The following is a 56,903-nucleotide window of genomic DNA, read 5'->3' as shown; positions in this document are numbered from 1 at the left end:
GTATCGGTTTTCTTCTGTAAATCTTTCATCAATTCAAGAATCTGGGCCTGGATCGTCACATCCAGAGCGGTAGTGGGTTCATCGGCGATCAAGAGTTTCGGCGAACAGGCCAGTGCGATTGCGATCATCGCCCGCTGGCGCATCCCGCCGGAAAACTCGTGGGGGTACTGCTGCACGCGCCGCTCCGGCTGCGGAATGCCGACCAGCGTCAACAGCTCAATCGCCCGTTCGCGCGCTGCCGTGCGCCCCATGCTTTGGTGTTTCATCAAACCTTCCATGATCTGATTTCCGATCGTCATGGTTGGGTTGAGCGATGTCATCGGGTCCTGGAAAATCATGCCGATCTCCTTCCCGCGAATCGACTCCATTTCTTTATTGGACTTGGTCACAATATCCTCGCCGTTAAACAGGATTTGACCTGCCTTAAACTCGCCGGGAGGCATCGGGATGAGTTTCATGATCGATTGGGCGGTGACGGATTTGCCGCAGCCAGACTCCCCGACGATCGCGACTGCTTCCCCGCGATTCACGTGAAAGTTGACGCCGCGCACAGCTTTTACTTCTCCGGCATAGGTGTGGAAAGAAACATGCAAGTCTTTTACTTCAAGTATGCGCTCCATTGCGTTCTCCTCCTATTTGCGCAGACGCGGGTCAACCGCATCGCGAATCCCGTCGCCGAGCAGGTTAAAGGCCAGCATCGTCAAGCTGATAAAGACAGCCGGAAACATCAGGCGCCACGGGTAGTACCTCATCGCCGGCAGCCCGTCTGAAGCCATCGTCCCCCAGGATGCGACCGGAGCGGATACCCCCAGTCCGAGGAAGGAGAGGAACGATTCGCTAAAGATTGCCGTTGGCACGGACAAGCTCAGCGTGACGAGAATCGGCCCAAGGACGTTGGGAATCAAATGTTTGAAGATGATTCGCTTGCTGTCTGCGCCAAGGGACAGGGCGGCAAGCACATACTCCTGTGATTTTAGCTGCAGGACCTGCCCGCGCACGATCCGGGCCATATTGATCCATCCCGTCAGCCCCATGGCCAAAATAATCGTCACGACCCCAGGCTGGAAGACGACCATGAGCAAGATGACGACCAAAAGGTACGGCACGGCAAAGATAATATCGGCAATCCGCATCATCACCTCGTCGACTCGGCCGCCGAAGTAACCGGCAATGCCTCCCCAAATCACCCCGATCACCAGGTCGATCAAGGCAGCAGCGATCCCGACAGTCAAGGATATCCGGGCGCCGTACCAGACGCGGACGAAAACATCGCGGCCGAGGTCATCCGTACCGAACCAGTGCTCGCCGGAAGGGGGCTTGTTTTTCCCCACCAGATCAGTCGAGTAGTAGTTATGCCCGCTGAACATCGGGACAAAAATCGCGCCGATCAGAATGATCACCAGAAATACGAGCGAAATCATGGCAATTTTATTCGAGCGCAAACGGCGCCAGGCATCGCGCCAAAAAGAGAGGCTGGGCCGTTTGATTTCTTCCGCCTGACGGAGATCCATCGATATCGGCTGGAAATGTTCTTTCGTCAATTGCATGGGAATCCTACTCCTTTCCACCCGTCAGTTTAATTCGCGGATCGATCAATGTGTAGCAGATGTCGACAAGCAGGACGAGCACGACCAAGAGAATCGAATAAAACACCGTCGTCCCCATGATGACAGTATAGTCCCGATTGGAAATCGACAGGACGAACTCCCGGCCAAGTCCCGGAATTCCGAAGATCCGTTCAATGACGAACGACCCTGTCAGAACGCCTGCCGAGAGCGGCCCCAGGTAAGAGACGACCGGCAGGAGAGCGTTGCGAATCGCGTGTTTGACTGTCGTGGTAAAGGTGCTCAAACCTTTCGCCTTCGCCGTTTTAATGTAATCCTGGCTCATGATCTCCAGCATGTTGGACCGCGTCAGGCGGGCAATAAAGGCGAGCGGCAGAGCAGCCAAGGCGAACGAGGGGAGCACCGTGTGCTTAAAGCTTCCCCACTGGGCAATCGGAAACCAGCCCAGTTTAATCGAAAAAATGTACTGGTAAAAGGACGCGAGAATAAAACTGGGCACGGACAGCCCCAAAACGGCGATGAGCATCGAGATGTAATCCGCCGATTTGTTGTGGCGCAGCGCCGCCAGCACCCCCAGGCTAATCCCGCCGAATACGGCGATCAGCAGCGCTTGGATCCCGAGGTGGAGTGAAACAGGGAAGCCCCGGTTGATAATATCATTAACGGTAGATGATTTCTCTTTAAACGAAGGGCCCAAATCCCAGGTAATCACCCTCTTCAGATAATCGATGTACTGTTCAAATACAGGTTTGTCCAGTCCGTAGTACTTGTCAAGCGCAGCCTGAATCTCCGGGGGAACAGCCTTCTCGCCAGTAAAAGGGCCGCCGGGAACGGCGCGCATGAGAAAGAAAGTTGCGGTAATAATCAAGAACAAAGAAATGATCATGAAAACGACGCGCTTTGATAGGTATCGGATCAATTCTACTACCTCCTTGTCAGGATATCATTCTGTGCACACTTCCCATTTTTGCCCTGCCGATGCTCACCCGTGGGCAATGCAAAAATCGAACGTGCCGCGTTTGGAAAAAGTTAAGGTATATGGACATCCATATACCTTAACTGAACAGCCCTATCGTTGCAAAACCCACTGTATCCACTTCTAATTTTCAAAATAAGCTCCCTTAAAGTCAATGTTTCCAAGCACATCGACAGTAACGCCTTTTAATTTCGGATTCTGTACCCAGGCATCAGTCTGGAAGTATACGGGGGCAATCGGCATTTCATCCATCAGAATTTGTTCGGCATTGATGAGAATTTTTTTGCGTTTTTCCGTGTCAGGTTCTACTAAGGCTTTGTTCAAGAGATCTTTGTACTGCGGATTTTCCCAGTTCGTGTCGTTTGTCCCGTTGTCTTTTTCTTTAAACAGCTCCAGGAAGTTGATCGGATCGTTGAAATCGCCGAGCCAGCCCATCCGGCCTATCTGGTAATCGCCGCTGTGGAGCGTATCGATGTAGACCTTCCACTCCTGGTTTTGCAGTGTTACGTCTACGCCGAGGTTTTTCTTCCACTGGTCCTGGACCGCCTGGGCGATTTTTTGATGGGCTTCATACGTATTATAGGACAGCGTGATCGGCGGCAGCTTGGTGATGCCAAGCTCGCTCATGCCTTCTTCCAGCAGCTTCTTGGCCGTCGCAACGTCGTTGTCTTTGAAGTAGCCGTCAGGTTTGATGGTCATGGTCGTGGGCACCGCACCTGTTGCCGGAATTTCCCCTGTCTGCGTGATGTTGTCTATAATTTCTTGACGGTTGATCGCATAGGCGAACGCCTTGCGGATCTTTGCGTTGTTGAACGGCGGCTTTTCCGTGTTGAATTTGTACCAGTACACGGCGGCAAGCGGCTCTGTTTGCAAGATTCCCTGTTCTTTCAGATGGGGAATGGAGTCAGTCGGCAGCGAGCTGAGCGGCTTGCCGGCCCAGTCGAAATCCCCCTGTTGAAACATGGACAGCTCGGTGTTTTCATCCTCAATCATGGAAAACTTGATCTTGTCGATCTTCACTGCATCTTTATCCCAGTAGCTGTCATTCTTGACCAAGGTCATCTGGTTCTTGTGATCCCACGATTCCATTTTGAACGGACCGTTGCCGACGATCGTGCTGGCTTCATTGGCCCAGTTCTTATTGCCTTCCACGACCTTCTTGTTCACCGGCGAATAGGTATAGAATGCAGTCAGCTCAAGGAAATACGGCGTCGGGTGTTCCAGTGTCACTTGCAAGGTCTTGTCGTCCAGCGCTTTCACGCCGACATCGTCACGGCTTGCTTTGCCCTTGTTGTACGCTTCCGCATTTTTCACATAGTACAGCTGGTAGGCGTACTTGGCTCCCGTCGCCGGATCGAGCACGCGCTTCCAGGCGAACTCGAAATCATGCGCCGTTACCGGGTCGCCATTGCTCCACTTCGAATCGCGAAGATGGAAGGTGTAAGTCAGCTTGTCGTCTGAAATATCAATTTTTTCTGCAACGCCTTCGATCGGTTTGGCATTCTTGTCAAGACGGGTCAGTCCATCGAACACCGCGCGAATGACTGCACCGGAAATGTTGTCCTCCGCAAGGCCCGGATCTGCGGTTGGCGGCTCGGAGTGCAGGTTCATTCGGATCACCTGTTCTCCTTTTGGCGTCTCGGCCGGCTGATTCTGAGTCTGGTCCGTCGAGTTCGCAGGCTGCGCGTTATTGCTCTGACCGCATCCTGCCAGGACAGTGCCCAGGACCAGCAAAGAACTTACCAATGCAATGACACTTTTCTTCAACATAACAACCCCCAAGTAAGAAATTTTACTATCTTTTCTGACAATCAGGCATGCGTTTGGAAAACCCGGCATCAACTCCTCTCACAATCAAGAAACGTCGTCATCATGAACGAGACAGGAATAGTCTTTGTATTGCTTCAATTCGATTGAGACGTCTGCCGAGACAATTCCTTCGATCTGTGACAGCCGTTCATTGACGAACGAGACCAACGCTTCATTATCGTGAAACAAAGCAGAAACAATCAAGTCGTGCTTGCCGCTGAACGCACCGACGAACCGGATTTGCGGAAGTTTGCATAATGCCTGGGCCACTTGAGCCTGCCAGCCCAGTCTTGTCGTGAGTCCGATGATCGCCTGAACGTGCAAGCCCATTTTTTCGGGATTCGTCCGGATGACAAAGGTAAACACCCCGTCTTGAACCATCCGCGCAATGCGGGAACGGATCGTCCCCTCGCTTAATCCCAGCTGATTAGCAATTTCTGTATAGGGGACTCTGCCGTCTTCTTGGAGGATTTGCAAGATGTGTCTGTCGATATGGTCCAATTTTTTCACTGGCAGCTCTCCAATACCTACATTTCTTGCAAACGTCTTGTACGATTTTTCGTATACGTTAATAGCGTATTTACGAAATTCGCAAAAATCACAGCAGTTCAATCTGTTAAATTTAAAATAAACTGAAATGATAGCGGTGTCAACGGAATTTGGCTAAACGAAAATAAAACATTATAAAGCGCATTTTATCTGTAAAATTATTTTTTATTCGAAGCAAAAAAAGGCCCCGGGGGAAAATGCGTTGTCACTCGGGCATCACAGATAGACGTTCTGGAAAGCCTAACCTCTTCGCTTCAGGCTGTACAAGGTTAAACTTTCCAGATCGATAAAAAAAGATAAGTTTTTTATTGAAACTTTATATTATTTTACGAATCAACGGCTGCGTTTGCACGCTTTCTGCGGCAATGGAAAACGCAGCTTCAACCTCCTGCCGGGCTGTTTCGGCAAGCTGCAGATCATTGGCGTGGATGACGGCAAGCGTATCGCCGGGGGCCACCTCGGCCCCGACTTTTTTCGAAAGGACGATGCCGACAGCGTAATCGATCGGCGCTCCTTTTGTCAGCCTGCCGGCCCCCAGAACCACGGAAGCGTGGCCGATCCGCTCGGCGTCGATCCCGGAGATGCAGCCGGCCTGACTGCACTTTACTTCGATCTGATGGGACGAGCGCGGCAGCAGGGAAGGATTTTCGACTGCTTCTGCACGGCCCCCCTGCGCGCTGACCAACTCAGCCAGTTTGGCCAGCGCTTTGCCATTTGCGAGCTGCTGGCGAAGCAGTTCGTAGGCCGCGGTAAAATCGGCCTCTGCCTGCCCGAGAACCAGCATGTGAGCGCCGATCGTGAGCGCCAGTTCAGACAAGTCGTCCGGCCCTTTGCCTGCCAGCGTGTCAATCGCCTCCCGCACTTCCAGCGCGTTGCCGACAGCGTAGCCGAGCGGTTGGTTCATATCGCTGATCACCGCGACCGTTTTCCGCCCTACCTGTTCGCCGATTGCAACCATCGCCCTCGCCAGTGTCTCGGCCTCTTCCAGCGTCTTCATAAAAGCGCCCTTGCCCACTTTTACGTCCAGCAGAATCGCATCGGCACCCGCCGCGATCTTCTTTGACATGATCGAACTGGCGATCAGCGGCACAGCCTCGACGGTAGCCGTGACATCGCGCAGGGCGTACAGTTTTTTGTCAGCGGGAGCCAGGTTTCCCGTTTGGCCGATGACAGCGACACCGATATCGCGTACTTGCCTGAAAAAATCTGCTTGCGAAAGCTCTACTTGAAACCCGGCAAAAGACTCCAGCTTGTCGATCGTCCCGCCGGAGAATCCGAGGCCCCGCCCCGACATCTTGGCTACGGGGATGCCGGCGGAAGCGACCAAGGGGGCGACTACTAAGGTAATCTTGTCTCCCACTCCCCCGGTACTGTGCTTATCCACCTTGATCCCCGGGATTGCCGAGAGGTCAAGCTGGTCGCCCGATTCGACCATCGCCATCGTCAAGTCCGCCGTTTCCCGCGGCGTCATCCCTTGGAAGTAGACTGCCATCGCCCACGCCGCCATCTGGTAGTCGGGAATGGAACCGTCTGTGTATCCCTTGACCAGCTCGTAGATTTCTTCGCGCGAAAGTTCGTGTCCGTCCCGTTTTTTTGCAATTACATCTGTCATCCTCATTGTTTATACCCCGGTTACTATACTTTTCACGAGTGAAATAAAACGCGGCCGGGTGCGGTTGGCTACCTCCATGACCTGTTCATGGGTAAGCGGCTCCAGCTCTTCGCCGAGCGCCATATCCGTAATACAGGAGATCCCGAGCACCCGCATGCCGGCATGGTTTGCGACAATCACTTCCGGTACCGTCGACATGCCCACCGCATCTCCGCCGACGCGCCTCAGCATGATCAACTCTGCCGGCGTCATGTAGGCGGGCCCGCTGATGGCGCAGTAGACCCCTGTTTGCGCCTTGAATCCCAGTTCATCTGCCTTGGTTTGCGCCATCTTCAGCAGCTCGCTGGCATAAGCCTTCGACATGTCGGGAAACCGGGGGCCGAACTCTGCCAGATTGGGCCCGATCAGCGGATCCGGCCGCATTGGTCACGATCAGTGTCTCGACCCCAAGCTTTTTCATCACGTACACCGGAAAGGTGACTTCGCTCATACTGTAGCCTTCGTAATAGTGAAAGCGCCCCTGCATGGCGATGACCGGTGTGCCGTTCAAGATTCCCGCTGCAAGACGTCCGGCGTGACCGGCCACCGTCGACACCGGAAAATGGGGGATTTCCTCGTAGGGAATCCGCACGCCCTCTTCGATCTCATCGGCAAGTACGCCCAGACCCGACCCCAAAATGAGCCCGGCACGCGGCGCACACTTCAGCCGTTCGGCAATATACGAAGCTGCCTCCTTGATCTTCGTCAGCTTGTCTTCCATCCTGGACCGCCTTCCTTCTCTACATTTTGGCGATGATCCTGTGCATGAGGGCAAGGAACTGTTCTTTCACCCTTTCCGTCGTCTCCATTACTTCTTCGTGGCTCAGCGGCTGATCCAAAATCCCGGCGGCAACATTGCTGATACAGGAGATGCCGAGTACCTCCACTCCCATGTGGCGGGCGACGATTACCTCCGGTACGGTAGACATCCCGACTGCATCACCGCCAAGCGTTCGCAGCATGCGGATCTCTGCAGGTGTCTCGTAACTTGGTCCGAGCAGTCCGGCGTAGACGCCCTCTTGCAGGTGAATGCCGAGTTCGCCGGCCGCTTCCTTGGCAAGGGCCCGCAGTCGCTTGGAATACGCCTCGGACATATCCGGGAAGCGAACGCCGAGAGATTCGTCATTCGGTCCGATCAGCGGATTGCGGAAGGTCAGGTTGAGGTGGTCGGCGATCAGCATCAGGTCTCCCGGGCGGTAGCTGGTGTTGATTCCGCCCGCCGCATTGGTCACCAGAATCGTTTCGACGCCGATTGCCTTCATGACCCGGATCGGGAAGACGACGGCGCTGAGGTCATGTCCCTCGTAATAGTGAAAACGCCCCTGCATGGCGACAACCTGTTTCCCTTCCAGTCTGCCGATCACCAGCTGCCCTTTATGTCCTTCCACCGTCGACGTGGTAAAGTGAGGAATTTCGTGGTAAGGAATGACGACGGCATCTTCGATCTCGTCCGCCAGCACGCCCAGCCCTGAGCCCAGAACGAGGCCCACCTGTGGCCTTGTTGCAATCTTTTCTTCAATGAATCGCTTTGCTTCCAAAATTTTGTTATCCATCCTGTTTTCTCCTCACATTCTCTTGTTCTCTGGTCAAATATCGGCCAAAAAGCTTCGCCCAATGGCAGGCATCTGAACGCCGAAGTTGTCGGCGATCGTCGCGCCGACATCGGCAAAGGTCTCGCGCACACCCAGGCTTTTGCCGGCCGTTATCCCCTTGTGGAAAACAAGCAGCGGCACGTACTCCCGCGTATGGTCGGTTCCGTGATGGACAGGGTCATTCCCGTGGTCGGCGGTGATGATCAGCAAGCTGTCCTCTCCAAGCGCCTCCAGGAGTTCCGGAACGCGCCCGTCAAACTCCATCAGCGCCTTTCCGTAGCCCTCGGGGTCGCGGCGGTGGCCGTATTTCGCGTCAAAGTCGACCAAGTTGACAAAGCTGAGCCCCGTAAACTCCTCTTTCATCGTCGTCAGCAGCTGATCTACCCCGTCCATGTTGTCTTTTGTCCGGATCGCCCGGGTAACGCCTTCCCCGTCGTAAATGTCACTGATCTTGCCGATCGCGATCGAGGCCAAGCCGGCGTCGGCCAGCCGGTTCATCACCGTCGGTCCAAACGGTTTGACCGAGTAATCATGCCTGTTGGCCGTGCGGATGAAGGAACCGGGTTGTCCGACGAACGGGCGGGCGATGACCCGGGTGACGGCAAACTCGTCCTGCAGCGTCAGTTCGCGGGCCACTTCACAAATGCGGTACAGCTCATCGAGCGGAATGACGTCTTCGTGGGCCGCGATCTGAAATACGCTGTCAGCCGAGGTGTAGACGATGACCGCCCCGGTACGCATATGCTCCTCGCCAAGCTCGTCGATGATCTCCGTACCCGACGCCACTTTATTTCCCAGCACCTTTCTGCCGATCCGCTGCTCGAACGTCCGGATCAGCTCTTCCGGAAATCCGTCCGGATACGTGCGAAACGGCGTCGCTACATGCAGGCCCATGATCTCCCAATGGCCGGTGGTCGTATCCTTCCCAATCGAAATCTCTTTCATTTTGCCCCAATCTGCCATGGGTGAGGCTGTTTCGGGCACGTTGTGAAGCGGTGCAATATTGCCGAGACCGAGCCGAGCCAGATTGGGCAGCGCAAAACCGGTTACCCGCTCGGCGATGTGGCCCAGCGTGTTCGCTCCTTCGTCATGGAAGCGGGCAGCATCCGGCAGTTCGCCAATTCCGACACTGTCCAATACGATTAAAAAAACGCGCGAAAAACGTGGCATCATGAAGCCCTCCTTTGTTGTCAGTGGTTTTGCGGCAGCGCCCAGAAAAAAGAGAGCTTATGCTCTCGGATGGGTTTTCGCATAGACGTCTTTGATCCGCGTACGAGTCACATGCGTGTAAATTTGTGTGGTGGAGATGTCGGCGTGCCCCAACATTTCCTGAACCGAACGCAGGTCGGCGCCATTCTCGAGCAGATGGGTGGCAAACGAATGCCGCAGTGTATGCGGGGTAATTCCCGCCCGGATATTTGCCTGCACGGCGTACTTCTTGATGATCTTCCAAAACCCCTGGCGCGTGATCCGCTTCCCCAAGTGGTTGAGGAACAGGGCGGTTTCACTCTTTTGCTTCAACAGGCGCGGCCGGCCTGTCATTATGTACTCCCGGACGACATCAATCGCGGTTCTGCCCAGCGGAATAATCCTTTCCTTCGAGCCTTTTCCCATGCACTTGAGAAATCCCATATCCAAATTCACGTCTCCCACGTGCAGATGAACCAGTTCGGAGACGCGAATACCCGTCGCATACAGCAGCTCCAGCATGGCCTTGTCCCGCAGCCCTGCGGGTCTGCTGGTAACCGGCCCCTCGAGCAGCCGCTCCACTTCATCCACCGCCAGCACCTTGGGCAAGCGCTTTTCAATCTTCGGCGTCTCCAGGTGAATCGACGGATCCTTGTCCAGGTACCTGTCGCGGACGAGAAATTGGTAGAAGGCGCGAATCGACGCCAGGTTGCGGGACAAGGTGGCTGTCGCTCTGCCTTTTTCCTGCAGCATCAACAAATAGCCGATGATCTGACCGCGTGTCGTCTCTTCAATCCGGGTAACTCCCTGTTCGCGAAGGTAGGATACATAAGTGACCAGATCTCGTTGGTAGGATTCGAGGGTATTTGCCGCCAGCCCTTTTTCTACTGCGAGATAGTGTGTAAAGTGGTCGATGAGCATATCCATCGGCGGACGTCTCCTTCAGGTGATGTGTTCACATAATCATTCCACACCTGGCGGACAAACTCCTCTTTTTTTGGACGAAAAGCTGTCCTTACTCACCGACCAAATAGAATAGCTGAACCCTCCGCAGATACCACTCAAAATCAGCAGCCGGCTCGTTTTGAACCGCCTTCACGACCTTGACCGCATTGCCGTGCGGCTCCCGGTACGGATTGCCCGGCAAAAACCGATCTGACAAGAACATCACGATGGCATAGCACACCAGAGAACAGGTGATAAAGACGAGGAAGAAGCGGACCAACTCCATCAGACGCCGCAATGTTATTCCCATATATGCTCCTCCAGCGTATCGTTTGACTTTATGTTATGCGCTTGTCCCTCTTTACATGCTAGGTTCGCGCTTCCGGTATGACCTCGGTCAGGGGGGTGTACGGCATGGAGAGCGATTTGGCAACCGCCTCGTAGACGATCTTGCCGTTGATGACATTGACTCCGCGGGCCAGGGCGCGGTTTTCGCTGACGGCTGTGCGGTACCCCTTGCCGGCAATCTGCAGCCCATAGGGTACGGTAACATTGGACAAGGCGATCGTCGATGTCCGCGGGACTGCCCCAGGCATGTTCGCCACAGCGTAGTGGACCACGCCATGCTTGACATAGGTGGGATCGCTGTGTGTGGTGATGCGGTCGCTCGTCTCAATCGACCCGCCCTGATCAATCGCGACATCGACGATCACCGAGCCGGGGGACATCGTTTTGACCATCTCTTCCGTAACCAAATGAGGTGCCCGGGCCCCCGGGATCAGCACCGCCCCGACCAGCAGATCAGCATCTCTTACCGCATGGGCGATGTTGTAGGGATTGGACATCAGCGTTTTCAAGCGTCCCTGGAACTGATCGTCCAATTCGCGCAGCCGGTTGGCGTTGATGTCGATCATGGTGACATCCGCCCCCATGCCGATCGCAATCTTTGCCGCATTCGTACCGACGATCCCGCCGCCGATGATGACGACTTTTCCAGGTGGAACTCCCGGTACCCCGCCGAGCAGCACCCCTTTGCCGCCGTACGGCTTGCTGAGAAACTGCGCTCCCACCTGAACGGACATGCGACCCGCCACTTCGCTCATCGGCATCAAGAGCGGAAGCGCCCTGTCGTCGGTTTGAATTGTTTCATACGCGATGCCGACGACTTTTTTAGCGATCAACTGCTCCGTCAACTCCCGCTCCGCCGCCAGATGCAGATAGGTAAACAGGATCAGATTCTCGCGAAAAAACCCGTATTCTTCAGGGAGCGGCTCCTTCACCTTGCAAATCATCTCCGCTCGGCTCCATACCTCTTGCGCCGACTGGACCACCTGTGCTCCGACCGCCTGGTAATCCTCATCCGTAAAACCGCTGCCTGCTCCCGCCTGTGTCTCCACGATGACCTCATGACCGGCATGTTTGTAGGCGGCTGCCCCTGCCGGGGTCAACCCTACGCGGTTTTCGTTGTTTTTTACCTCTTTGGGAACTCCGATGATCATACCGCAACCCCTCCTGCAAATGGATTCCTCCCTATCTTGCCACAACCCGCCGATTTGCAAACAAAACGGTCATGACCGTTTTGTTACCGCAAGCGGTTACATTTAAGTTTTATGAAAAACGTCAAGACGTTTTTCACAGATAACGAAAAAACTCCTCCATCCCGGAGAAGTTTTTACACTCACTTGTAATCTTCTATGTTGACATGATCGATGCAGCGGTGGCAAATTCCGTAAAAGGTTAAACGATGATCCAACATGACAAAGTTGTAGTTGGCCTTCAGGCGCTCATCAACACCGGACAAGAGGTCTTCAAAGATCTCATCCACCGTTCCGCAGTGGCGGCATACGAGATGGTGGTGGTGATGCTCTGAATTGTCATCGCTCAGGTCGTAGCGGGCAACTCCATCGCCAAAGTTCATTTTGTGGAGGATTCTCAGTTCACTCAAAAGTTCCAAGGTACGGTATACGGTGGCCAAACCAATCTCGGGGGCTTTTTCCTTTACCAGCATATAGACGTCCTCAGCGCTCAGATGATCCTGTTCATTTTCCAGCAACACCCGAACCGTGGCCTCCCGCTGCGGTGTCAATTTATAGTTATGGGATTGTAATTGCTGCTTTATTTTTTCTAACTTCTCGTCCATAATGCCCCTCCCCGTTCGCATGAAACCTGTTCCTATTATAGTAGAGGGCATTCAAATAAGTCAAATACGTTCTTATTTGATAATAATTCTTACTTGAGGACGTACTGCATCAGATGCGGCGTGACAAACGCTTCGAATAAGGCTGCTATCGTGAGAATCGCCAACATTCCGGCCGCCGTCGCCGTATAGGTGGCGAAGTAAGGCAAAATCTCTCCCTTTTTAAATAAAAACCGGGTGCGCATCAACCGGAGGGAGAAGGCCGTTCCGCTGACCCCGACGATCAACAGGGCGGGGACGATCAGCATGTTCTGCGGCAGGATGCCCGTCAGCGAAAACAAGATTCCCTGCCACTTCAGCTGGTTGACGATGAAGCCGACCGTAAATCCGACCATCATGCCCTTTAGGAAAAGCAGCAGCAAAATGATCGGCAGCCCGATAACAGACAGGCCGAACACCCACATGATCCCCACCATTTTCAAGTAGTAGCCAAACGAATGCTGGAATTGGGCATTTGCATCGGGAACGCCGTGCTCCTGCAGGTCCAGGAAAAAGTACTGGATGAAACTGAACAGTTCCTGCTTTTGCGGCTGCGCCAACGAACCCGCGACAATCGAGCCGAAGATAATGCCCATCGCAAATAAGACAACGGTAAATACATAGTGCATTTGGTGTTCCTGCATGTAGCTGCGGACAGTTTGTCCAACCCGTCTGTGCACCCAAGCTCGCCTCCCTGCGCAAGATACTTATACCTATGCGCCCTCGGGGACAGCTATTCCTCTTGTCTCTCGTCCGGTTTAAACTTTCTTCACTTTCCCGTAGACCCCTGCACCGCCGGCTGTAACCTCCAGTGCGCCGGTTCGGGCCAATGCGATCGTCCTGGCAATTTTTGCGCCTACGACGGATGCGAGCGACGATTCGTCGACGCGATGAAGGATGTTCATCTCCGTACCAAAGGCATCGTACAGCTTGCCGCGCAGCTTGGGTCCCAGCCCAGGCACGAATTCCAGCGGGATTTGCTCTATGTAGGGCGGCCGGTGGGGCGGATGGACACCCGCCGGCAAAGTGGCCAGCTGGCTAATCCGCTCATCTACTCCCCGCACTACCGCTTTAAAGCCGCAGTGGGGGCAGCGTCCGTCTCCCTCCTTTGGCAATGGCGACTGGCACGACTGGCAAACAGTCCGATGGTATTTGCCCAGCCGAGGATGCAGGCCGTAGTTGGTCACAACCCGCCTTCCCGCCTCGCGCCGCAGCGCTTTGACCCATTCGTCAAAACACGGGTCGGCCATGGCGATCGCCTGGTACTCCCGCCCGATTTTGGAGAGGGAGTGGGCATCCGAATTCGTCAAGAAGGTCTTGTCGTGCAGTTCCCCCAAGCGGTCAGCCATCTCCGTATTGGCGCTGAGTCCCAATTCCACTGCGTAGATCAGCGAGGGGTCGGCCACTTCGGCAAGCGTATCGGTGCAGTTTCCGTACAAGCCTTTATGGGGGGTAAAGACGTGTGCCGGGACCATCACGCCGTCGTGTTCGAACAGCCAAGCCTGAAGCTCGCGAAGCGAAGCGCGGATTCGCTGCGAGCTGAGCGTCACGTTCTTGCAGCGGTCAGCCAGCCAGCGGGTAAACTGCTGCATCTCCGTTAGTCTCGGCAGGTAGCAGAGAAAGTGCGCCTCGCCGCGTCCCGGCTCTTTGATCTCCACCTCGCACCCGAGCAGCAGCGTCGTCCCCTTGTAGCGGATTCCCCCCTGTTCAAGCGGCTTCGCCGCCCCCTGCTCGATCAACCCGATCAGTTCGCTTTGCACCTCCGGCACGTGGGAATCGATAATCCCGATCAAATCCATGCCTTTGCGGTCGGAAGACTCGGCTAAAATCCGCGTCAAGGTCATCTGGCGGGAGGCCGTTATCTTTACCGGCTTGCCGCTTGGCGTGCCGCCGATGTGAATATGCAGATCGCAGAAGTAGCTGTTCATCAGCTATCCCCGTTCTTCAGCTTCCGGTTTTCCCAGGCAAACAAAGCCAACACCGTCTTGGCGTCACAGATCTCCCCGCTGGCGTGAAGCTCCTTGGCCGCTTCCAGATCGAGGTGCAGGACTTCCACGAATTCATCCTCATCCAGGTGAAGCTCGCCTTTTTTCAAACCGGTCGCGATGTAGAGGTGCAGCTTTTCGTCGGCAAATCCGGGCGAGGTATAAAACGTGCTGAGATGGGTAAACTGGGATGCCTGATAGCCCGTTTCTTCCTCCAGCTCGCGGGCGGCACAGGCGAGCGGTTCTTCCCCTGCCTCCAGCTTTCCGGCGGGTATTTCGACGATGGTCTTCTCCAGCGGTTTGCGAAATTGCCGGACGGCGACCAGCTTATCGTCGGCCGTCAGCGCCAGTACAGCGACAGCCCCTTGATGGTTGACGATCTCCCGTTTGGCTGTCTTGCCGTTTGGCAGCAGGACCTCATCCACCTTTACCTTGATGATCCTCCCGTCGTATACAGGCTGGCTGTGCAGCGTCTTTTCCGCGAATCGATCTTCAGTTGGCATGTCTCTCTCCTCCTCAAAATTGGTTCTATCTCTGTCGGCTGATCATATGCTTACTACCAATCAAGCTTGTCCCCAAACAAATTGAAAGGGAGTGGACCAATGATGAAAACATATTGCTCCTCGCGGCACCTGCGCATCGTCGGAAAAGCCTGGGAGATCCGGGCTAAGCTTCGCGGCTGGGCCGGGAATCCCATGACGCTGCAAGAATGGCTAGGGCGTCTTGACCGGGCGGCAAAACGCTGAGCAGATGGCGCTGCACAAGCGCGTGGAGGGCCAGTTCGGCGGCGACATAACAGGTCTGAAGCGGACTTGGTTCTTCCGTCAGGTCGCGTCCCATCGTCGTGATCGTAAGCGGATATCCGTGCTGCAGGCGGGCGATCGTCTCGACGTCCGGTGCCGGTGAGAGCAGCCGATGGTGCATACGGGAGAGACTGTCTGCTTGTTCTTGCCTTGCGAGCAGCGAGTCGCGATGATCGCCGAAGCGGGGCACACAATACAGAACCGGAGCCAATGCAAAGCGCTTCAGCACCGTCCGTGTATGGTGGCTCATGCCGTGATGGCGCTCCCGCGGATCGGCGAAGCCAATGCGGGGGACGAATACCGGCACCCCCTCCAGGCAGGAAGCTGCGTGAACCGCCTCGGCTGTCTGCATGCCCGAAAAACCGTAATTGGTGCCCGTCCCAACCACCCCTGGTCCCAGCATGCAGAGAATGACATCAGCCGCAGCCAAGTGCTTTGCCGCCAGCAGGCCGGTGTGCAGGTTTACCGCATCAAAATCGCCGCCCCAGGCGTGTCCTGTCGTCACGGTGGCCGAGAGAATCCCTCTGTGCTTCAGCAGGGCGACATGCCGGCTGAAAGCAATGGGCAATGAGGCTCCATCTGGCATCACGTACACGATCCGGCAATCGGGCTGAAGCTGTTTGATGGCCAGCGCAACAGACGGCAGCATGCTGTGAAGTTCCCCGATCACCACCGGAGTCCGCTCCAGGGTAACCGACTCATCGCAAAACAGTGAGTGATGAGGACTCCCCTGCTCCTCGACAGAGTCGACAGCCAGCTGCAGCGGTGTGTAACGCATTTTCATCACATGCCCCCACGCAGTCGGGTGCAGATCGTCCACCCGTGACTCATCCGGATTCAGGCGGGCCACAACAAAATGGCAGCCGCCCGTTCCCAGCCCCAGCTCCACACTGGTTGTATTGAGCAATACCAGTTCCCCCGGGGCGCACTTCACCGCTCCAGAGGTGAAAAAGCAGGCTGACTCCCGCTGCTGTGTCGCAGTCATCACCACGTCGAGCGTCTGCATTCCTTCCCGTTCGGCGACGATTTCCACTACCTTGGCGACAGCTAAGCGGAGCATGCAGCCTTCCTCCTCCGTTCCACTCCTTCATCTAGATCATATGCCGCCTCTGCGAAATCCATACGGTCGCTCTGCCACAGCATTGGTTTAACACGGAAAAAGAGGCAGGAATCCCCATACCTCTTTTTGCCTGTATTCCCTTCTTTACGCCAAGACTTCTTCCACGATCGCCAGGACCAGCTCGGAAGCTTTGTACAGTTCTTCCAGCGGAATCCGTTCATTGGTCGTGTGAATCTCTTCATACCCGATGCCAAAGTTAACCGTCGGAATGCCGTAGCCGTTGAAGACGTTGCCGTCGCTCCCGCCGCCGCTGCTCTCCAGCACAGGTTCGCGTCCCACCCGCTTGATTGCCGAGATTGCTTTTTTCACAACCGGTGTGTTTTCGTCGTATTTAAATCCGTGGTACATAAAGGTCACTTCATTTTCGCAGCGGGCGCCCATCTCGGCTGCAGCAGATTCAAACGCAGACGTCATTTTGTTCACTTGCGCTTCCAGCTTATCCATCACAAGGCTGCGAGCCTCCGACCATATCTCCACGTAGTCGGTAACGATATTGTACGCCTTGCCGCCTTCAAACCGGCCGATATTGGCCGTGGTATCCGCATCGATCCGCCCCAGCGGCATCCGCGAAATCGCCTTGCTTGCGACCGTAATCGCACTGATGCCGTCCTCTGGATTTACTCCGGCGTGTGCCGCCTTGCCGTAAATCTTCGTGACAATCCGGTACTGACCGGCACCGGCGGATACGATCGACCCGACCTTGCCGGTAGAATCAAGCACAAAGCCCATCTCAGCCTTCAGCAAGCTGCTGTCCATATGGCGCGAACCGACCAATCCCGACTCTTCGCCGACACTGATCACGACCTGAATCGTCGGATGGGGCAAATTCTTCTCCTTTATCGTGCGTACTGCTTCCAGAATCGCGGAAATCCCGGCCTTGTCATCAGCGCCGAGAATCGTTGTGCCATCGGAATACACATAGCCGTCCTTGACGATCGGTTTCACTCCGTTCCCCGGAACCACCGTATCCATGTGGCTGCTGAACATGATCGCCGGCCCTTCGGCATTTCCCGGGAGCGTGGCAATCAGGTTGCCCGCGCCATGTCCTGTCTTGGCCGCCGCATCGTCTTCCTCGACGGTTAAACCGATGGCTTCCAGCTTCTCCTTCAGCACCTTGGCGATCGCTGCTTCATGTTTGGTTTCGCTGTCGATCTGGACCAGCTCCAAAAATTCCTGGAGCAGCCGTTCTTGATTGATCAAGAAAATTCCTCCTACCCTCGTGATATTTCACTAAATGAGACCAAGTTTTAGTATACCCTAACAAAATGGTATCTTCCATGAAATCTACAGCGGGATGTTGCCATGCTTTTTCGCCGGTCTGGTTTCCCGCTTGCCCCTCAGCATCCGCAGCGTCTGCTTGAGGTGTTTGCGCGTCTCGCGCGGGTCGATTACGTCGTCCACCATCCCGTGCTCTGCAGCCACGTAAGGATTGGCAAACATCTCCCGGTACTCGGCGATCTTTGCCTGCCGCGTCGCCGCGGGGTTGTCGCTTTGCTCGATCTCGCGGGCAAAGATGACCGTGGCCGCGCCCTCCGGTCCCATGACGGCAATCTCCGCGTTCGGCCATGCGAAGACCATATCGGCTCCGATCGCCTTGGAGTTGAGCGCCACGTACGCACCGCCGTATGCCTTGCGGGTAATGACGGAGATCTTCGGCACCGTCGCCTCCGAGTAGGCATACAGGATTTTGGCACCGTGCCGGATGATGCCCCCGTGCTCCTGGTTGACCCCGGGGAAAAATCCGGTGACATCGACAAAGGTGATCAGTGGAATATTGTACGAATCACAGGTGCGAATAAACCGTGCCAGCTTGTCGGACGAATCAATATCCAGTCCCCCTGCCATCACCTTCGGCTGGTTGGCAATCAGGCCGACGCTGTGCCCGTCAATCCGGCCGAAGCCCACCACAATATTGCGGGCGAAGTCCGGCTGCACCTCCATAAAGTCACCGTGGTCGACGATCAATTCCAAGACTTTTTTGACATCGTACACTTTCGTACCGGCTACCGGCACCAGTTCGATGATCTCCTCCAGCCAGTCGCCCTCAGCTCCCTGGTACTCCAGGACAGGCGGTGCTTCCCGGTGGCTTTGCGGCAAAAAGCCCAGCAAGCGCCGCACCTGTCCCAGCACCTCTTCTTCCGTGGGCGCACAGAAGTGGGCGTTGCCGCTGATCGAAGTATGAACGCGAGCTCCACCCAAATCCTCACTGGATATCTTTTCGCCCGTTACTGTTTCAATCACCTTCGGTCCGGTGATAAACATCTGCGAGGTCTTCTCCACCATGAAGACAAAGTCGGTGATCGCCGGCGAATAGACCGCTCCCCCGGCACACGGACCCAAGATGACGGAGATTTGCGGAATGACCCCGGAGTAGATGGCATTGCGGTAAAAGAGATGGCCATATCCGTCCAGGGAAACGACCCCCTCTTGAATGCGGGCTCCCCCGGAGTCGTTCAACCCGATGATCGGAGCGCCGTTTTTGGCGGCCAGATCCATGATCGTCGCAATCTTTCTGGCGTGCATCTCGCCCAGCGCGCCGCCAAATACGGTAAAATCCTGGGCGAAGACGTACACCAGCCGGCCGTGGATGGTTCCGTACCCGGTTACGACGCCCTCTCCCGGCGCTTCCATTTTGTCCATGCCAAAGTTTGCCGCCCGATGCTTGACGAATGTGTTCAGTTCGATAAAACTGCCCGGGTCCAGCAGGATGTCAAGCCGCTCCCGCGCTGTCAATTTTCCTCGATCGTGCTGGGCGCTAATCCGTTCATCACCGCCGCCCAGTTCGATTTTCCGCTTTTTATCGTACAATTCATCTATTTTGGCGTACATGTCTTCACTCATGGGCGGGCCTCCTCAGAAGCGGGATACTGGCACAGCTCAAACAAAACGCCATTGGCGGCTTTCGGGTGAAGGAATGCGATCCGGGCCTGGTGCGCCCCGTCCTTCGGTTCCTCGTTGATCAACGAAATACCGCTTGCTTTAAGCTGAGCCAGACGTTCCTCCAGATTGTCCACAGCGAGCGCCACGTGGTGAATGCCTTCGCCGCGCTTTTCCAAAAACTTCGCGATCGGGCTGTCCGGATGAAGCGGCTCCAACAGCTCCAACCTGCTGTCGCCGATGCCGAGGAAGGCGACCCGGACCTGCTCGCTCTCAACCACTTCTGTTCCCAAGAGCGGCAGGCCTACTTTTTTGTAAAAGGGCAGCACGGCTTCCAGGCTTTTTACCGCGATGCCGATGTGGGCGATTTTTTTCGGCGGCTCCAAAAACGCCAGCGGCTTGCGTTTGATATGGCTGCGGATAAACTCCGCCGTTTCCTTCGTTGACGTCCCCGGAGTAAAAATCTTGGCAATGCCTTGCGCCTCCAGGAAAGGAATGTCCTCCTGCGGAATGACGCCGCCCGCAATGACGAGGATATCTTCGGCCTGCCGTTCGCGAAGCAGGCGAATCACTTCCGGGAAGAGTTCATTGTGGGCGCCGGACAAGCAAGAGAGCCCGATACAATCGACGTCCTCCTGGATGGCGGCATTGACGATTTGCGCCGGGGTCTGCCGCAGCCCCGTGTAGACGACCTCCATCCCTTCATCCCGCAGGGCTTGGGCGATGACAAGCGCACCGCGATCATGTCCGTCCAGCCCCGGCTTCCCGACTAGAACCCGTATCTTTTGTTCCATTTGTCACGTCCCCCTTTTCCCTTAGACAGCGCGATATTCGCCAAAAACTTGCCGCAGCACGCCGCATATCTCCCCGATCGTCGCGTAATGACGCACACAGTCCAGGATCAGCGGCATCAGATTCTCCGATCCGGCAGCTCCCTGGCGAAGCTGAGCGAGCGTTTGCTCTACAAGCGCATTGTCTCGACGAGCCCGCAGTGCGGCCAGTTTTTCCGTCTGTTTCCGCCCCAGGGCAGGATCGACGCGATGCAGCTCCGGCTGCGCCTCGTGTTCCAGCCGGAAGCAGTTCATCCCGACGACCAGTTCCTCGCCGCGTTCGATCCGCCGCTGTGTCTCGTACGCCTGTTTGTGGATCTCCCGCTGCATGTATCCCGCCTCCACAGCTGCGACGGCACCGCCCATTTGTTCGATCTTTTCCATATATTCAAGCACTTTCAACTCGATCTGATCCGTCAGCGACTCGACGTAATAAGAACCGGCCAGCGGGTCGATCGTATCGGCGACGCCGCTCTCGTAGGCGATGATCTGCTGCGTGCGCAAGGCGATCCGGGCAGACTCTTCCGTCGGGAGCGCCAGCGCCTCGTCGCGGGAGTTGGTGTGCAAGCTCTGCGTTCCGCCCAGTACCGCCGCCAGCGCCTGAAGCGTCACCCGGACGATATTGTTGTCCGGCTGCTGGGCCGTCAGCGTGGAGCCCCCTGTCTGGGTGTGCACGCGGAACTGCCAGGACTTGGGGGTTTTCGCTCCGTATCGCTCGCGCATCAGCCGCGCCCAGATCCGCCGTGCCGCCCGGAACTTGGCGATCTCCTCAAAAAAGTAATTATGCCCGTTAAAGAAGAAGGAAAGCTGCGGGGCAAACTGGTCAATGTCGAGACCCGCCTGCAGTGCCGCCTCTACGTAGGCAATCCCGTCCGCAAGCGTAAAGGCAACCTCCTGGACCGCCGTCGCCCCCGCCTCGCGGATGTGGTAGCCGCTGATGCTGATCGTGTTCCACTTGGGAACATGCTCGGCGCAGAAGGCAAAAATGTCCGTTATCAATCGCATCGACGGCTGGGGCGGGAAAATGTATGTCCCCCGCGCAATGTACTCTTTTAAAATATCATTTTGAATCGTCCCGGCGAGCTTTTGGGAGGGCACCCCTTGCTTCTCACCCACCGCGATGTACATCGCGAGCAGGACGGAAGCGGGAGCGTTAATCGTCATCGACGTGCTCACCTTGTCTAAGGGGATCCCCTGCAGCAGGGTCTCCATGTCTTCAAGCGAATCGATCGCCACACCTACTTTGCCGACTTCTCCCGCCGCCATCGGATCGTCGGAGTCGTAACCGATCTGTGTCGGCAGATCAAACGCAACGCTTAAACCGGTTTGCCCCTGTTCGAGCAGGTAGCGAAACCGCTGATTCGTCTCTTCCGCAGACCCAAACCCGGCATACTGCCGCATCGTCCACAAACGCCCCCGGTACATGGTCGGCTGTACGCCCCGCGTGTACGGATACTCACCGGGAAACCCGATTTTTTCCATGTAAGCGTCGTCAATCTGCTGCGGCACATAAAGGTTGTCAACCTCGATGTCAGATGAGGTGGCAAACCGTTCCTTCCTCTCAGGCGTTTTTTCCAGCCGTTTGGCAACCTCGGCTTGCCACTCTTGATAGAGTTGGGTAAAATTTTTGGTGGACATGCGTTTTCCCTCCGTTTCCGTCTCCCCTGAAGAAAAACCATCGCTGCTTGATTTCACTGTGCCACGCTTCAATTCTAGCACAGCTTAACGCATTTTGATCCTTAAAAATTTCGATCATACACACTTTATGGCATGCGAGGAGGTATTTTGCGTGAAGCGTTCAACCGTCGCCAAGTTGATTATTTTGCTGCTTGTCGTCTCACTGGTTCTGCCCATGATGTACATCGGACGATAGGCGGCCGCATTTTTTCCAGCGAACAACAAAACGCTCCCGGGTGACCACCGGGAGCGTTTCTCGTGACCTTGTCACTGGTTTATTTACTTGTACATGACGATGCTGGAGCTTGCTGCGTCCCAGCCCAAGGTGTATTTGAGGGTGTCGGAAACAAAGCGGATCGGGAGCATTGGCATGTTGTCCTTCAATTGTACTGCTACAGGCAGTTTGACTGTGGTTTTGCCGATCTTCGCCTGATTGGAGCCGACAGTAAACTGGATGACAGTCGTACCGCTGGTGATCGTCGCTGTCTTATTATTCCACTGGGTCGTCAAGCCAAGCCCGTCTTTAAAGAATTGCGCCGGCACCAGCGTATTTCCGTTGAACGTATACGGTGCGGTCGTCAGGTTTTTCGTCACCCCGCCTTTGGTGAAGGAAGCCGCCCCTACCTTCATCATCACGGCATTGGCAGGCAGAATATTGACGGAACGGGTGATCAGCGGAGCTTTTTCATTGGAAGTGTACACCGCCAGATTGTACTGTCCGGCCGCCGCTGGCGTTACGATGTTTGCCCCCTCGCCGATGACGACGTTTACGGCTTGGTTCGCGGGAATATCCTGTGCCGGATATACCACCAGGTTTTGCCCGCGCAGGGCGACATAGCTGGGCGCCAGGCCGTTTACGGTAAAGGACGAGGTGCTGAACGAAGCCGGCATGCGGAAACCGCTCGGGAACGCGATCTCGAAGAAATCCTGGTTTTTGGTCAGCGGCATGCCCAGTCCGTTGAGTCCGACGTTGATCGTCGTCGCCGTAGACGGGAGCGTCTTCGTAAACGTAATCGCGGCCGTAGAGTTGTCGACCGTGGTCGGATTTGTCGGGTTGGTCGGGTTGACTACACTGCCCGTCCGGCTGCCGCTGATCTCGAAGCTCTTCGACGTGATCGTGCTGCCGGCTGCCTTGACCGTCAGCGTGTAGGTTCCCGGCAAGTTCGGGTTGGTAATCCCTGCACGCGGCTCGAAAACTACTTTAATTTTGCTGTCGTCCTTAAAGGTGAACGGTGTCGTAATCGTCACTTTTCTGCCGGATACGCTGGCAGACCGCGCCGTCTCACCATTGATCTTGACGTAAGTGGAGAGCACGGTAGAAGGCACCATCAGCGAGTCCGGGAACTCCACTTCGATCTCCTGGTTGGATTTCAATTTCTTGCCCAGGTCAAACTCAAAGGTGTAGCTGGTAGCGGCGCCGGCGTAATTATCGGAAAGATCTACTTTAAAGTCCTTGGAGGCTGAGCCGCTGGACCCGCTGATCGAAAATTCTTCCGAAGTGTACCGGGTGCTTTTGTATTTTACTTCGATCGTGTAATCGTCATCTCTTCTCGGACTCTTGATGCCGGCGGATCTGCTGAAGTAGATGTCTAATGTATCGTCTTTATCCGCATTTTTGGGAACCTTGATCCGGACTTCTTTTCCGCTGATCGTGACGTCATCCGGCTCGTAGCCGTTGATTTCAACGTCTCTTGTGTCGATCCGGCTAGGCAGCATGCTGGAATCAGGGAAGGTGACGTAAACAAGGTCCCCCTTCTTCAGATCGTCCCTCAGGTCGATCCTTCCCAGCTTCAATGAGGTTTTTTCATTGGTATCCCTGGCGTCCATTTCGACAGAGAAATCGCTTCTGCTGCTGTTGCTGGAACTGTTGCTTCGATCGATGTAGATGGTAGCAGAGCGCGAGGATTCGTTTGTCGTGCTCACCTTGATCGTGTAGTCATCGTAATATCGCGGATTGACCACGCCGTCGATTTCGACTCTCACCTTGTCGTCCCTGTACAAATCACGTGGAACTCGGATGGTAATTTTTCCCCCGCTGACGCTGACCCTGCTGGCCTCTCTGCCGTCTACGGTTACGTCAGAGGTCCGGACTCCACTGACATCGTAGTCCCTGGGGAATTCGACATAGATGTTATCCCCGGCATCCAGGTCTTTGTCCAAGTAAAAATCAATCGTATAGGTAGTTTCCTCATCTACGTACTCGTCATCGGCACGAATGTCGAGGCTGGAAATCGCATAAGCGTTCGGCACAGCTGCCAACGGACTGGTGACAACTGCAGTCGCAAGTAGGAAAGGCAGCACTCTGTTTTTCTTTCGCATTGTTCTCCTCCCAATCTCTAATCTTCTTCTAAAAAACCAATAGATGTCTAAAGTTTACCATAAATCGATAATAGAGGGAATATTTATGTAAACATTTTATCGGAATTTATCAGTTCCCGGGAGATTTTCCATATGAATGTTCCCCCCGCTTCCTCCCTCATAGGATTATGACGGAGCGGCCCGAAAAAACGTTACACCCTCTGCGAAAAAAAATAGAAAGCCCGATTGATCTGTGGCTTCCTATTTTTGATCTGATAAAAACCGGGGCCAGGCTCTTTTGGCAGTCGCCCTCAAATGCTAAAACAGGTTTGTCTGCGGGCCGATGTTCTCCAGCTTCTCTTTTACCCGCTGGAGAAAACGGCCGCAAACCAGCCCATCCAGCACCCGGTGATCCAGCGACAGGCACAAATTGACCATCGAGCGGACGGCAATCATATCGTTGATGACGACAGGCCGTTTGACGATCGATTCGACGCTCAGGATCGCCGCCTGCGGCGCATTGATGATCGGTGCGGACAATACGGAGCCGAACGAGCCCGTATTATTGACGGTAAACGTGCCGCCTGCCATGTCATCGACCGTCAGCTTGCCGGCGCGGGTCCTGCCCGCCAAATCCTCGATTGCCTTGGCGATGCCGTAGATCGATTTTTGATCGGCCGCCTTGATGACGGGAACGTACAGCGCATCCTCTGTCGCTACGGCAATCGAGATATTGATGTCCTTCCTGACGATAATTTTGTCTTTGTCCCAAGACGAGTTAAGCATCGGGTACTCTTTTAACGCCTCGACTACCGCTTTTATAAAAAAGGGCAGGTAGGTAAGGTTGATGCCCTCCTTTTGCTTGAATTCATCCTTTACCTTGTTGCGGTAGTTGACGAGATTTGTCACATCTGCCTCGACCATCATCCAGGCGTGCGGGATTTCGTGCTTGCTCTGGACCATTCGCGCAGCGATGGTTTTCCGCACGGAGGAAACAGGAATCACCTGGTCGCCCGCGCCGGGATTGACAGGTGGAGGCGGTGTCGGCTCGGCTGTCTGCGGCAGTGCGGCCGAGGGGGCATGGGCCCTGGGCAAACCGCCTTGTTCGATGATTTTTTGTACGTCCTTGCGGGTAATTCTCCCTTCCGCGCCGGTTCCTGTCACCTGTGACAGATCGATGTCGTGTTCCTGGGCCAGCCGCATGACGGCGGGAGAGTAGCGCTGTTTTCCCGTGACAGGGGCGACGCGGGCCGGTTCGAATTCGATCGGCTTGAGTACCGGCGATTCCCCTTCCCCAGCGCCTGCCGGGGCCGGTTCTGCCGCTTCCAACGCAGCCTCCTCAGACGCGGCTCCGCCATACTCCTCAATCGACATGATCGGCGTTCCCACGGCTACGGTTTCCCCTTCCGGCACCAGGATATCGACGATCCGTCCGGACAGTGCAGCCGGCACTTCCGCGTTTACTTTATCTGTCGTGACTTCGGCCAGCGGATCGTACTTGTTGACGACATCCCCTGTTTTGACCAACCATCTGGAGATGGTGCCCTCTGTCACGCTTTCCCCCAGTTGGGGCATGAGCACTTTTGTTGCCATGTTCTATCCTCCTCAAGTCTAGAGGTTAGTATGAAAGATCTAAAAATGGGCCAGTTCTCTCATCGCTGCCAGCACTGTGTCAGGGTTTAGCATAAAGAACTTCTCCAGTGGCGGACTGTATGGCATCGCCGGCACATCCGGACCGCACAGGCGCTTGATCGGCGCGTCGAGATCAAACAGGCAGTGTTCCGCGATAATCGCCGCGACCTCGCCGCCGACTCCGCCTTCTTTATTGTCTTCGTGAACGATCAGCACTTTGCCGGTCTTCGCTGCCGCTTCCACGATCGCTTCTTTATCCAGCGGGTAGAGCGTGCGCAGATCGAGGACGTGGGCGCTGATTCCTTCCTGTGCCAGTTTTTCCGCCGCCTGCAGGGCAAAGTGGAGCGTCAGGCCGTAGGAGATCACCGTGATGTCCGTACCCTCGCGCTTCACATCCGCCTTGCCGATCGGCAGCACGTAATCCGTCTCCGGAACCTCGCCCTTGATCAGCCGGTAACAGCGCTTGTGTTCAAAAAACAGCACCGGATCCTCGTCGCGGATCGCCGCCTTGAGCAGCCCCTTGGCGTCGTATGGCGTAGAGGGAACAACGACCTTTAGTCCAGGCACGTTCGTGAACATCGCCTCTACCGACTGGGAGTGGTACAGCGCCCCGTGAATCCCGCCGCCGAACGGCGCGCGGATCGTCAGCGGACAATGCCAGTCGTTATTGGAACGATAGCGGATTTTTGCCGCTTCACTGACGATTTGGTTCACGGCAGGCATAATAAAATCGGCAAACTGAATCTCGGCAATCGGACGCATGCCGTAAGCGGCTGCGCCAATCGCCACTCCGACGATCGCCGATTCGGCCAGCGGTGTATCGAGCACCCGCTCTTCGCCAAATTCCTCGATCAAACCATTGGTGGCGCGAAACACTCCCCCGCGCACTCCGACGTCTTCCCCTAAAACAAATACGCCGGGATCGCGGCGCATCTCTTCGCGCATCGCCATGGTGATTGCATCTATATATGAAATGACAGCCATCTCTCTTCCCCCTTACGCACCGTAGACGTGGGTTAAAGCAGATTCGGGAGCGGGATACGGGGCGTTCTCCGCATAATCCGTCGCTTCGTCTACTTCCGCCTGCACCCGTTCCAACAGTTCTTTCTCAGACGTGTCATCAAGCAAGCCGATTTCTTTCAAATAAGCGGCAAAACGCAGAATGGGATCCTGCTTTTTCGCCTCTTCCACCTCTTCGCGTGTGCGGTATGTGCGGTCGTCATCGTCACTGGAATGCGGCACCAACCGGTAGGTAACCGCTTCGATCAGCGTAGGACCCCCGCCTGCCCTGGCGCGCTCCACTGCTTCCTTCATGACCCGATAGGTTTCAATCGGGTCGTTTCCGTCTACGCTGATCCCCGTAAAGCCGTAGCCAACCGCCCGGTCTGCCACGCTCTCGCAAGCCAGCTGTTTTTTCAGCGGGACAGAGATCGCGTATTTGTTGTTTTCGCAGAAGAAAATCACCGGCAGCTTGTGAACGCCGGCAAAGTTGGCTCCCTCGTGAAAATCGCCCTGGTTGCTTGAGCCTTCTCCGAAGGAAGTAAATACGACCAGATCTTTCCCTTGCATTTTGCCAGCCAAGGCGATCCCCACCGCGTGCGGCACCTGTGTCGTCACCGGACTTGATCCGGTCAGGATATTCAGCTTTCTGCTGCCGAAGTGGCCGGGCATCTGTCTGCCGCCGCTGTTGGGATCTTCCGCTTTGGCAAAAGCGGACAGCATGCAGTCGCGCGCTGTCTGCCCGAAGACCAGTACGACGCCAAGGTCCCGATAGTAAGGACAGAGGTAGTCTTTTCCTTTCTCCAAGGCAAACGCTGCTCCGATCTGTGCCGCCTCCTGTCCCTGGCAGGAGATCACAAACGGCACCTTTCCCGCACGGTTTAACAGCCATTGGCGCTCGTCGATTTTTCTCGCCAACACCATGTAGTAGAACATGTCAAGCACCTGCTGATCGCTTAACCCAACGGCCTGATGCCGATTTTGCGCCTGGTTGGACATGCTAATGCCTCCTTTGTCTCTCTATGATTGAATGGCCGACCCGTCTACGGCTAACGCCGCTTCGCCCATCGCTTCGGAAAGTGTCGGATGTGGGTGAATCGTGTGGGCAATCTCCCACGGTGTCGCGTCCAACACCCGTGCCAACCCTGCTTCGGAGATCAGCTCGGTCACGTGCGGGCCGATCATGTGGACGCCGAGCAAATCGTCTGTCCGGGCATCTGCCACCAGTTTGACAAACCCGTCGTTTTCACCGTAAACCAGCGCCTTGCCCAGCGCTTTAAAGCTGAACCTGCCGGTTTTCACCTCATACCCCTGCCGTCTCGCCTCCGCCTCCGTCAGGCCGATGCCGGCCACTTCCGGACGGCTGTACGTGCACCTCGGCACCTTCGTGTAATCCAGGGGAGCAGGGCTTAGCCCCGCCATATGCTCGACGGCGATCATTCCTTCATGTGAGGCGACATGGGCTAGCTGCAGGCCGCCGATCACGTCTCCGATGGCGTAAATGTGCGGTTCTGCCGTCTGGTAAAACGGCCCCACCTCGATCACTCCCCCATCCACCTTCACTTCCGTCGCTTCTAGCCCAAGGTTCTCCACGTTGGCCCTGCGTCCGACTGATACGAGCATTTTCTCGGCATGGAAACGCTGGACGCCGCCTGCGGTTTCTGCTTGAATCGTCAAACCGCCTTGCCCGCGGACGAGCGTTTCCGCCAGGAGTTTGGCCCCCGTGACAACTTTTACTTTGCGTTTTTTCAGCAAGCGGGCCATTTCCCGGCTGACCTCTTCATCCTCTTGCGGCAGGATCCGCTCGGCTGCTTCGACAACCGTCACATCCACTTCAAGGTCGCTCAGCATCGAAGCCCATTCGATGCCGATCACGCCGCCTCCGACGATGAGCATGGAGGCCGGCAGCGTATCCAGTTGGAGTGCTTCATCGGCTGTCAATACGTACTCTTTGTCAATCTCCAGGCCCGGTATCGTCCGCGGCCGTGAACCGGTGGCCAAGAGCAGGAACCGGGGAACGATCATCTCTTGTTCCCCTGCCTCGTTCTCGATCCGCACCGCTCCTGCCTGCGGAGAAAAGATGGAGGGCCCCATTACCCGGCCGTACCCTTTGAAAACGGTGATCTTCGACTTCTCCATCAGGTACTGGACACCTTTGTGCAACTGGTCTACGATCCCCTGTTTGCGGGTCTGCATCTTGCCGAAGTCGATGCCCACCCCTTCGGCGACAATGCCGTATTTATCCCGTTCCTTCAACGTAGCGTACACCTCTGCGCTGCGCAAGAGAGCCTTGGAGGGAATGCAGCCGCGATGCAGACAGGTGCCGCCTAGTTTCTCCTTCTCGACAATCGCCACTCGCATACCGAGCTGGGCCGCGCGTATCGCCGCGACGTATCCGCCAGGACCGGCCCCGAGGATGGCGAGATCAAATTCTTGTGACATTTACGTTTTCTCCTTTTCTTTACTTCACTTGGACAGTACGGATTTTCCGTTGCGCAAAAACGTGCTGCGGGACTTCGCCACGCTGGCAATCCGTTCTTCCGCCAGGCGATCTGCTGCCCGATAGGAGGGAATGCGCTCCCGTTCGGCAATTTCAAAAACGTCCAAGATCGTGTTGTAGATCGCCTCTACCTTTTTCAGCGCCCGCTCGCGATTGTACCCTTGCAATTCATCTGCGACATTGATCACGCCGCCTGCATTGATGACGTAATCGGGCGCATAGACAATCCCCATCTCGCTGATGATATCACCATGGCGCTCCTCTTTCAGCTGATTGTTCGCAGAACCGGCGATGACCTTCGCTTTGAGGAGCGGGATTGTGTCGTCGTTGATGACCGCGCCCAGCGCACACGGCGAGAAGACGTCGCAGTCCACGCTGAAAATCTCGTTCACTCCAACCGCCTTTGCGCCAAAATCGGCGACGGCACGATCGACGTTCTCCTGATTGATATCTGTCACGATCAGATCGGCGCCTTCTTCGTGCAGATGCTTGCAAAGACTGGAAGCGACGTTCCCGACCCCCTGGATCGCGACGACTTTTCCTGAAAGGCTGTCGCTGCCAAAAGCGATCTTGGCAGCCGCCTTCATTCCGCGGTAGACGCCGTAGGCAGTCATGGGCGATGGATTCCCGCTTGAGCCGAACTCGGGTGAAACCCCGGTCACGTAATCCGTTTCCAGGTGGATCAGGTCCATGTCAGCTACACTCGTTCCGACGTCTTCCGCCGTGATGTAGCGTCCGTTCAACCCCTGAATATACCGGCCCAATGCGCGGAACAGCGCTTCGCTTTTATCTTTTTTCGGATCTCCGATGATGACGGTCTTTCCGCCGCCGATATTGAGTCCGGCCGCCGCGTTTTTATAGGTCATGCCTCTAGCCAAGCGCAAAGCGTCAACAATTGCTTCCTCTTCCGTACGGTAGGGCCACATCCGCAGGCCGCCGAGAGCAGGACCCAAGGTGGTATCGTGAATGGCAATCACAGCTTTCAGCCCGGAGTTTTCGTCCTGGCAAAAAACCAGCTGCTCGTAGTCGTAGCGCTGCAGATAGTCGAAAATTTGCATGGAATAAGCCTCCCGCAGTGTGGTCTGATCAGTACATATTCTTCCATCAACGTTTTTCTTATAGTTTACTGCAATATCTTCGTCTATGTACTTTAGCAAGAGATATGCCAACTACGGAAAGCATGAAAGCGTTTTATTCATCATGACATGGTATGCATGTATTTGCAGAAGCTGACTGGAAATTGCATGCAATAAATTGCACAGCGATCAATCCTTGCGCTCTTGCTGAATCCCGTATTTTTCCATTTTATAGTACAAACTGCGAATGGAAATGCCCAGCCGTTTGGCTGCTTCTGTCCGGTTCTTTCCGCATTCCGCAAGCACTCTGGCTATATGGAGCCGCTCCGCTTCTTCCAGTACTGCCTTAAGCGGGCTGGGAATCGCTTGTCTGCGGTTTGCCGGCTGCTGGTCACTCTCCATTCCACTCTTCACTTCCAGCGGCGGCAAGTGTTCGGGCAGGATCGTCGATTCACTGAACTTCATGTTGATCATCGCCCGCCCCAATACGTTTTCCAGCTCGCGAACGTTCCCCGGCCAGTGATAGGCACTGAGAATCTGCAGTGCCGCCGGCGCGATCCCCTCGACGTTGCGCCCGTATTCGAGATTGTGCTTGCGCAGGAGATGCATGGCGAGCGGATAGATATCCTCGCCCCGCTGCCGCAAGGGAGGAATGTGAATCGGGACGACATTCAGCCGGTAGTACAGGTCCTCGCGGAATTGTCCGGTCGAAATCGCCGACTCCAAATTCACGTGTGTGGCGGTAATAATCCGAACGTTGATCGGAATCGCTTTGGTCCCGCCGACGCGGACGATTTCGCGCTCCTGCAGGACGCGAAGCAGCTTGGCCTGGGTGCTGATGGACAATTCACCGATCTCGTCGAGAAAGATGGTACCGCCGCTTGCTTCCTCAAACAGCCCCGGCTTTCCGCCCCGCTTCGCGCCGGTGAAAGCTCCTTCCTCGTAACCGAAAAGTTCGCTCTCCAACAGAGATTCTGTCAATGCGGCACAGTTCACCCTGACAAACTGGTTGTATTTGCGCTGACTGGCATTATGTATCGCGTGAGCAAACAGCTCTTTGCCCGTTCCCGACTCACCGCGCAGCAGCACCGTCGCCGGGGTCATCGCGGCCCGCTCGGCCTGTTCGATCGCCATCCGAATCGGTTCGCTCTCGCCGATGATGTCGGCAAACGTGTATTTGGCCTCCAGCTTGCGAATGATGCGGCGGGCTTTTTCCAACTCCTCGGTCAACGTCTTAAACTCGGAGATATCGTGGATGACGGCGACGCTTCCCTTTAATATGCCGTCCACCATTACGGGGGCGACGTTCACGATCACATCTCGCCGGTTCGGTCCGATCTTCATCGGGACGCCGCGCACCGGCTTTTTCGTATGTAAGACCTGCATATGCATGCTCTCTCCCTCGGAGATGTCCACCGTAGCCGGTTTGCCGATGACATCTTCATAGGCCAGCCCGGTCAGCCTGGTGTAGGCCGGATTGATCAGCAGCCCGTTTCCATCGGCATCGACCACCGAGATGGCCTCGTCGGAAGAATGGATAATCGCCTGCAGCATGCTCTTCAACTCTTTCAGATCGGTGACTTCTTCAGCCAATGCCATGACTTCGGTAATGTCGCGAAAAATCGCCACAGCCCCGACAATCTCGCCGGATTCGCCCCGCACCGGCACCCGGTTGGTGATAATCCGGGTCTTGCCCAGGAGTTCCTGCTCCTGATGCAGTTCGGATTGTCCCGTCTGCAGCACGATGTGCAGCCTGGTGTTGGGAATCGTCGCTTCAGCCCGTGTGCCAATCACTCGCCTGGCCTCTAAACCGGTCAATTGTTCTGCAGCCTTGTTAAACAGGGTGATGACCCCGCTGGCATCAACGGCAATAATCGCATCATGGGTGGAGTTAAGCATGAAATCGTATTCCCTTTGGCTGTACATGCCCCTCCCCCTTTCCCCCCTATTCAAGAAAGCATCACACATCGTCGAAAGGGCTCCTGAAATCGAAAGCTTTGCTTACACAACTAGTATAACTTCGAGACTTCTCTCCCTTATCCTGCTGCCAGAGTGTCGGAACACATTTTACGAATTAATTTGAAAACTCAGCGTCAGTCAAGTCTGCCGAAAACGCGGCAGCGCCTGGCAGAAGCTTTTCTTCATTGTAACGCATTTCAAGCGTTGGACAAGAGATGGGGAATCGTTTAAGATGAGGTTGGCTTATTTTTTACAAAGGAAAATGGGATCTTGTCGGCAGGCAAAGGAAGTGATCGAAAATGCTCGGGCAAAAGCTGGTCGCCCTCCTCATCATGGCTGTCCCGGTTGTCGTCGCCGGATTCGGCATCAAATTGATGCGGGACACCTTTTATCAGTACTTTGATCCGGAAATCAACCAGTTCCTCTGGGGGCATTTTTTGTTGGGAATGGTGCTGTTCGTCATCCCGGTCGCCTTCATCGGCGGCTTTGTGCTCCATCATGACCGCAAGCGCAACCGCGTACAACCCCGGTTTATGCGGCGTGACCCCGAGGAGGATGACTAGGGAATATCGCCGTGCTGCCAAGGGCCAGACTGCTCTGCCCTTGGCCTCTTTTTTAACGGGCTCCCCATTTATCAAAGAGGTGGAGCAGGGGATACCTGCCGATCACTTTGGAAATAGAGAAGAACTCTGCTCCCGCGTGCAGGATCATCAGCAGAATCAAAATCACGATCTTCGCGATGAACGAAGGCCCGGTGATGAACAGGACCCCCAGGAGAAAACCGAGGTAATTGGCCCCGGTGTCGCCAAGCATAATCATCCGCTGCATCTCGGGGATGAAAAACCAGATCGTCGCACTGAGCACAGGCAGATAGAGAATCCATGCCACCGAGTCGTAGACAAGCGGAGTGGCCAGCATCACGGCCAGGGAGAACATCCAGAATACCTTGATCGCCCGGCCGGGACGTAAATCAAACAGATTGAGCATATTGGCGCTGAGCGCCAGCAAACCGGTATGGACAAGCATCTCCCAGAAATTAGAGGACAGCCCCATACTGACAATAAGCGAGGTTCCCCCGATCCCCCACGCCTTTAACAGTCCGCTGGTGAACCGCTGTTCCTTCCACAAGACCTGCAAGTGGCCGCGCAGCCCCTTGGGACCTCTATCGGTAGATCGGTCGTCTTGCAACCCCCACAGAGCAACTGCGACAGAGCCGATAAAGATCATCACGAAAGAGCGAAGGCCGATTAAAATAAACCCCAACCAGTAAAAAAAACCGAGCAGTGCGACGATCGATAGATTGATCGTCACCAGCAGCACCAATCCGCCTGCCGTCGGGGTAAGCTTTCTGGCAAAATTCAATCTGCACAGCCTTCGCCGCATGATCAGATGATACACAGGCGGGTAAGCGAATACGTGGACAAACAAGGGCAGAAAAAATGCCAAGAGAAAATAGGAGATCATCTTCGGCGTTCTTCACCGCCCTTCCCGCCACTTCAGACCAAGCGAGCGGCTGATCGCAATCAATTCTCTTCCGCGGTGCAGGAATCCCGCCAGATTATTTCCGTACTCCCGGTGGCGAAAGTGCACCGGTACTTCCAATAGCCGGTACCCGGCTCTTAGCGCATCGATTGTCATGGCTACTTCTATGCCAAATCCGTCATCGAGACTGCCCAGAGATTCCAGAACCTCACGCCGAACGGCCCGTTGTCCAGACAGCGGGGCTGTCGGGTCAAAGCCGGTCAGGTAACGGATTCCGCGGCGGGCTACCGCTTTGGCTACGCCAAACCCGGCACGGCGCCCGGGCGGCGGCAGCTTGGCAATCGCCATGTCGCACCATCCCGCCTTGACCGGATGCAGCAAGTGATTGGCGTGCATCGCGCTCTCCCGCAAATCGCTGTCGAGGAACAGCAGCACATCTCCACTCGCCTCCCGCCAGCCTGTTTGCAGGGCAGCACCCTTTCCCCGGTTGACAGGCTGACGGATGACCCGGTCGGCCCAGCCGCCTGCCAGCTCGGATGTCTGGTCGCTGCTTCCATCGTCGATCACGATCAATTCCTGGCAGGGAACGTGGCGGCGTATAGCCTGGAGGGTCTGGACTATGTTTGCCGCTTCGTTGTACGCCGGGACGAGAATGCTAACTTTTTTCACGTTCCCACCTCACCTCTTTGATCAACTCCCTGACCTTCTCCAACAGCTTCCATTGCTCAGTCGGGGACTTAGGCGCGTTATCCACCCGCATCCACCTTACGTTTCCCGCGAGGCTGTTCAGCCAATGGGGAGTTTCTCTGCCCAGGATGAGCAGCGAAACCGACTTGGCTTCTCTCTCGCTCTGCCCGTAACGGTACTCAGCTACCTTCAACCCGGCCAGGCCAAGCACTTGCTCTACCTCGCCCGAAGCCGCCGTCTCCGGCCGCCAGATGTACAACTGCTGTCCATTCAAAACGTCGGCGAACCTGGCAGCCAGCAAATGAATCACCTCTTCGTTGTTTCGCTCTACCTGGGCGATTAACTGATTGACCTGCTCTTTCAACGCTTGATTGCTTTTCAGCGCTTGATTGTACCTCGCTTCGAGACGATGCCAGAACTCCTGCTCCTTTGCCGAAAACCAGGACTGCCCTGCCGTGCCGCCGAGCAGTATGCCAATGCCAAGGGCCAGGAAGATCGCAGCAATCGCGATGAGATGATAGCGAAAATGGATCATCGTCTCCTATGAGGTGAGCAGCTGCCAATGTTTCCAGACCATCTGGGCGGCACGGCGGGTAACGGGATTGACGGCAAACAAAGCGACGATCGGCACCAGCGCAGCCGCTGCAAAAAAGGTCAAGGCGTGCCACGACATTCTCGGCTGGTAAAGCCTGCTGACACCCTTGGCATCGATCAGCCGCGCCCCGATTTTGGTTCGGACCAGGAGGGTGCTGCCCATCCCCTTCCGTCCTTTCTCTAAAAAGTCGATCATATTCGTATGGGTGCCGATCGTGACGATCAGTTCCGCCTGGTGTTCGTATGCCAGCAGCATGGCGACGTCCTCACTGGTGCCCGGCGCCGGAAGCACGTGGCAGGGGATGCCTAAACCGTCGATTCGCTCCTTTCCTGGCGCCCGCCCATCCACGTAGGCATGGACGACGATTTCGGCGCCACAGGCCAATGCCTCATCTGTCACGCTGTCCATGTCCCCGACGATCAGGTCGGGCCTGTACCCGTTCTCCAAAAGCACGTCGGCCCCGCCATCGACGGCGAGCAGAATCGGCCGGCGATCCTGTATGTAAGTCCGCAGCAAGCGCAAATCCTCCCGGGTATGCTTGCCCCGAACCACCACCACGACATGTCGATGGGCCATGTCAGTTTGCAGCGCCAGCTTTGCGAGCGGCTGCAAAAACAACTCTTTTTCCCGGCTGGCATATGTCAGCGTATTATCGATGAACTGGGAGAGCATGAGCGGCAAACGACTCTGGGCAATTTGCCACTTCTCCTCCACCTCTTCTTTCGAAATCGGATGAAGTGGGCAAAACGGCTGCCATTCGCCGTCGCCCTTCACGTAAAGCCGGTCGTTTGCGAGCCTCGCCAAAGTCCCCTCGGGCAGCTCCAGCAGCCGCACAGACTCGCTGCCTGTTGCTTCATATAGCGGCACGTGCCCTTCCAACAAGCGTCTGGCCCCCATCGCCGGATAACTTCCGGTCATGTAGGACGCGGTGTTGATCACCGCCCCAACTCTTGCCTGAAGCAGTGCTTCCGCTGCCATTTCATCGAGATTCTCATGGTGCACAACAGCTACCTGCCCCGGCTGAATCCGTTTGCAGAGCTGTTTGGTCTTGCTGCCGGCAATCAGTTCCACTTCAGTAGGCAAGGAGAAGGCAAATTTGCGCTTGACCACGTAATCCCACCTCCAGCCATAGTATGGCAATTGTTGCCGTCTGCCATGCGCCAAAGCGCCCGGTATACGAGGCAAAAAAAAGAAGCTGTACCAGTGTACAGCCCCCTCTTGCGGTTTCTATCAATTATGCACCTTGAGTGGCATAGTAGATGATCAACACGTCGGCAAACAGGAAAACAGCCAGGGAGATGATAGAATAGACGACAGCAAACATATTTCGTGCCTTGAAAGAGCGAACGACTCCAAAGGCAATGAGAATCGTAAGGATAAACATAACAAAGTCAAACAGATTCAGATTCACAATCATACAACTCCTTTATAAATGTTCAACGACCATGTTACAATGCCACTTCCCATTATATAGTCTACCCCAGTGCGATACAAGACATATCCCGATTTGTGACAAACGAATTCACAAATTGTTCCTGCCTGCCGCAAGCGAGGCGCTGCGAAGCGTTAAAAGGGTGATTTCCGGGCGGCAGAAAAAGCGGATAGGCAGGATCGTCGTGCCAATACCTCTATTCGTATACACCAGCAGGGAAGCGCTGTCTACTTTCTGCAATCCGTCGGGGTATTTTTGGCCGTACTCCGGCGTAAGGATCGGGCCGATGAACGGCAGCCGGACCTGGCCGCCATGGCTGTGCCCGGACAGCTGCAAATCAACCGGAAATCCGCCCGCGTAATCGGCAAAATCAGGCTCGTGGGCGAGCAATATCGTAAACTTTCCTTCGGGAATGCCCCGCAAGGCCTGCTGCAGATCCGGCTTTCCGTACAGCACGTCATCCACTCCCGCTATGTAAAGGGCCTTTTCCAAGCTTCCTGCGGCCCCATGCTGATTTTGCAGCAGTTGAAATCCCGCTTGTGAAAGCACCTTCGCGACCTTTTCGGAACCCGAGCGGTAGTCGTGATTGCCCAGTACGGCCCATTTTCCCAGGCGTGATCGCAGTTTCGACAGCGCGGAGACGATCTCTTTCGCATCTTCCACCCGGCTGTCAAACAGGTCGCCGGTAAAACAGATGAGGTCAGGCTGCAAACCGTTCACCTGCCCCACCACTTTCAAAAGGTGCTGCGGCGAGAAGTAATGTCCTGCATGCACATCGCTGAAGTGGACGATTCGCAGTCCGTCCAGGTCGGCAGGCAGGCGTTCAAACGCAATAACCTGTTCGCGAATGGCGATCCAGAATCTTTCGATACATACGGAGTACAGGCAGGCCCCCGCCATCGCGATCACGCCGTTTTTGAGCGTCTTTAAAAACCGGCGTCGGGTGACCTTCCCGCTTTCAGGCTGAATTTTCACGTCGCTTCTCCTAACCTCTGCGATTCAACTCCATATTTTAGCACATAATCCGACAGCTTTGGATTGAAAAAACGCTACTGGCATTTTCAGTAGCGTCTTACGGGAGCAAAGCGGCGTAAAAGTCGACCATTTTTTTGAAAGCGGATCCCTAGTTGACTAATTCTTTTTCTCTGATGAGCTGCATTTGTACGATATATTTATCCAATTCCTGACTAATTGCTACAACACTCGTATTGGTCAGGCTTCCCGCTTCCAGCGCCAAAGTCATCATGCGTTCCCGTAAATCTTCAATCGTTTGCGTTAGTATCATCGGTTGCACGTAAAATCACCTTTTCGTTATAGTTCACACAATTGCTAGTATACGTCGATTCTTACGAGATGAACATGGTTTCTTCTCGACAATGAAGCAGAAACTTCGTAGAAATCTGTCGATTGCAAGAATCATTTCACAATCTGTTCACAAATCCGCCATAACTTGCAAAGGAAGCCTCCTGCTTCTGAAGACTGTCATGCAAGACATAGCCGAGGACGATGCCGCCGAACATTTGAAAACCGGAACCGCCAATAACTACAAGGTGATAACCAAACGGAAAAAACTGACTGATAGGAGAAAAGTTAAGGCAGACATAGGAAATGACAAATGCGGCAGGAATTCCAACGGTCAACAGCTTGATCCAATCCACCCTGCAGACTCCCGGCTGCCTGCACTTGCGCACAAACGGCCATATCGCCAACAGGATTCCGAACCCGACATTAAGCAATGAAGCGTAAACCATTTTACCAGATGATTCCATATAAGTTAGGATGGCCAATGCGTTATAGGCATTAACTATTAACTGTATAGAAAATATAGATTTTACTTATAACACAAACCTGTGATACAAGAAAGGTACCGATTTCAAAGAGGAGTGATTGCGTTGGCAGAACAATCGATCCAGACATGGGATGCAGAATTGTACGACAGCCATTTGGGGTTTGTTGCGGAGTACGGGAGGGATGTGGTCGGACTGCTGCGTCCGAAGCCGGGTGAGCGCATCCTCGATCTGGGCTGCGGCACGGGGGATTTGACGAAGGAATTGGCTGACCTTGGCGCGGAACCGTTCGGTATCGACCTCTCCCCGGCCATGATTGAGAAGGCGAGACAGAAATGCCCTGAACTTGCTTTTTCGGTGGAAAATGCCGAGACATTCCGCGCCGCCGAGCCATTTGACGCGGTTTTTTCCAATGCGGCGCTGCACTGGATGAAGCATCCCGACCTCGTAGCCGAGACCATCCGATTGGCACTGCGCCCGGGCGGCCGTTTTGCAGCCGAGTTTGGCGGCAAGGGAAACGTCGAGACCATCATTCACGGGATGCAAACCGTCTTGGCCAGGTACGGCATCGATGCGGCAAAACGCAATCCCTGGTACTTTCCCAGCATCGGAGAATACAGCAGCTTGCTCGAGCGGCACGGCTTTACGGTACAATTTGCCGTACACTTTCACCGGCCTACGCCGCTGCGCGACGGAGAAAGGGGGACTGTCGCACTGGTTGACCAGTTTTGGCGATGATTTTTTTCTTGGGCTGTCTGCCGGAGAAAAGAAAGAGGCGTTTTCTCAGATCGAAGCTGCGCTTCGCCCGCTCTTGTACCGCGATGGCGTCTGGGTAGCCGATTACTGGCGGATACGGGTCTTGGCCGTAAAAGCGTGAGGAAGTAGCCAAGCAGCGGCAGGGAGTGAAACCCGGTCAGCCAGCCAAGCCTGGCTCCACTCCCTGACGGATCATCGGCGGATCAAGAAAAACGGCATCAACCGGCTTTCCGAATGACATCCTTGTAGCCTTGAGGCATGTAGGCTTGCTCCACTTCGGAGAGCGGCAGCCACTGATACTCCTGATGCTCGCTGCTCAGCCTGAACCGGGAGGCATCTTCGCAACGGCAGCGATACGTAACCACAAACACTTCATGGCCGGCGAACACCTTGTAGACCCAGACGTCAAGCAAGGCATCGACACTGCAGATGATTCCCGTCTCTTCGCGTATTTCCCGAATCACGCACGTTTCCGGCGTTTCACCCCGCTCCAGCCTGCCGCCGGGAAGCTCCCACTCCTTTCGCTCGTTTTTTAACAACAATACCCGCTCGTTATCGATGATAACTCCCTTTACCGAGATGGGCAGCTGCAAACTCATCCAATCCCCCCTTTGCCCTGCTCATTAACAAGCACGCTTAATCGCCTTCGCAAATGACCCTAATCATTTACCCCAATCCTGACGGAAAAAAACCGGAGAATGGTCCGCGCAAGCGCACCTTCAACTGCCACACCAGCCTCAAAGCCGGGCAGCAGCTGTTTTTCGCAGCGCCGCAACGACTGCCAAGCCGATTGCCGCGCCGGTTATCGAGCTGACCAAAAAAGGGGGAACAAAGGCAAAGGCGGCGGCAGATGTTTGCAGCAGCAGCCGGGCGACGGGCACGGACAGCAGGGCGCCGAGGACCCCGGTGCCAAAAATTTCTCCCAGGGCGGCGGTCCAGCTCTTCCTGTATCGCTTGTACAGGAAACCGGCAAAAAAGGCGCCGATCATCCCTCCGGGAAAGGCCAGCAGCGAGCCAACGCCAAGCAAATTGCGCAGCAAGCCGATGGCAAAAGCGACGATGACAGCCGGTGCGGGGCCAAGCAGAATGCCGGCAATCACGTTTATGCTGTGCTGTATCGGAAACGCTTTTGCCACCCCTGCAGGGAGCCAGATGAGGTGCGAACTGATCGTGCCGATTGCCACCAGCATCGCCATCATCGTGATCCGTCTGGCACTTGTCAAAGCCCGTTCACCTCTCTTTGCAGAGCTTGTGCCGCCTGGTACGGCGAATCGGACAGGCTGATCGATGTAATGACGGCAATCCCATCTGCCCCGGATTCGATCACAGCCCTGGCATTTCCATGCTGTATGCCTCCGATGCCGACCATGGGCAGCGAAATTCCCCCGGATCGAAGCTTTGTGATCACACAGGTTCCGGCCACTTCCCTCGTGTCTTTTTTCGTTTCCGTCGGATAAATCGGACCGACGCCGACATAATCGGCACCGATCTGGACCGCTTCTGCAGCTTCGGCCATATTGTGGACGGATACGCCAAGTATTTTGCCGGATATCCTGGAGCGGATGCTGCGAATATCCCCGTCCTCCTGTCCAATATGCAGCCCGTCTGCGTCAAGCGTTTCCATCAGTTCAAGATCGTCATTGACAAGAAAGGGAACCCCGTACCGCTTGCAGACCTTTTGCAGTTCTTTCGCCAGTTCCGCTTTTTTCGGGCCGGTGAGCGCGCCTTCTCCTTTTTCCCGGAATTGAAAAAACGTAACTCCTCCCTTCAGGCTTTCTTCGAGAACCGCAACCGGATCCCTTCGACAATTGACACTGCCCATCACAAAGTACAGCTTCAACGCTTCGCGCAAAGAAGACGCCTTTGTTATCATATGTGTACCTCCCTCTGCTTGAGCCCTTCCGCCGATGACAGCTCCCGGTCGGTCAGCGAATAGAGTTGGTCCAGAAACGCGCTTTGAAAGCTCCCCGGGCCGCGGGATATTTTCGCCGCTTTTTCTCCGCAAAGCCCGACCATCGTCATAGCCGCAGCCGCCCTGTCTGCCGTGGGCAGAGAGGCAGCCACTGACTTGGCCAAAAACAAGCCGACCATCGCGGTCGCCAGGCAGCCTGTGCCTGTCACTTTCCTCATCATTTCGCTGCCGTGCTCCACATGGAAAAGCTTTTCGCCATTCGTGATCACGTCTATTTTCCCCGTCACAATCAATGTGGTTTGAAGCTGTTTGGCTAATCGGCAGGCGAGCTGATCAACGCTACCGCCGACGTCTCCATCCACCCCTTTTCCCGCCCAGCGTTCACCCGCCAGAAAGCCAATCTCCGCGGCATTGCCGCAAATCGCATCCGGTCCGACTTCCTGGATGATGCGGTTCAACGCCTCTGCGCGCAGCCGGGATAAACCGGCGCCAACAGGGTCAAGAACGACGGGAACCCCGCTTGCTCTGGCTGTTTTTCCGGCCAGGATCATTCCGTCGGCGATTTCTGGTTCAAGCGTACCGAGGTTTAAAACAAGGGCGTCTGCATGGGCCGCGGCTTCGCTCACTTCCTCGGGGTGATGGGCACACATCGGGCTTCCCCCTGCAGCAAGCAGGCCGTTTGCCACAAAATTGATCGTCACTCGATTGGTAATCAGGTGAATCAGCGGCTTTTTTGTCCGAATTTGCTGCAGAATGTTCGGGACCGGGCTCATTTGTTCACACCCGCCGACTGTCTGTATTTCCGATAAGCCCAGTGATTGGTTGGACCGTGGCCGGAGCCAATCGACAGCGGAAACTCGATCGCCGCCTGGATGAAAGCTTTCGCCGTCTTAACCGCAGCAAGCGGAGTCTTCCCGGCCGCAAGCTCTGCCGTGATCGCGGCAGCAAAGGTGCAGCCTGTACCGTGCGTGTGCGCGGTATAAACCCGCGGTCCCGCCAACTCATAGAAATCCCGGCCGTCATAAATCAAATCGGTCGCCGCGTCCGCCTCTTCCAGATGCCCTCCTTTGATCACGACATGCTGGGCCCCCATGTCCGCGATTTGTTTTGCTGCTTCTTTCCGATCCGCCAAGCTGTTCAATGTTTTGCCGGTCAGTTTTTCCGCTTCCGGAACGTTGGGCGTAACGATCCTGGCGAGCGGAAGCAGGTGTTCCTTCAAGGACTGCACTGCCTCCTCCTGCAGCAGCCCGGTTCCTCCTTTGGCGATCATCACCGGGTCTACCACCAGATTGCTCCAGCCAAACCGCCTGATGCAGGACGCGACCGCCGCAATGATCTCCCCGCTAAACAGCATCCCGGTTTTCACCGCTTGAGGAGCGAGATCGCTCTCAATCGCTGTCAATTGTTCCACAATGGCCTCAATTGTCAGCGGGTACACCCCCCGTACTCCCAGCGTATTTTGCGCCGTGACCGCAGTCAGTACCGACATCCCGTACACGTCCAGCTCCTGAAACGTCTTTAGGTCTGCCTGAATCCCCGCTCCGCCGCCGCAATCCGAACCGGCAATGGTCAATGCTTTTGGAATGTCCGTCCCAAATGTCCTCACTGATCATCCACTCCTCTCTTTTTTCATGCGCAAAAAAGCCACCCTCTGAGGAAGGTGGCTAACAGATCGAGTATGCTTGCTCCATAATCCACACCACTTCCCTCCGCCAGTACAATCTGGATCAGGTTCAAAGGGTTGATGAACTCATTCATCTCTCAGCTCTGTATGCCAAAGCACCCCTAGTGGAAACCGTTTATGCAATTTACTGTTATCGTAGCAGAGACAGCGACAGGTTTCAATCTTCTATTTCAGCATCGAAAGCATCGCCCAGCGTCTCTCCGTGCGCTTTTTGTACTTCGGCAGCGAACGGTAAATGTCTACAGCCTCGCGAAAGGCGGCCTTGGCCTCGCTGTTTTTGCCAAGCTGTGCGTACAGCTGGCCCAGCAGGTAGTAGCTCTTGCAAGAGGAAGAGTTGATTTCCCGGAAGCGTTCCAGGAAGGTGAGCGCCTTTTCCCGGTCGGAAGCGGAAAACGCTTCGGCCAAATCCAGGTAAGGTTCTCCGTACTTCACCCGCGGATTCATCGCCAGCGCTTTCTCGATCAGCTTTTCTCCATCAGCCAGGTTGCCCAGCTTGAGGCGGCAAAGCCCCAGCTGATACCAGAACTCCGCCGATTCTGTCATGACGGCCTGGCTGTTCTCCAGGTAGGACAGCGCCTCCTGGTACCGTTTTTTCTCGATCAAAATATGCGCAATTTCCAGCTTTGCCGAGGTATTATGCGGATACAGCCTGATTTCCTGCTTCAGCTTTGCCAGCCTTCTGCTTTGCTTCAGGGGTTTGACCCAGTTTGGCAATATTCCCACAAAGCGCATGTCCAGAAAGTAGAGAATCGCGAGTAAAAGAAGGATGGCGACAAACGGATTGCCCGTTATCCAGAACAAAAGGGAAAACAACAGAAACTTGCTCAAAGGATCACCTCAATCTGCAGCTGCTCTCCATATTCTATCAATTGAACGGCCGGGAGTCGATCTTTGCGTACTGGTATCTTAGCATTTTGTCCCAGCGCCGTGAAGACCTCTGCAAACGAAAGAAGGGGGGTTGCGGCAGGATGCTTTTCCGACAGCATTTTTGCTGTGGTTTGCGAATATTGTTGTAATAAAAAACTCAGGTGCTGGCGACATCTTCTCAGTTGAACTCCACATTTTATTTACGGTCCCACCACAGCGAAACACTTTTAGAAAGGAAGGGAACAGATGAACGTTTCGGATTGCTGTGGCGCTGCGACGAAGGTGGAACACCGGCCGGATCATCCCTTTTTCTATGACGACCTGTACGATTTGAAGATACCTGTACTCGTTTGCACCAAATGTGGAAAAGTTCTCGGTCTTACTCCAGATAAGCCCCGTGAGGACGAAAACCTGTAACGATGTCGCCAGGGTGTAGCTTGCCATCGCCGAGAAGGACTTTAACGGAGGTTGCGCTGCAATTTAAGCGCTTCCTGGAAGGAGAATGGCTATGCAGTTGCAAAGAGCCTTTACCCAAAACAGAAAAGCGGAATTATGGATGGAATTGGTTCAAACGGTCAGCGGCTTGTTGTTGGTCGGATTTTTGTGGACACATATGATTTTCGTCGCTTCCATTCTGTTGGGTGCAGGCGCCTTCAACAAACTGGCCCACTTCATGGAGCAATTTTACCTGCTGCATCTGGCAGTCGGGTTCATCATCCTGACCGTCGGAGCCCACCTTGGCGCAGTGCTGCGCCGGATTCCCGGACGGTGGCAGGAACAGAAGACCGTCTGGCGCCATGCGAAGATCATCCGGCATCAGGATACCTGGTCCTGGCTGTTTCAAGCCGTAACCGGGAGCGCGATGCTGCTTCTGATCATCATTCACGTCTTCGTCGTGGTATACGCCGGGATCGATGCAAAGCTAAGCGCGGGCCGCATTCACTCGTGGATGCTCTGGTTTTACCTCGTCTTCCTGGTCATGGCCGAGTACCATGCCAGTGTCGGACTGTATCGCGCCCTTGTGAAATGGGGATTTGTCAAACGGCACAGTCTGAAACGGGTGCTTACCGTAGTCACCATATGCACGATTCTGCTCGGTCTGGCCAGCATATGGGTATTTTTCTCGCTGGGGGGTTCCGTATGAGCCGATATGACCATTTCACTTCAGACGTATTGATTGTCGGAGCCGGTCTGGCCGGAGAACGGGCTGCGATCGAAGCCGCCGCGCAGGGGCTGAATGTGATCATCCTCAGCTTGGTGCCGCCGAGGCGTTCGCACAGTGCGGCGGCTCAAGGCGGCATGCAGGCTTCCCTCGGCAACAGCGCAATGGGGAGAGGCGACAATCCCGACATTCACTTTGCCGACACGGTGAAAGGTTCAGATTGGGGCTGTGACCAAGAGGTTGCCCGGCTGTTTGCCGAAACGGCTCCGATTGCCGTTCGGCAAATGGCCTTTTGGGGCGTGCCATGGAATCGGGTGGTCGCCGGCTCCCGCCTGTACGACGGTGCCGAGATTCACGAGGACGCGGACAAGGAAGGGCTGATCACCGCCCGCAACTTCGGCGGAACGGCGAAATGGCGCACCTGTTACACCGCAGACGGCACTGGGCATACCCTGCTCTACACGATGGACAGCGTCGTCATTAAGCTGGGCATCACCGTTCACGACCGGACGGAGGCGATTTCCCTGATACACGACGGCACCCGCTGCCATGGCGTGGTAGCCAGATGCCTGCGAACCGGAGGCCTCCGGGTCTATACCGCGAAGTCCACGGTCATCGCCACAGGGGGATACGGCAGGCTTTACGGCGCTTCCACCAACGCGATAATCAATGAAGGCAGCGGAATGTTCATCGCCTTGGAGACAGGGGTCGTCCCGCTCGGCAACATGGAAGCGGTACAATTTCACCCGACAGGCATCGTCCCCTCCTGGATTCTGATCACGGAAGGCGCCCGCGGCGACGGCGGGTATCTGCTGGACAAAAACCACCACCGGTTTATGCCGGATTACGAGCCGAAAAAGAAGGAGCTCGCTTCGCGCGATGTGGTCTCCCGCCGGATCATGCAGCACATTCGCAAAGGCTACGGCGTCGACAGTCCCTACGGTCCGCACGTCTGGCTGGACATTCGCCACCTCGGCAAAAAACACATCAACACCAACCTGCGGGAGATCGCCAATATCTGCCGGAATTTTGCCGGGATCGATCCCATCTACGATTTGATCCCCGTCCGCCCCACCCAGCACTACAGCATGGGCGGCATCCGGACCAATATCGACGGCATGGCGTATGGCCTGGAAGGGCTCTTTGCCCTGGGAGAAGCCTCCTGTTGGGATTTGCACGGGTTCAACCGCCTGGGCGGCAATTCCCTCGCGGAAACGGTCGTGGCCGGAATGATCGTCGGCGAAAAAATAGCCAAGTACACCAAAGAAGTCTCTGTCCAGGTCTCGACTTCGCTGATCGAAGAACACGTCGGCGTCCAGGAAGACCGCATCCGGGCCCTGATCGACTGCCGCAATGGAACGGAAAATGTCTATGGACTGCGCCGCGAAATGGAAAACATCCTGAGCGAAAACGTGGGCATCTTCCGTTCAGAGGAGCCCTTGCAAAAAGCCGTTGCGAAGCTCCATGAACTGCACCAGCGCTCCCTTCATATCGGGCTGGCCAGCGACGGACGGGGAGCCTCCCCCGAATTGGCCTCGGCACTGAGAATGCCCGGGATGATCAAACTGGCTTACTGCATCGCTGCCGGCGCCCTGGAGCGGAAAGAGAGCCGCGGCAGCCACTTCCGGGAGGATTACCCGAAGCGGGATGATGAAAACTGGTTAAAGCGGACGCTGGCCTATTGGCCGTCCGGCGCACCCAAGCCCGTACTGCAATACGAACCGGTCAACATCACCGAGCTGCCGCCCGGCGATCGGGGATACGGGGAAGCGAGCACGGAAGCAGCCCAGTCGAAAAAATAATCCTTCGATGTTGAGAGAAAGCGAGGGAAAGAGAAATGAGCCAGCGCCAGCTGACGTTTCATATCTTTCGTTACAACCCGGAAACTCCGAAATCCAAACCGGATATGCAGGTGTTCATGCTGCCAGAGGAACCGGGAATGACCCTGTTTATCGCACTCAACAAAATTCGCGAGGAACAGGATCCGACACTTGCCTTCGATTTTGTCTGCCGGGCCGGGATTTGCGGCTCTTGCGGCATGCTCATCAACGGAAAGCCCACTTTGGCCTGCAAGACGCTGACCAAGAACCTGCCGGCGGAGATCACCCTGATGCCGCTCCCCGTCTTCAAACTGCTCGGCGATTTGTCAGTCGATACCGGCACTTGGTTTCGCGATGTTTCGCTGCGGACGGAGGCCTGGGTACATACGAACAAAACCTTTGACCCCATGGCAGAGGAAGAGCGCATGAGCAACGAGACAGCCCTGCAGATCTACGAGGCGGAACGGTGCATCGAATGCGGCTGCTGCATCGGCGGCTGTGCCACCGCCAATATCAAGCCCGACTTTATCGGAGCGGCAGGCGTCAACCGGGTCGGCCGCTTTATGATCGATCCGCGGGACGAACGGGATGAGCAAGCGTACTACGACGTAGTGGGCAGCGAAGACGGGATCTTCGGCTGCATTGGCTTGATGGCTTGTGATGACAATTGTCCGATTGGCATTCCGCTGCGAGAGCAACTGGCCTATGTGCGGCGAAAAATGGCCGTTGCCGGCTGGAAGCGGTAAGCCTCATGCTTCCGATGACTTCGCCTTGGCCAAACAGAGCAGGCAGCCTGCTTCTGCTTGGCTGTTTTTGTCTGGATGAAACGAATCGCTTCTCTGACGCGTATAAGTAGCAGCATCCATTATCAGGAAACCAGGCAGGTACGAACCTTCATGTGCAGGTGGTTCTATATGGGTTGGCAAATGAAATTGTGTTTTTGGCTGCTGATTTGTATTGTGCTTGTCGGCTGCGGCATAAACCAGGGCGCAGATGCAAACCAGGATCGTGACAAAAGACTGGCGGAATTGGAGAAGCGATTGGAAGCCCTCGAGACAAAGGCGGCTGCGCAAGAGAAAGAACTGGCGGAGCTGCAGGCAAAAAACGGCATGCTGGCTGAGGAGTTGAACGAAACAGCGGAAGGATTGACGCAAGCAACCCATCTGCTTCGCAATCTGCCCGATTTGTCGGTCACATTAGCCTATATTCAGACAATCGAGGAAGAATCGGGCACGCACTATCTGATCGCGGATGATGCCGAATGGCTGACGGGAGAAGGGGCTGTGCAGGCAATCGTCGAAGATACCCATGTCAAGAAAGAAGATGTGTCGCTGCCAAACGGTTTTTACGTCAGAAATACACAGAGCGAACACCGTAAGGCCGCTCTTGCGAATGATGCGCTCATCTATCTGCTGGAAGGCGCAGCCCACCAATATACGCCGCATGCTGATTTCACCCAAAACAAAAACGCTTGGAAGGAGCGGCTGTTTTGGCTGTACCAGGTCGGAGGCGAAGTCGTGCTGGTGAAAGAGCAGTATCTCCCGTGAGCCTTTTCTTGTATTCACCGTGCAGTCAAACAAAAAACGGCGCTTCGCATTGTCGCCAATGCAAACACCGTGATGTCGCGACATGTACCGTTTTCCGCGTTACGGGTCCAAAATCCTGCGCAGCATCAAATGCTCCAGACTTTTGAACTCGTAACCCTGCTTGCGGGCCTCGTCAATAATCTGTCCGAGGGCTTCCGCATTATCCTTGGAAATCGAATGAAGCAAAATCACCGCACCGGGATGAAGCTGTGCCTTGACGTTGTCAAAAGCGTACTTCCAGCCTTTTTGGGTGTTCACGTCCCAATCCTTGTAGGCAACCGACCAAAAGACGGTCGTATATCCCTGCTCCCGGCTGACCGCCAGAGTCCGGTCGCTGAAAATGCCCCGGGGCGGCCGCAGAAAGGACATCCCTTTTTGCCCGGTTACCCGGGCTACCTCCGCTTTTACCTTCTCCAGTTCCTCCTTGATCCTGCCATCCGTGATTTGCGTCATGTCTGGATGGCTCCAGGAGTGATTTCCAATCAAATGCCCCTCTTTCACCATCCGCTTCAACAGCTCGGGCTGATCCTTTGCGTAATGGCCCGTAACAAAGAAGATGGCCGGAACTTTTTTCTCCTTCAACGTATCCAATATCTTTGGCGTATAGCCATTCTCATATCCGTTATCAAAGGTTAGGTAAAGCTCTTTTTCCTTTGTATTGCCCAAAAATATGGACCCGTTCCGCTCCAGGATCTCTTTAAATCCCTCTTCATCGATTGAAGGAAGCTGGCCGTTTCTGCTCTTTTTAAACCCGAAGTGGTGAGGCACATTCTTGTCGGCCGCCGCGGCGAACAGCGGCAGCGAGATCAGCAGCACTCCCACCATAAAGAAAATGCCAAGACGCATCGCTCTCATCAGACACACTCCCCGGTACAATTCTCTCATGATCGGTCTTTAGCGTTATCTTCCCGCTAAACCAGGCGAGTTATGTACCGGAAGCCGGATAAACCTCACCGACTCTGAAACGCCACCTTCAAGCCAAGCCCGATGTAGATCACCCCAACCAGCTTGCCGCTCCAACGGCCAATCCAGGAGATCCGTTTGATCAGGCGGCCCAGGAAACGGACACTAATCGCAATGAACGTGGTGTAGATCGCGCTTAACAGGACAAAGATCAAGCCAAGAACCAAAAACTGGTAAAAAACAGTTCCTTGTTCCGGGTGAACGAACTGCGGTAAAAACGCCAAAAAGAAAAGTGCTGTTTTCGGGTTTAACACTTCAACCAGGATGGCCTGGCCATATGTACCGAAAGTCGACTCCGCCGCCGTGGCAACCTTTGGCAGTCCCGGTTCTGCCTGCTTTTCCAGCATCGCCCGAATGCCCAGGTAAAGCAGGTAAGCTGCTCCCGCAAACTTGACGACATTGAAAGCGAGCGCTGATGTCAACAAAATGGCCGAAAGTCCTACAGCGGCACATATCGTGTGAATAAAATCGCCAGTCGCAATTCCCAGACCAGTCATGACGCCCGCCTTCCGTCCCCCCTGGACCGTACGAGTAGCGGTGAGCAAAACGGCAGGCCCAGGGATCAAAAACAGGCCGAGTACAATCATCACAAACGTACTCAAGGTAGAAAGAGTAAACAATTCTTCCCCTCCTCGTCACTTCTTTTTTTTCTCCCATTATAATTGATGGGTGAAATCACTTGCCAGCAGCAGTTGAGGAGAATGAATGACATCTGCAGATTAATCTCTGCGAATGACGAGATAGACGATCAAACCCATTACGGGAAAAATCAGTGTGCCGAATAATACAATCAGTGCGTATTCTTTGCTCCTTCCGTTTCGCAGTGCATCCCGATACGCCCAGATGCTCGTCACGATGTTTGTTGAAAACGAAGAGTAAAAGACCAAAAAAGAGCGGGATCAGCAGCAAGCCGAACCCAAAGCCGATATGCACAACATCCATTAAACCACCTGTTTGTTGTATTTCCTATGGGATACGATTCACCGGAGGAAAAGTTCTCAAAACCGGTGAATAGGGGATGCAGATGGCGGCTCAATGGCTGACTCAACGAGCAGGGCGAAACCCTAACTCTTTGGATATGAGTTGGGCCGCCCTTTTCACTTTCTGCAGCATATCGGCTTCCTTCTCATGTGAAAACCGGGCAGCCAATCCGCTTACGCCTAAAGCGGCAATCACTTGTTCCGTATAATCACGAATGGGGAATGAAATCCCAAAGGTGTTTGCATCCTGCTCCCCATGACTGGTCGAAAAACCTTGATCGCGAATTTTTTCCAGATCCTTCAATAATTGTTCTTTGTCTGTGATCGTGTTCGGAGTAAGCGATTCCATGGTTAAGCCGTCCAAAAGCCGCCTTCTCTCTGTTTTGGGCAGATGGGCAAACAGCAGCTTCGGTCCAGAACCGACATACAAGGGAGAGCGTTTTCCGATCCGCGTATACAACCTTATATTCTGATTACTTTCCACCTTCTCAATATAAACGGCCTCATTTCCCTCGCGAATGACCAGATGGACGACTTCATCGATTTCTGAACACAGGGTCTTCATGTGGGGCAGAGCGGTATTTCGCAATTCCAGTCTTTCCATGACGAGATTGCCAAGCTCAAGCAGCTTCAGACCAAGTTTATAACGGATATCCTGATCAGACATTTTTGTCTTGACCAGGTACCCGCATACCTCAAGGGAAGAAAGCAAGCGATAGGCCGTTGGCTTGGCCAGGTCACTCCTCCGGGCAATCTCGGCCAAGGTCAGCTCTTTCTCCTCATCGGTAAACAGGTCGAGTATTTTCAGCGCTTTGATCACACTTGCATTCATCGATTCGCTACCCCGCATTCCGGTAAAATGATTCCCTTCCTCTGTGCCCGCATTTGCAGAGTCGCCATCCGGCTGGATTACTGCTCTACTCCTATCTTCTTGGCATAGTTGATCAGCATGGAAGCAACAGCTAAAACAAAGCCGGTCACAGCGAACAGCATGAGGGCAATAAAATAAGAGTTGGTCGCAGAGACGATAAAGCCGATGCATATAGGTGTAATGATCCCCGAGATGTTCCCTAAAAAGCTCATGCAGCCCGCTACCATGCCGACGTGTTGGCGCTGGGATATGGCCGCAGGCACCGTCAGGTACAGCCCGGTCCAACGAAGGAAAAACAGGGCGATCGCCAGCAGCGTAATTGCCGCTTGCAGCGAAGTGATATGCCCGAGAAGAAAGATCGAGATCCCGGTTACGATTCCCGCTACAGACAGCAGGGTGCGCATGACCGTATTGTGGCTTCCGCCCTTCTGTCTCCAAAAATCGGCGATCCAGCCGCCGATTAATTCCCCGACAAACCCTGCGCCGAAGATAATAAAAATCGAGGTGCCGATACTGTTAATATTCAGATTCTGTGTCTTCGCCAAAAACATGGGCCCCCAGGTCATCAGCCCGTAATACACCGTACAATAGGCAAACCATCCGACGCACATCAACCAAAAACTGCGGCTTCGCGCGTACTGTTTGATTCCGACTCCCCCGGAAGACGAGGCTGCATCGCCTCGATATTCCCGGTTTAATTCCTCTTCCAGGTATGTGCGCTCCGCATCATTTACCCTTGGATTCGTGGCTGGATTTCCTCTGATCACCCACCAGGCCAACAGCCCAATCACGATTGTAAGCACGCCGGTTCCGATCAAAGCGCTTCGCCATCCCCCGAACCAGGCCATAAACATCACAATAATCGGTCCCCCGATTGCCGTTCCCAGCGGAGAGCCGCTGTCCAGCAGCGTCGCCCCCCGTCCCCGCTCCTTTGAGGTCAGCCAGATGGACTGCAGCTTCCCTCCAGCCGGATATACCGGAGCTTCTGCCATGCCGAGCAGAAAGCGCAGGACGATAAACATCTTGCTGCTGTTGACAAATCCGTTGAACATCTGTACCGTTCCCCACAGCAACGTCGCGCCCGCTACCACGCCGGCAGGTTTCAATCGGTCGGAAATCCAGCCGGAAGGAATTTGCATCAGAGTATATCCCCAGAAGAAAGAGCTCAATATGACCCCTGTTATCGCCGGATCCAGGTTTAAGTCTTTGGTGATAGCGGGAAGGGCAATGGATAAAGCGGAGCGATCCACGTAGTTGATCGCTACAAGAATCAGCAGCATGATAAACACTTGCCAGCGAACATTCGTGGGTTTCGTGGGACGAAGCTGCACTTCTTGACCAGAAAAACGCTTTGTTTGTACATTTGATGCCGTCATAACGATCAACCTCCCACGCTCATTTGTGATTCTAGGTAAGCCAAGCGCTTTCATCCGACGAAATAGATTGAATAGTCCTTGTTTTCAGTCGACTAAAATGGTACCGGGTGCCTTGATCGACCCGGCTTTTGATGAAGACATGGTTTCCATCGCAAAGCAATCGGTTACATGTTCGTCGGGATCAGGTGATTCGCCAGCCGCAGTTTCGAGAGCAATTGCTCCTGTTTTCTCAGCAGCTGCTGAGCTTCTTCCACCTCTACTGTCTCGAAGGAAATCCGGTCCCCCGGTTTTTTTTGAGCCATGTACGGGATATCGACGCTGATGATTACCCCCGCAATGGTATAGCCGCCTGACGTACCGCAATCTGCCATCTGTACAATCGGCTGTCCGTTTGCCGGAACTTGTATGGAGCCGACAGCAATAAACTCAGAAATAATATCGGCACCATGAACGTGCTGAAGCGGTTTTCCTTCAAGCCTGTACCCCATCCGATCCGAGTTGTTGGAGACCGTATAGGGGTTGGAGACAAGGGTTTGAAGCGCTTCTTGCGTAAACGCTGCGTCGTGTGGCCCGAGAATGATCCGAATCGGGCGTGGTGCATCGTAGGGTGGGACGTCCCGTTTCGGCAATTTTCTTCCCGCCAGCCGATGCAGGTCGTAACGCGATGTTCCGATCGAAAGGCGGTCACCGTTTTTTGAGCGGCCTGCCGTCAAGTCCTCCATAATTTCCCCTCATAAAAGTAGAACGACTGCCCATTACCCTTGGAACCGCAATGCCTCCGGCAAAAGCGATATACGCCCTGCATCCGTACAGGCAGCTTCCAAAACCCAGTTCGTCTCCCGCTTTGACATGCAAGGACTTCCACATCGAAACGGGCTTCCCGTTAATGGTCGGAGACAAATTCCCGCCAGTTATGGAGATAATCCCCTCCCGTTCAAAGACGATCTGGGGACCGATGAGCGTGGCTTCCAGGACAGCCTCGCCTTCGTCATTGCCGACCAGAATATTTGCGATGCGCAGTGCGAGAGTATCCATTCCGCCACATGCAGAAACTCCGAAAGCCTGATAAGGATAACGGCCCAAATCCTGAACAGTCGTAAGCAATCCAGCCTTCACTACCTTGGCGAATTCCATTCCTGATCCCACTTTCTTTGTCGTTGTTCGTCCCATGCATCCGCTTCTTCCGCGCTGATTGGAATACACTGAACATAATCTCCCGATACGAGCAAACTTGGCGGTTCGGCATAAGGATGAAACGTTTCCATGGGCGTCCAGCCTACGAGGTGCCAGCCTCCTGGCGACTCAATGGTATAAAGTCCCAGCTGCTGATTGGCAATCGCAATGGTTCCTTTGGGTATTTTCAGACGAGGAGTTGCCCTTCGCGGCAAAACCAGACGTTCATCGATATCCCCGCAGTACGGAAACCCCGCGATGAATCCCACCATGTACACCAGGTAAGGCTTGGATTGCAGGATGCGGACGACTTCTTCTGGAGGCAGACCGGTTTTTTCAGATACTTCCGGTAAATCCGGACCGTATGTTCCGCCGAAGGTGACCGGGATGCAAACGGTTTTGCCATTGGTGCCAAGTTCTTTGGAAATACCACCCTCCAACGCCTTGAGCTCGTCCACCAACTCCTGATACGAAATGACGACCGGGTTATAACATACGGCAAGACTGTTAAATGCGGGGATCAGCCTTTCCACTCCGGCTATCTTTCTTTCGGTTATGACATGGGCAAAGGAGCGAACACGGCTGTTTACTTCCGCTGACAATCGATTTTCAAATCTGATCATGACCGTCTGATCCCCCAGCGGAAGGTAGGAAAGGGATGCGGATTGGCTCAGCGCATTCATCTGCGGTTGACCTCCCTCTTCTAACGCTGGCCGATCGGCGCTATTTTCACTCCGGCTTTCTCCAGTTCGCTGCGCAGCTGACGAATGATCTCAAGGGAACCTTGTGTATCCCCATGGACGCAGATACTCTCTCCTGTCATGTCGATCCAATCCCCTTCTATCGTCTGTACCTTTCCTGCGACAACCATTCGCACCGCGTTTTCCGCCGCCGCTTTTGGATCCTTGATGACTGCGCCGGGGATTTTGCGGGAGACAAGGGTGCCGTCTTTGTGATACGCTCGGTCAGCAAAAATTTCCAAAACAACCGGCACGCCCTTCTTTTCTGCCGCTTTGTGCAATTCGCTGCCCGGCTTTACGAATATAGGTATACCCGGAAGAACCATATGCGAGGAGTCGACGATCGCCTCTGCCATGACACGATCATGGTCCGCCATATTATTCATGTTTCCGTGCGGTTTGATATGCTGGATGTTCACGCCGTGTTTGCGGCAAAATGCTTCCAGTGCACCGATCTGATAAACGTTGTAATTGACTAAATCCTGGTAGGATACGTCCATGTTTCTTCTGCCGAAACCGAGCAAATCCGGAAAGCCCATATGTACCCCGATTCCCACCTGATTTTCTTTCGCCATCTGAACGGTTCGATCCATGACATTGGGGTCGCCGGCGTGAAATCCGCATGCGATGTTTGCAGAAGTGATTAATTTGATGACTTCCTCATCCATTCCCAGCGTATAAACACCGAAGCTTTCTCCCATATCGCAGTTTAAATCAATCCGTTTCATCCCTCACAACCTCCGTTCCGTTTCAATTATTGGAATGGTGTTTCATTTTCTTGATGCGTAATCAGATTATAAAACATGAAAACAATATATTCAAATAATTTTTTAAATTTAGTAAACAAGATCAAGGCAAAAAGAAATCCCCCATTTTCCATGCAAATGAGGGATCCGATCAATCGGAAAATGCGGTTGGCTTCAAGCCCTTTGGCTCAATGCCTAGCTAATCTTGGCCTCAATCCGCAGCTTGTCCGCCACCATCGCGATGAATTCGCTGTTCGTCGGCTTCGCCTTGGAGTTGGAGATAGTGTAGCCGAACAGGCTGGAGATGGAGTCCAAGTTGCCGCGTGACCAGGCGACTTCGATCGCATGCCGGATCGCGCGTTCTACGCGGCTGGCTGTCGTGTTGAACTTTTTGGCGATGTCCGGGTAGAGGACCTTGGTGATCGAACCAAGCAGTTCGACGTCGTTGTATACCATGGTAATCGCCTCGCGCAGGTACAAATAGCCTTTTATGTGGGCGGGAACCCCGATTTCGTGTATGATGTTGGTGATGTTGGCGTCTAAGTTGCGTCCTTTGACTGCGCCGCCGGCCGGTTTGATCGACGGGACAAACGGCGTGGGCTGGTTGTTGATCATCTGACGGATGCGCTGCGTCAGCACTTCCATGTCAAACGGTTTCAGGATGTAATAGGACGCTCCCAATTCAACCGCTTTTTTCGTGATTTCCTCCTGGCCGAACGCAGTCAGCATGATGATCTTCGGCTGGCGGGGCAGGCGCATCGCCTGAATCTGTTCCAACACGGCGAGCCCGTCCAAATGAGGCATAATAATGTCCAGGATAAGGATGTCCGGAACCTTCTCCTCCAATACCTTGAGAACATCATTGCCGTTAAATGCCGCCCCTACCACTCTCATATCGTTCTGGTTATTAATGTGCTCTTCAAGTAGATGTACAAACTCACGATTGTCGTCTGCCAATACAACTTCGATCCTGCTCAAACCTTTTTCCTCCTTAGCTGCCCGAATCTATATTTGGGTAATGTGTCATTTCTGAGAAGATGCTTCTCCGCAAATTTTCTACGGTTAAAGAAATTCGACAGGACCCAGGGAGTTCCTGCCAATGACGAAAGATTGTATGATTTTTCCGATATTTCGACAAGAAAAACTCAAGGGAGATTAACTCGCCTTGAGCTGTGTGTTCTGCCTTAACATAAATCCCGCATCCTGCAGCATCCACTCGATAAAACAACCGTACCCGGAAGTCGGATCGTTGACAAACACGTGGGTGACCGCCCCTACCAGTTTACCGTTTTGAATAATGGGACTGCCGCTCATTCCTTGCACGATGCCACCCGTTTTGTCCAACAGCCGCTTGTCTGTGATTTTGATGATCATTCCTTTTGTTGCAGGAAAGTGTTGCTTGACCACGTTGACGATTTCGATATCAAATTCTTCTACCTTTTGCCCATCGACCACGGTCAAAATTTTTGCCGGTCCTTCTTGTACCTGATCTGCCAACACGACCGGAATCGGCTCCGTGTATTTTCCACGCTTCGGCTTGTCCTTCATCCGGCCGAAGATCCCGAATGGCGTATTTCGCGTGATCGATCCCAGCACCTCGCTCTCGTTGTAAAAACGGGCGTACTTTTCGCCGGGATTGCCGCTTTCCCCTTTTTCAATCGACGTTACGCTGGCCTGAACGATCTGACCGTCGCCGACGACAATCGCCTGTCCGGTATCGACGTCTGAAATGACGTGCCCCAGGGCACCATAGGCATGTGTCTTCGGTTCATAAAATGTAAGGGTACCTACACCCGCTGCGGAATCGCGGATGTACAAGCCCATTCGGTATTCTCCGTCCTTGTTGTCTTTTACCGGTTCGAGGGTCAAGGACAATTTTTCTTTCCCCCTGACAACCAGCATGTGCAGGGGCTGATGCTTCGTCCCGGCCTCATGAACCATTTTCTTAACGTCATTCATGTCATTGATGTACAGATCGTTCATTTTAATGATCATGTCACCGATGCGAACGCCTGATTTTTCTCCGGGAGACACTTTTTCCTTGCCCGTGTTCACCAGATGATGGCCGACAACCAGG

Annotated in this window: 60 protein-coding genes, 2 pseudogenes and 1 riboswitch (1 of these 63 cut by a window edge); of the genes and pseudogenes, 9 read left to right on the top strand and 53 right to left on the bottom strand. The window is 54.7% G+C overall.

Going from position 1 to position 56,903, the window contains the following annotated elements:
* The 16 genes and pseudogenes from HGBM_RS20170 to HGBM_RS20095 all read right to left on the bottom strand — a co-directional run.
* Positions 1-620 carry the 5' portion of an ABC transporter ATP-binding protein gene (locus tag HGBM_RS20170; RefSeq protein ID WP_019122894.1) on the bottom strand. It extends 376 nt beyond the left edge of the window, so the window shows 620 of its 996 coding nt (coding positions 1-620); its start codon is at positions 618-620; the stop codon falls past the left edge of the window.
* A 12-nt stretch (positions 621-632) separates the two neighbouring features.
* The gene (locus tag HGBM_RS20165) at positions 633-1,547 is read right to left on the bottom strand and encodes an ABC transporter permease (RefSeq protein WP_019122893.1); all 915 of its coding nucleotides are present in this window, start codon (positions 1,545-1,547) and stop codon (positions 633-635) included.
* A 7-nt stretch (positions 1,548-1,554) separates the two neighbouring features.
* Complete coding sequence (locus HGBM_RS20160) at positions 1,555-2,484, bottom strand: ABC transporter permease (protein ID WP_019122892.1); 930 nt, start codon at positions 2,482-2,484, stop codon at positions 1,555-1,557.
* A gap of 180 nt (positions 2,485-2,664) precedes the next feature.
* Positions 2,665-4,311: a peptide ABC transporter substrate-binding protein gene (locus tag HGBM_RS20155; RefSeq protein ID WP_019122891.1), complete on the bottom strand. Its 1,647-nt coding sequence runs from the start codon at positions 4,309-4,311 to the stop codon at positions 2,665-2,667.
* 84 nt (positions 4,312-4,395) lie between these two features.
* Positions 4,396-4,860 (bottom strand): Lrp/AsnC family transcriptional regulator, encoded by a 465-nt coding sequence (locus HGBM_RS20150; protein WP_019122890.1) that lies wholly within the window; start codon positions 4,858-4,860, stop codon positions 4,396-4,398.
* A gap of 355 nt (positions 4,861-5,215) precedes the next feature.
* Positions 5,216-6,517, bottom strand: a complete 1,302-nt coding sequence (locus HGBM_RS20145) for a pyrimidine-nucleoside phosphorylase (RefSeq protein WP_019122889.1) — start codon at positions 6,515-6,517, stop codon at positions 5,216-5,218.
* 3 nt (positions 6,518-6,520) lie between these two features.
* Positions 6,521-7,271, bottom strand: a pseudogene (locus HGBM_RS28110) (purine-nucleoside phosphorylase).
* A 19-nt stretch (positions 7,272-7,290) separates the two neighbouring features.
* The gene (locus HGBM_RS20135) at positions 7,291-8,103 is read right to left on the bottom strand and encodes a purine-nucleoside phosphorylase (RefSeq protein WP_019122887.1); all 813 of its coding nucleotides are present in this window, start codon (positions 8,101-8,103) and stop codon (positions 7,291-7,293) included.
* 33 nt (positions 8,104-8,136) lie between these two features.
* Positions 8,137-9,312, bottom strand: a complete 1,176-nt coding sequence (gene deoB, locus HGBM_RS20130) for a phosphopentomutase (RefSeq protein ID WP_019122886.1) — start codon at positions 9,310-9,312, stop codon at positions 8,137-8,139.
* A 57-nt stretch (positions 9,313-9,369) separates the two neighbouring features.
* Entirely contained in the window at positions 9,370-10,257 is an 888-nt protein-coding gene (gene xerD / locus HGBM_RS20125; RefSeq protein ID WP_019122885.1) for a site-specific tyrosine recombinase XerD, read from the bottom strand.
* An 88-nt stretch (positions 10,258-10,345) separates the two neighbouring features.
* Positions 10,346-10,585: a DUF4227 family protein gene (locus HGBM_RS20120; RefSeq protein ID WP_019122884.1), complete on the bottom strand. Its 240-nt coding sequence runs from the start codon at positions 10,583-10,585 to the stop codon at positions 10,346-10,348.
* 58 nt (positions 10,586-10,643) lie between these two features.
* Complete coding sequence (gene ald / locus HGBM_RS20115; RefSeq protein WP_019122883.1) at positions 10,644-11,774, bottom strand: alanine dehydrogenase; 1,131 nt, start codon at positions 11,772-11,774, stop codon at positions 10,644-10,646.
* 179 nt (positions 11,775-11,953) lie between these two features.
* Positions 11,954-12,415, bottom strand: a complete 462-nt coding sequence (gene fur, locus HGBM_RS20110) for a ferric iron uptake transcriptional regulator (protein WP_019122882.1) — start codon at positions 12,413-12,415, stop codon at positions 11,954-11,956.
* A gap of 89 nt (positions 12,416-12,504) precedes the next feature.
* Positions 12,505-13,131 carry a stage II sporulation protein M gene (spoIIM, locus tag HGBM_RS20105; RefSeq protein WP_019122881.1) on the bottom strand — a complete coding sequence of 209 codons (627 nt, stop codon included), beginning with the start codon at positions 13,129-13,131 and terminating at the stop codon, positions 12,505-12,507.
* A 78-nt stretch (positions 13,132-13,209) separates the two neighbouring features.
* On the bottom strand, positions 13,210-14,379 hold the full coding sequence (locus HGBM_RS20100; RefSeq protein ID WP_019122880.1) for an endonuclease Q family protein: 1,170 nt from the start codon (positions 14,377-14,379) through the stop codon (positions 13,210-13,212).
* Positions 14,379-14,939, bottom strand: a complete 561-nt coding sequence (locus HGBM_RS20095; RefSeq protein ID WP_019122879.1) for an NUDIX domain-containing protein — start codon at positions 14,937-14,939, stop codon at positions 14,379-14,381. Before HGBM_RS20095 ends, HGBM_RS20100 begins: the two co-directional genes overlap by 1 nt.
* A 99-nt stretch (positions 14,940-15,038) precedes the next feature.
* Between HGBM_RS20095 and mciZ the strand changes: the two are divergent.
* A pseudogene (gene mciZ, locus HGBM_RS31885) lies at positions 15,039-15,101 on the top strand (Z-ring formation inhibitor MciZ); the annotation flags it as partial.
* Position 15,102: 1 nt separating this feature from the next.
* Here the strand turns inward: mciZ and HGBM_RS31880 are convergent.
* The 12 genes from HGBM_RS31880 to HGBM_RS28105 all read right to left on the bottom strand — a co-directional run bounded on the left by HGBM_RS31880 (position 15,103) and on the right by HGBM_RS28105 (position 32,174).
* Positions 15,103-16,299: a DUF3866 family protein gene (locus HGBM_RS31880; protein ID WP_019122878.1), complete on the bottom strand. Its 1,197-nt coding sequence runs from the start codon at positions 16,297-16,299 to the stop codon at positions 15,103-15,105.
* Between the two features lie 144 nt (positions 16,300-16,443).
* Positions 16,444-17,559, bottom strand: a complete 1,116-nt coding sequence (locus tag HGBM_RS20085) for a M20/M25/M40 family metallo-hydrolase (protein WP_019122877.1) — start codon at positions 17,557-17,559, stop codon at positions 16,444-16,446.
* An 84-nt stretch (positions 17,560-17,643) separates the two neighbouring features.
* Positions 17,644-19,200, bottom strand: a complete 1,557-nt coding sequence (locus tag HGBM_RS20080) for an acyl-CoA carboxylase subunit beta (RefSeq protein ID WP_019122876.1) — start codon at positions 19,198-19,200, stop codon at positions 17,644-17,646.
* Positions 19,197-20,030, bottom strand: a complete 834-nt coding sequence (mce, locus tag HGBM_RS20075) for a methylmalonyl-CoA epimerase (RefSeq protein ID WP_019122875.1) — start codon at positions 20,028-20,030, stop codon at positions 19,197-19,199. The genes HGBM_RS20080 and mce overlap by 4 nt, the downstream gene beginning before the upstream one ends.
* Before the next feature lie 21 nt (positions 20,031-20,051).
* A complete protein-coding gene (locus HGBM_RS20070; protein ID WP_019122874.1) occupies positions 20,052-21,704 on the bottom strand; it encodes an acyl-CoA mutase large subunit family protein in 1,653 nt (550 codons plus the stop codon).
* 318 nt (positions 21,705-22,022) lie between these two features.
* Positions 22,023-24,062: a stalk domain-containing protein gene (locus tag HGBM_RS20060; protein WP_019122873.1), complete on the bottom strand. Its 2,040-nt coding sequence runs from the start codon at positions 24,060-24,062 to the stop codon at positions 22,023-22,025.
* 297 nt (positions 24,063-24,359) lie between these two features.
* Positions 24,360-25,634, bottom strand: a complete 1,275-nt coding sequence (locus HGBM_RS20055; protein WP_019122872.1) for a dihydrolipoamide acetyltransferase family protein — start codon at positions 25,632-25,634, stop codon at positions 24,360-24,362.
* 39 nt (positions 25,635-25,673) lie between these two features.
* A complete protein-coding gene (locus HGBM_RS20050) occupies positions 25,674-26,657 on the bottom strand; it encodes an alpha-ketoacid dehydrogenase subunit beta (protein ID WP_019122871.1) in 984 nt (327 codons plus the stop codon).
* 12 nt (positions 26,658-26,669) lie between these two features.
* On the bottom strand, positions 26,670-27,671 hold the full coding sequence (locus HGBM_RS20045) for a thiamine pyrophosphate-dependent dehydrogenase E1 component subunit alpha (protein ID WP_019122870.1): 1,002 nt from the start codon (positions 27,669-27,671) through the stop codon (positions 26,670-26,672).
* A 21-nt stretch (positions 27,672-27,692) separates the two neighbouring features.
* Entirely contained in the window at positions 27,693-29,114 is a 1,422-nt protein-coding gene (gene lpdA / locus HGBM_RS20040; RefSeq protein WP_019122869.1) for a dihydrolipoyl dehydrogenase, read from the bottom strand.
* A gap of 24 nt (positions 29,115-29,138) precedes the next feature.
* Positions 29,139-30,230, bottom strand: coding sequence for a Glu/Leu/Phe/Val dehydrogenase dimerization domain-containing protein (locus tag HGBM_RS20035; protein WP_019122868.1), 1,092 nt, complete (start codon positions 30,228-30,230; stop codon positions 29,139-29,141).
* Between the two features lie 207 nt (positions 30,231-30,437).
* Positions 30,438-32,174, bottom strand: a complete 1,737-nt coding sequence (locus HGBM_RS28105; protein ID WP_019122867.1) for a sigma-54 interaction domain-containing protein — start codon at positions 32,172-32,174, stop codon at positions 30,438-30,440.
* 332 nt (positions 32,175-32,506) lie between these two features.
* Between HGBM_RS28105 and HGBM_RS20025 the strand changes: the two genes are divergently transcribed.
* Entirely contained in the window at positions 32,507-32,770 is a 264-nt protein-coding gene (locus HGBM_RS20025) for a DUF2627 domain-containing protein (protein WP_019122866.1), read from the top strand.
* Positions 32,771-32,822: 52 nt separating this feature from the next.
* Here the strand turns inward: HGBM_RS20025 and HGBM_RS20020 are convergent, their stop codons facing one another.
* From HGBM_RS20020 to HGBM_RS19985, 8 genes are all read right to left on the bottom strand, one after another.
* The gene (locus HGBM_RS20020) at positions 32,823-33,671 is read right to left on the bottom strand and encodes a hypothetical protein (protein WP_019122865.1); all 849 of its coding nucleotides are present in this window, start codon (positions 33,669-33,671) and stop codon (positions 32,823-32,825) included.
* Positions 33,672-33,683: 12 nt separating this feature from the next.
* On the bottom strand, positions 33,684-34,358 hold the full coding sequence (locus tag HGBM_RS20015; protein WP_019122864.1) for a glycosyltransferase family 2 protein: 675 nt from the start codon (positions 34,356-34,358) through the stop codon (positions 33,684-33,686).
* Positions 34,345-34,911 (bottom strand): copper transporter, encoded by a 567-nt coding sequence (locus HGBM_RS20010; RefSeq protein WP_019122863.1) that lies wholly within the window; start codon positions 34,909-34,911, stop codon positions 34,345-34,347. Before HGBM_RS20010 ends, HGBM_RS20015 begins: the two co-directional genes overlap by 14 nt.
* A 6-nt stretch (positions 34,912-34,917) precedes the next feature.
* Positions 34,918-36,081: a putative cytokinetic ring protein SteA gene (steA, locus tag HGBM_RS20005; RefSeq protein WP_019122862.1), complete on the bottom strand. Its 1,164-nt coding sequence runs from the start codon at positions 36,079-36,081 to the stop codon at positions 34,918-34,920.
* Between the two features lie 124 nt (positions 36,082-36,205).
* Positions 36,206-36,388, bottom strand: coding sequence for a DUF2759 family protein (locus HGBM_RS28100; protein WP_019122861.1), 183 nt, complete (start codon positions 36,386-36,388; stop codon positions 36,206-36,208).
* 105 nt (positions 36,389-36,493) lie between these two features.
* A complete protein-coding gene (locus HGBM_RS19995) occupies positions 36,494-37,378 on the bottom strand; it encodes a metallophosphoesterase (RefSeq protein WP_019122860.1) in 885 nt (294 codons plus the stop codon).
* Positions 37,379-37,526: 148 nt separating this feature from the next.
* Positions 37,527-37,688 (bottom strand): aspartyl-phosphate phosphatase Spo0E family protein, encoded by a 162-nt coding sequence (locus tag HGBM_RS29815; protein ID WP_147512943.1) that lies wholly within the window; start codon positions 37,686-37,688, stop codon positions 37,527-37,529.
* Positions 37,689-37,824: 136 nt separating this feature from the next.
* Positions 37,825-38,061, bottom strand: coding sequence for a hypothetical protein (locus tag HGBM_RS19985; RefSeq protein WP_147512941.1), 237 nt, complete (start codon positions 38,059-38,061; stop codon positions 37,825-37,827).
* Positions 38,062-38,295: 234 nt separating this feature from the next.
* Here HGBM_RS19985 and HGBM_RS28095 point away from each other — a divergent pair, with 234 nt between their 5' ends.
* Complete coding sequence (locus HGBM_RS28095; protein WP_390621000.1) at positions 38,296-38,928, top strand: class I SAM-dependent methyltransferase; 633 nt, start codon at positions 38,296-38,298, stop codon at positions 38,926-38,928.
* Positions 38,909-39,067 (top strand): hypothetical protein, encoded by a 159-nt coding sequence (locus tag HGBM_RS32630; protein ID WP_390620999.1) that lies wholly within the window; start codon positions 38,909-38,911, stop codon positions 39,065-39,067. Before HGBM_RS28095 ends, HGBM_RS32630 begins: the two co-directional genes overlap by 20 nt.
* 97 nt (positions 39,068-39,164) lie before the next feature.
* Here the strand turns inward: HGBM_RS32630 and HGBM_RS19975 are convergent, their stop codons facing one another.
* From HGBM_RS19975 to HGBM_RS19950, 6 genes are all read right to left on the bottom strand, one after another.
* The gene (locus tag HGBM_RS19975; RefSeq protein WP_019122857.1) at positions 39,165-39,545 is read right to left on the bottom strand and encodes an NUDIX hydrolase; all 381 of its coding nucleotides are present in this window, start codon (positions 39,543-39,545) and stop codon (positions 39,165-39,167) included.
* Between the two features lie 138 nt (positions 39,546-39,683).
* Positions 39,684-40,169: an energy coupling factor transporter S component ThiW gene (gene thiW, locus HGBM_RS19970; RefSeq protein WP_019122856.1), complete on the bottom strand. Its 486-nt coding sequence runs from the start codon at positions 40,167-40,169 to the stop codon at positions 39,684-39,686.
* Positions 40,166-40,819 (bottom strand): thiamine phosphate synthase, encoded by a 654-nt coding sequence (gene thiE / locus HGBM_RS19965; RefSeq protein WP_019122855.1) that lies wholly within the window; start codon positions 40,817-40,819, stop codon positions 40,166-40,168. Before thiE ends, thiW begins: the two co-directional genes overlap by 4 nt.
* Positions 40,816-41,631, bottom strand: a complete 816-nt coding sequence (gene thiM / locus HGBM_RS19960; protein WP_019122854.1) for a hydroxyethylthiazole kinase — start codon at positions 41,629-41,631, stop codon at positions 40,816-40,818. Before thiM ends, thiE begins: the two co-directional genes overlap by 4 nt.
* Positions 41,628-42,464: a bifunctional hydroxymethylpyrimidine kinase/phosphomethylpyrimidine kinase gene (thiD, locus tag HGBM_RS19955; protein WP_019122853.1), complete on the bottom strand. Its 837-nt coding sequence runs from the start codon at positions 42,462-42,464 to the stop codon at positions 41,628-41,630. Before thiD ends, thiM begins: the two co-directional genes overlap by 4 nt.
* Positions 42,465-42,545: 81 nt before the next feature.
* Positions 42,546-42,655: riboswitch (TPP riboswitch) on the bottom strand.
* A 52-nt stretch (positions 42,656-42,707) separates the two neighbouring features.
* Positions 42,708-43,370 (bottom strand): tetratricopeptide repeat protein, encoded by a 663-nt coding sequence (locus tag HGBM_RS19950; RefSeq protein ID WP_019122852.1) that lies wholly within the window; start codon positions 43,368-43,370, stop codon positions 42,708-42,710.
* 285 nt (positions 43,371-43,655) lie between these two features.
* On the opposite strand from HGBM_RS19950, the gene HGBM_RS30485 reads away from it, so the two are divergent.
* The 5 genes from HGBM_RS30485 to HGBM_RS19925 all read left to right on the top strand — a co-directional run bounded on the left by HGBM_RS30485 (position 43,656) and on the right by HGBM_RS19925 (position 47,938).
* Entirely contained in the window at positions 43,656-43,826 is a 171-nt protein-coding gene (locus tag HGBM_RS30485) for a hypothetical protein (RefSeq protein WP_019122851.1), read from the top strand.
* Positions 43,827-43,917: 91 nt separating this feature from the next.
* Positions 43,918-44,553: a succinate dehydrogenase/fumarate reductase transmembrane subunit gene (locus tag HGBM_RS19940; RefSeq protein WP_019122850.1), complete on the top strand. Its 636-nt coding sequence runs from the start codon at positions 43,918-43,920 to the stop codon at positions 44,551-44,553.
* A complete protein-coding gene (locus tag HGBM_RS19935) occupies positions 44,550-46,373 on the top strand; it encodes a fumarate reductase flavoprotein subunit (protein ID WP_019122849.1) in 1,824 nt (607 codons plus the stop codon). Before HGBM_RS19940 ends, HGBM_RS19935 begins: the two co-directional genes overlap by 4 nt.
* Before the next feature lie 35 nt (positions 46,374-46,408).
* Entirely contained in the window at positions 46,409-47,137 is a 729-nt protein-coding gene (locus HGBM_RS19930; protein WP_019122848.1) for a fumarate reductase iron-sulfur subunit, read from the top strand.
* 168 nt (positions 47,138-47,305) lie between these two features.
* The gene (locus HGBM_RS19925; protein WP_019122847.1) at positions 47,306-47,938 is read left to right on the top strand and encodes a hypothetical protein; all 633 of its coding nucleotides are present in this window, start codon (positions 47,306-47,308) and stop codon (positions 47,936-47,938) included.
* 99 nt (positions 47,939-48,037) lie between these two features.
* Here HGBM_RS19925 and pdaA read toward each other — a convergent pair whose 3' ends face one another.
* The 11 genes from pdaA to spoIVB form a co-directional block, all read right to left on the bottom strand.
* Positions 48,038-48,832, bottom strand: a complete 795-nt coding sequence (gene pdaA / locus HGBM_RS19920; protein ID WP_019122846.1) for a delta-lactam-biosynthetic de-N-acetylase — start codon at positions 48,830-48,832, stop codon at positions 48,038-48,040.
* A 95-nt stretch (positions 48,833-48,927) separates the two neighbouring features.
* Positions 48,928-49,560, bottom strand: coding sequence for a LysE family translocator (locus HGBM_RS19915; protein ID WP_019122845.1), 633 nt, complete (start codon positions 49,558-49,560; stop codon positions 48,928-48,930).
* A 99-nt stretch (positions 49,561-49,659) separates the two neighbouring features.
* Positions 49,660-49,794, bottom strand: a complete 135-nt coding sequence (locus HGBM_RS32625) for a PLDc N-terminal domain-containing protein (protein WP_315969974.1) — start codon at positions 49,792-49,794, stop codon at positions 49,660-49,662.
* 190 nt (positions 49,795-49,984) lie between these two features.
* Positions 49,985-50,752: an IclR family transcriptional regulator gene (locus HGBM_RS19910; RefSeq protein ID WP_019122844.1), complete on the bottom strand. Its 768-nt coding sequence runs from the start codon at positions 50,750-50,752 to the stop codon at positions 49,985-49,987.
* A gap of 77 nt (positions 50,753-50,829) precedes the next feature.
* Positions 50,830-52,167 (bottom strand): MFS transporter, encoded by a 1,338-nt coding sequence (locus HGBM_RS19905; protein WP_019122843.1) that lies wholly within the window; start codon positions 52,165-52,167, stop codon positions 50,830-50,832.
* A gap of 164 nt (positions 52,168-52,331) precedes the next feature.
* The gene (locus HGBM_RS32155; protein ID WP_261798179.1) at positions 52,332-52,889 is read right to left on the bottom strand and encodes a 5-oxoprolinase subunit C family protein; all 558 of its coding nucleotides are present in this window, start codon (positions 52,887-52,889) and stop codon (positions 52,332-52,334) included.
* On the bottom strand, positions 52,852-53,301 hold the full coding sequence (locus tag HGBM_RS32150; protein WP_019122841.1) for a 5-oxoprolinase subunit C family protein: 450 nt from the start codon (positions 53,299-53,301) through the stop codon (positions 52,852-52,854). Before HGBM_RS32150 ends, HGBM_RS32155 begins: the two co-directional genes overlap by 38 nt.
* Complete coding sequence (pxpB, locus tag HGBM_RS28085; protein ID WP_019122840.1) at positions 53,283-54,023, bottom strand: 5-oxoprolinase subunit PxpB; 741 nt, start codon at positions 54,021-54,023, stop codon at positions 53,283-53,285. The genes HGBM_RS32150 and pxpB overlap by 19 nt, the downstream gene beginning before the upstream one ends.
* Before the next feature lie 20 nt (positions 54,024-54,043).
* Positions 54,044-54,808: a LamB/YcsF family protein gene (locus HGBM_RS19890; protein WP_019122839.1), complete on the bottom strand. Its 765-nt coding sequence runs from the start codon at positions 54,806-54,808 to the stop codon at positions 54,044-54,046.
* Between the two features lie 213 nt (positions 54,809-55,021).
* Positions 55,022-55,804: a sporulation transcription factor Spo0A gene (gene spo0A / locus HGBM_RS19885; RefSeq protein ID WP_019122838.1), complete on the bottom strand. Its 783-nt coding sequence runs from the start codon at positions 55,802-55,804 to the stop codon at positions 55,022-55,024.
* A gap of 177 nt (positions 55,805-55,981) precedes the next feature.
* Positions 55,982-56,903 (bottom strand): SpoIVB peptidase (gene spoIVB, locus HGBM_RS28080; RefSeq protein ID WP_147512940.1); only part of this gene is annotated, 922 nt, incomplete at its 5' end.

The sequence above is a fragment of the Brevibacillus massiliensis genome, assembly GCF_000311785.1.
GTDB lineage: Bacteria > Bacillota > Bacilli > Brevibacillales > Brevibacillaceae > Brevibacillus_C > Brevibacillus_C massiliensis.
Note: the sequence above shows the minus strand (reverse complement) of the source record. Positions and strands in the feature narration are given on the sequence as shown.

Coding starts and splice junctions, on each gene's coding strand:
- HGBM_RS20165 (WP_019122893.1), bottom strand. CDS start 1,547: ATGCAATTGACGAAAGAACATTTCCAGCCGATATCGATGGATCTCCGT.
- HGBM_RS20155 (WP_019122891.1), bottom strand. CDS start 4,311: ATGTTGAAGAAAAGTGTCATTGCATTGGTAAGTTCTTTGCTGGTCCTG.
- HGBM_RS20145 (WP_019122889.1), bottom strand. CDS start 6,517: ATGAGGATGACAGATGTAATTGCAAAAAAACGGGACGGACACGAACTT.
- HGBM_RS20135 (WP_019122887.1), bottom strand. CDS start 8,103: ATGGATAACAAAATTTTGGAAGCAAAGCGATTCATTGAAGAAAAGATT.
- deoB (WP_019122886.1), bottom strand. CDS start 9,312: ATGCCACGTTTTTCGCGCGTTTTTTTAATCGTATTGGACAGTGTCGGA.
- xerD (WP_019122885.1), bottom strand. CDS start 10,257: ATGGATATGCTCATCGACCACTTTACACACTATCTCGCAGTAGAAAAA.
- HGBM_RS20120 (WP_019122884.1), bottom strand. CDS start 10,585: ATGGGAATAACATTGCGGCGTCTGATGGAGTTGGTCCGCTTCTTCCTC.
- ald (WP_019122883.1), bottom strand. CDS start 11,774: ATGATCATCGGAGTTCCCAAAGAGGTAAAAAACAACGAAAACCGCGTA.
- fur (WP_019122882.1), bottom strand. CDS start 12,415: ATGGACGAGAAGTTAGAAAAAATAAAGCAGCAATTACAATCCCATAAC.
- HGBM_RS20100 (WP_019122880.1), bottom strand. CDS start 14,379: ATGAACAGCTACTTCTGCGATCTGCATATTCACATCGGCGGCACGCCA.
- HGBM_RS20095 (WP_019122879.1), bottom strand. CDS start 14,939: ATGCCAACTGAAGATCGATTCGCGGAAAAGACGCTGCACAGCCAGCCT.
- HGBM_RS31880 (WP_019122878.1), bottom strand. CDS start 16,299: ATGCTCCGCTTAGCTGTCGCCAAGGTAGTGGAAATCGTCGCCGAACGG.
- HGBM_RS20080 (WP_019122876.1), bottom strand. CDS start 19,200: ATGAGTGAAGACATGTACGCCAAAATAGATGAATTGTACGATAAAAAG.
- mce (WP_019122875.1), bottom strand. CDS start 20,030: ATGGAACAAAAGATACGGGTTCTAGTCGGGAAGCCGGGGCTGGACGGA.
- HGBM_RS20070 (WP_019122874.1), bottom strand. CDS start 21,704: ATGTCCACCAAAAATTTTACCCAACTCTATCAAGAGTGGCAAGCCGAG.
- HGBM_RS20060 (WP_019122873.1), bottom strand. CDS start 24,062: ATGCGAAAGAAAAACAGAGTGCTGCCTTTCCTACTTGCGACTGCAGTT.
- HGBM_RS20055 (WP_019122872.1), bottom strand. CDS start 25,634: ATGGCAACAAAAGTGCTCATGCCCCAACTGGGGGAAAGCGTGACAGAG.
- HGBM_RS20050 (WP_019122871.1), bottom strand. CDS start 26,657: ATGGCTGTCATTTCATATATAGATGCAATCACCATGGCGATGCGCGAA.
- HGBM_RS20045 (WP_019122870.1), bottom strand. CDS start 27,671: ATGTCCAACCAGGCGCAAAATCGGCATCAGGCCGTTGGGTTAAGCGAT.
- lpdA (WP_019122869.1), bottom strand. CDS start 29,114: ATGTCACAAGAATTTGATCTCGCCATCCTCGGGGCCGGTCCTGGCGGA.
- HGBM_RS20035 (WP_019122868.1), bottom strand. CDS start 30,230: ATGCAAATTTTCGACTATCTGCAGCGCTACGACTACGAGCAGCTGGTT.
- HGBM_RS28105 (WP_019122867.1), bottom strand. CDS start 32,174: ATGTACAGCCAAAGGGAATACGATTTCATGCTTAACTCCACCCATGAT.
- HGBM_RS20025 (WP_019122866.1), top strand. CDS start 32,507: ATGCTCGGGCAAAAGCTGGTCGCCCTCCTCATCATGGCTGTCCCGGTT.
- HGBM_RS20020 (WP_019122865.1), bottom strand. CDS start 33,671: ATGATCTCCTATTTTCTCTTGGCATTTTTTCTGCCCTTGTTTGTCCAC.
- HGBM_RS20010 (WP_019122863.1), bottom strand. CDS start 34,911: ATGATCCATTTTCGCTATCATCTCATCGCGATTGCTGCGATCTTCCTG.
- HGBM_RS28100 (WP_019122861.1), bottom strand. CDS start 36,388: ATGATTGTGAATCTGAATCTGTTTGACTTTGTTATGTTTATCCTTACG.
- HGBM_RS29815 (WP_147512943.1), bottom strand. CDS start 37,688: ATGATACTAACGCAAACGATTGAAGATTTACGGGAACGCATGATGACT.
- HGBM_RS19975 (WP_019122857.1), bottom strand. CDS start 39,545: ATGAGTTTGCAGCTGCCCATCTCGGTAAAGGGAGTTATCATCGATAAC.
- thiE (WP_019122855.1), bottom strand. CDS start 40,819: ATGATAACAAAGGCGTCTTCTTTGCGCGAAGCGTTGAAGCTGTACTTT.
- thiM (WP_019122854.1), bottom strand. CDS start 41,631: ATGAGCCCGGTCCCGAACATTCTGCAGCAAATTCGGACAAAAAAGCCG.
- HGBM_RS30485 (WP_019122851.1), top strand. CDS start 43,656: ATGAACGTTTCGGATTGCTGTGGCGCTGCGACGAAGGTGGAACACCGG.
- HGBM_RS19940 (WP_019122850.1), top strand. CDS start 43,918: ATGCAGTTGCAAAGAGCCTTTACCCAAAACAGAAAAGCGGAATTATGG.
- HGBM_RS19935 (WP_019122849.1), top strand. CDS start 44,550: ATGAGCCGATATGACCATTTCACTTCAGACGTATTGATTGTCGGAGCC.
- HGBM_RS19930 (WP_019122848.1), top strand. CDS start 46,409: ATGAGCCAGCGCCAGCTGACGTTTCATATCTTTCGTTACAACCCGGAA.
- HGBM_RS19925 (WP_019122847.1), top strand. CDS start 47,306: ATGGGTTGGCAAATGAAATTGTGTTTTTGGCTGCTGATTTGTATTGTG.
- pdaA (WP_019122846.1), bottom strand. CDS start 48,832: ATGAGAGCGATGCGTCTTGGCATTTTCTTTATGGTGGGAGTGCTGCTG.
- HGBM_RS19910 (WP_019122844.1), bottom strand. CDS start 50,752: ATGAATGCAAGTGTGATCAAAGCGCTGAAAATACTCGACCTGTTTACC.
- HGBM_RS19905 (WP_019122843.1), bottom strand. CDS start 52,167: ATGACGGCATCAAATGTACAAACAAAGCGTTTTTCTGGTCAAGAAGTG.
- HGBM_RS32155 (WP_261798179.1), bottom strand. CDS start 52,889: ATGGAGGACTTGACGGCAGGCCGCTCAAAAAACGGTGACCGCCTTTCG.
- HGBM_RS32150 (WP_019122841.1), bottom strand. CDS start 53,301: ATGGAATTCGCCAAGGTAGTGAAGGCTGGATTGCTTACGACTGTTCAG.
- pxpB (WP_019122840.1), bottom strand. CDS start 54,023: ATGAATGCGCTGAGCCAATCCGCATCCCTTTCCTACCTTCCGCTGGGG.
- HGBM_RS19890 (WP_019122839.1), bottom strand. CDS start 54,808: ATGAAACGGATTGATTTAAACTGCGATATGGGAGAAAGCTTCGGTGTT.